This is a genomic window from Bacillus sp. N3378-2at (assembly GCF_033412715.1).
In the GTDB taxonomy this organism is placed as follows: Bacteria; Bacillota; Bacilli; order Bacillales; family Bacillaceae; genus Bacillus; species Bacillus subtilis.
Genome location: NZ_CP117986.1, coordinates 3,040,858 through 3,098,528 on the forward strand (window position 1 = coordinate 3,040,858; position 57,671 = coordinate 3,098,528).

Annotated in this window: 55 protein-coding genes, 2 pseudogenes and 1 other annotated feature (1 of these 58 running past the window's edge); of the genes and pseudogenes, 34 read left to right on the plus strand and 23 right to left on the minus strand. The window is 44.8% G+C overall.

Features of this window, described 5'->3' with window-relative positions:
• Positions 1-10 precede the first annotated feature (10 nt).
• The 3 genes from dltB to PUN35_RS16325 are packed head-to-tail and all read right to left on the minus strand — an operon-like array spanning position 11 to position 2,873.
• Positions 11-1,198, minus strand: a complete 1,188-nt coding sequence (gene dltB, locus PUN35_RS16315) for a D-alanyl-lipoteichoic acid biosynthesis protein DltB (protein ID WP_003227327.1) — start codon at positions 1,196-1,198, stop codon at positions 11-13.
• Positions 1,195-2,706 (minus strand): D-alanine--poly(phosphoribitol) ligase subunit DltA, encoded by a 1,512-nt coding sequence (dltA, locus tag PUN35_RS16320; RefSeq protein WP_014481298.1) that lies wholly within the window; start codon positions 2,704-2,706, stop codon positions 1,195-1,197. The genes dltB and dltA overlap by 4 nt, the downstream gene beginning before the upstream one ends.
• Positions 2,707-2,723: 17 nt before the next feature.
• The gene (locus tag PUN35_RS16325) at positions 2,724-2,873 is read right to left on the minus strand and encodes a teichoic acid D-Ala incorporation-associated protein DltX (RefSeq protein WP_003227330.1); all 150 of its coding nucleotides are present in this window, start codon (positions 2,871-2,873) and stop codon (positions 2,724-2,726) included.
• A gap of 149 nt (positions 2,874-3,022) precedes the next feature.
• On the opposite strand from PUN35_RS16325, the gene PUN35_RS16330 reads away from it, so the two are divergent.
• Positions 3,023-3,157, plus strand: coding sequence for a hypothetical protein (locus PUN35_RS16330; protein WP_014481297.1), 135 nt, complete (start codon positions 3,023-3,025; stop codon positions 3,155-3,157).
• A 162-nt stretch (positions 3,158-3,319) separates the two neighbouring features.
• The gene (locus PUN35_RS16335) at positions 3,320-4,255 is read left to right on the plus strand and encodes a 1,4-dihydroxy-2-naphthoate polyprenyltransferase (protein WP_015250916.1); all 936 of its coding nucleotides are present in this window, start codon (positions 3,320-3,322) and stop codon (positions 4,253-4,255) included.
• A gap of 55 nt (positions 4,256-4,310) precedes the next feature.
• Here PUN35_RS16335 and PUN35_RS16340 read toward each other — a convergent pair.
• Positions 4,311-5,500, minus strand: a protein-coding gene (locus PUN35_RS16340) for an IS3 family transposase (RefSeq protein WP_087614167.1) whose coding sequence is annotated in 2 segments (ribosomal slippage) — positions 4,311-5,200 and positions 5,200-5,500 — 1,191 coding nt in all. Because the reading frame shifts where the segments join, the coding sequence is not laid out codon by codon here.
• A 209-nt stretch (positions 5,501-5,709) separates the two neighbouring features.
• On the opposite strand from PUN35_RS16340, the gene ywaC reads away from it, so the two are divergent.
• Positions 5,710-6,342 carry a GTP pyrophosphokinase YwaC gene (ywaC, locus tag PUN35_RS16345; protein ID WP_003244564.1) on the plus strand — a complete coding sequence of 211 codons (633 nt, stop codon included), beginning with the start codon at positions 5,710-5,712 and terminating at the stop codon, positions 6,340-6,342.
• 29 nt (positions 6,343-6,371) lie between these two features.
• Here the strand turns inward: ywaC and ywaD are convergent, their stop codons facing one another.
• From ywaD to ywaE, 3 genes are all read right to left on the minus strand, one after another.
• Positions 6,372-7,739 (minus strand): aminopeptidase YwaD, encoded by a 1,368-nt coding sequence (ywaD, locus tag PUN35_RS16350; RefSeq protein ID WP_014481296.1) that lies wholly within the window; start codon positions 7,737-7,739, stop codon positions 6,372-6,374.
• 155 nt (positions 7,740-7,894) lie between these two features.
• Positions 7,895-9,136 (minus strand): tyrosine--tRNA ligase, encoded by a 1,242-nt coding sequence (gene tyrS, locus PUN35_RS16355; RefSeq protein ID WP_014481295.1) that lies wholly within the window; start codon positions 9,134-9,136, stop codon positions 7,895-7,897.
• A gap of 41 nt (positions 9,137-9,177) precedes the next feature.
• Positions 9,178-9,392 (minus strand) — a binding site (T-box leader).
• Positions 9,387-9,902 carry a tyrZ transcriptional regulator YwaE gene (ywaE, locus tag PUN35_RS16360; protein WP_003227345.1) on the minus strand — a complete coding sequence of 172 codons (516 nt, stop codon included), beginning with the start codon at positions 9,900-9,902 and terminating at the stop codon, positions 9,387-9,389. Its footprint overlaps the feature before it by 6 nt.
• Before the next feature lie 150 nt (positions 9,903-10,052).
• On the opposite strand from ywaE, the gene PUN35_RS16365 reads away from it, so the two are divergent.
• Both PUN35_RS16365 and PUN35_RS16370 read left to right on the plus strand, forming a co-directional pair.
• Positions 10,053-10,766, plus strand: coding sequence for a YwaF family protein (locus tag PUN35_RS16365; RefSeq protein WP_014481294.1), 714 nt, complete (start codon positions 10,053-10,055; stop codon positions 10,764-10,766).
• A 110-nt stretch (positions 10,767-10,876) separates the two neighbouring features.
• The gene (locus tag PUN35_RS16370; RefSeq protein WP_014481293.1) at positions 10,877-11,737 is read left to right on the plus strand and encodes a glycosyltransferase family 8 protein; all 861 of its coding nucleotides are present in this window, start codon (positions 10,877-10,879) and stop codon (positions 11,735-11,737) included.
• Positions 11,738-11,789: 52 nt separating this feature from the next.
• Here the strand turns inward: PUN35_RS16370 and sacY are convergent, their stop codons facing one another.
• From sacY to epr, 3 genes are all read right to left on the minus strand, one after another.
• Positions 11,790-12,632, minus strand: a complete 843-nt coding sequence (sacY, locus tag PUN35_RS16375) for a transcription antiterminator SacY (protein ID WP_003227349.1) — start codon at positions 12,630-12,632, stop codon at positions 11,790-11,792.
• Between the two features lie 53 nt (positions 12,633-12,685).
• Positions 12,686-14,065, minus strand: coding sequence for a SacY negative regulator SacX (gene sacX / locus PUN35_RS16380; protein WP_014481292.1), 1,380 nt, complete (start codon positions 14,063-14,065; stop codon positions 12,686-12,688).
• A gap of 305 nt (positions 14,066-14,370) precedes the next feature.
• Positions 14,371-16,428, minus strand: a complete 2,058-nt coding sequence (epr, locus tag PUN35_RS16385) for a minor protease Epr (protein WP_014481289.1) — start codon at positions 16,426-16,428, stop codon at positions 14,371-14,373.
• A gap of 227 nt (positions 16,429-16,655) precedes the next feature.
• Here epr and celB point away from each other — a divergent pair.
• Positions 16,656-17,991: pseudogene (gene celB, locus PUN35_RS16390) on the plus strand (PTS cellobiose transporter subunit IIC).
• A gap of 78 nt (positions 17,992-18,069) precedes the next feature.
• Positions 18,070-18,747 (plus strand): DUF2711 domain-containing protein, encoded by a 678-nt coding sequence (locus PUN35_RS16395; protein ID WP_014481286.1) that lies wholly within the window; start codon positions 18,070-18,072, stop codon positions 18,745-18,747.
• Between the two features lie 38 nt (positions 18,748-18,785).
• Here PUN35_RS16395 and glxA read toward each other — a convergent pair whose 3' ends face one another.
• Positions 18,786-19,166: a glyoxalase GlxA gene (gene glxA, locus PUN35_RS16400; RefSeq protein WP_014481285.1), complete on the minus strand. Its 381-nt coding sequence runs from the start codon at positions 19,164-19,166 to the stop codon at positions 18,786-18,788.
• 120 nt (positions 19,167-19,286) lie between these two features.
• On the opposite strand from glxA, the gene PUN35_RS16405 reads away from it, so the two are divergent.
• A complete protein-coding gene (locus PUN35_RS16405; protein ID WP_014481284.1) occupies positions 19,287-20,474 on the plus strand; it encodes a class I SAM-dependent rRNA methyltransferase in 1,188 nt (395 codons plus the stop codon).
• 34 nt (positions 20,475-20,508) lie between these two features.
• Here the strand turns inward: PUN35_RS16405 and PUN35_RS16410 are convergent, their stop codons facing one another.
• From PUN35_RS16410 to PUN35_RS16425, 4 genes are all read right to left on the minus strand, one after another.
• Positions 20,509-20,706 (minus strand): YwbE family protein, encoded by a 198-nt coding sequence (locus PUN35_RS16410; RefSeq protein ID WP_014481283.1) that lies wholly within the window; start codon positions 20,704-20,706, stop codon positions 20,509-20,511.
• Positions 20,707-20,739: 33 nt separating this feature from the next.
• The gene (locus PUN35_RS16415) at positions 20,740-21,942 is read right to left on the minus strand and encodes an MFS transporter (protein WP_014481282.1); all 1,203 of its coding nucleotides are present in this window, start codon (positions 21,940-21,942) and stop codon (positions 20,740-20,742) included.
• Positions 21,943-22,046: 104 nt separating this feature from the next.
• Entirely contained in the window at positions 22,047-22,724 is a 678-nt protein-coding gene (locus tag PUN35_RS16420; RefSeq protein ID WP_003227371.1) for a CidB/LrgB family autolysis modulator, read from the minus strand.
• Entirely contained in the window at positions 22,706-23,092 is a 387-nt protein-coding gene (locus PUN35_RS16425; RefSeq protein ID WP_014481281.1) for a CidA/LrgA family holin-like protein, read from the minus strand. The genes PUN35_RS16420 and PUN35_RS16425 overlap by 19 nt, the downstream gene beginning before the upstream one ends.
• 105 nt (positions 23,093-23,197) lie before the next feature.
• Between PUN35_RS16425 and cidR the strand changes: the two genes are divergently transcribed.
• From cidR to PUN35_RS16460, 7 genes are all read left to right on the plus strand, one after another.
• Positions 23,198-24,103 (plus strand): cidABC operon transcriptional activator CidR, encoded by a 906-nt coding sequence (gene cidR / locus PUN35_RS16430; RefSeq protein ID WP_014481280.1) that lies wholly within the window; start codon positions 23,198-23,200, stop codon positions 24,101-24,103.
• Positions 24,104-24,110: 7 nt separating this feature from the next.
• Positions 24,111-24,929, plus strand: a complete 819-nt coding sequence (gene thiM, locus PUN35_RS16435) for a hydroxyethylthiazole kinase (protein ID WP_033881846.1) — start codon at positions 24,111-24,113, stop codon at positions 24,927-24,929.
• Positions 24,926-25,594 (plus strand): thiamine phosphate synthase, encoded by a 669-nt coding sequence (gene thiE / locus PUN35_RS16440; RefSeq protein WP_014481278.1) that lies wholly within the window; start codon positions 24,926-24,928, stop codon positions 25,592-25,594. Before thiM ends, thiE begins: the two co-directional genes overlap by 4 nt.
• A 156-nt stretch (positions 25,595-25,750) precedes the next feature.
• Entirely contained in the window at positions 25,751-27,193 is a 1,443-nt protein-coding gene (gene efeU, locus PUN35_RS16445) for a ferrous ion permease EfeU (protein ID WP_014481277.1), read from the plus strand.
• Positions 27,190-28,347 (plus strand): iron uptake system protein EfeO, encoded by a 1,158-nt coding sequence (gene efeM / locus PUN35_RS16450; RefSeq protein WP_014481276.1) that lies wholly within the window; start codon positions 27,190-27,192, stop codon positions 28,345-28,347. Before efeU ends, efeM begins: the two co-directional genes overlap by 4 nt.
• Positions 28,348-28,365: 18 nt before the next feature.
• Complete coding sequence (gene efeB, locus PUN35_RS16455) at positions 28,366-29,616, plus strand: iron uptake transporter deferrochelatase/peroxidase subunit (RefSeq protein ID WP_014481275.1); 1,251 nt, start codon at positions 28,366-28,368, stop codon at positions 29,614-29,616.
• Between the two features lie 282 nt (positions 29,617-29,898).
• On the plus strand, positions 29,899-30,501 hold the full coding sequence (locus PUN35_RS16460; protein WP_014481274.1) for a DsbA family oxidoreductase: 603 nt from the start codon (positions 29,899-29,901) through the stop codon (positions 30,499-30,501).
• Between the two features lie 29 nt (positions 30,502-30,530).
• Here the strand turns inward: PUN35_RS16460 and PUN35_RS16465 are convergent, their stop codons facing one another.
• The 3 genes from PUN35_RS16465 to slrA all read right to left on the minus strand — a co-directional run bounded on the left by PUN35_RS16465 (position 30,531) and on the right by slrA (position 32,978).
• Positions 30,531-32,072, minus strand: a complete 1,542-nt coding sequence (locus tag PUN35_RS16465) for a solute symporter family protein (RefSeq protein WP_014481273.1) — start codon at positions 32,070-32,072, stop codon at positions 30,531-30,533.
• Complete coding sequence (locus tag PUN35_RS16470) at positions 32,069-32,377, minus strand: DUF485 domain-containing protein (protein ID WP_014481272.1); 309 nt, start codon at positions 32,375-32,377, stop codon at positions 32,069-32,071. The genes PUN35_RS16465 and PUN35_RS16470 overlap by 4 nt, the downstream gene beginning before the upstream one ends.
• A gap of 442 nt (positions 32,378-32,819) precedes the next feature.
• Positions 32,820-32,978 (minus strand): transcriptional regulator SlrA, encoded by a 159-nt coding sequence (slrA, locus tag PUN35_RS16475; protein WP_003243648.1) that lies wholly within the window; start codon positions 32,976-32,978, stop codon positions 32,820-32,822.
• A 354-nt stretch (positions 32,979-33,332) separates the two neighbouring features.
• Between slrA and slrC the strand changes: the two genes are divergently transcribed.
• The 4 genes from slrC (at position 33,333) to galT (ending at position 37,200) form a co-directional block, all read left to right on the plus strand.
• Entirely contained in the window at positions 33,333-34,004 is a 672-nt protein-coding gene (gene slrC / locus PUN35_RS16480; RefSeq protein ID WP_014481271.1) for a transcriptional regulator SlrC, read from the plus strand.
• 17 nt (positions 34,005-34,021) lie between these two features.
• A complete protein-coding gene (locus tag PUN35_RS16485) occupies positions 34,022-34,405 on the plus strand; it encodes a GtrA family protein (protein ID WP_003227398.1) in 384 nt (127 codons plus the stop codon).
• 77 nt (positions 34,406-34,482) lie between these two features.
• Entirely contained in the window at positions 34,483-35,655 is a 1,173-nt protein-coding gene (locus tag PUN35_RS16490) for a galactokinase (protein WP_014481270.1), read from the plus strand.
• A 3-nt stretch (positions 35,656-35,658) separates the two neighbouring features.
• On the plus strand, positions 35,659-37,200 hold the full coding sequence (galT, locus tag PUN35_RS16495; RefSeq protein WP_014481269.1) for a UDP-glucose--hexose-1-phosphate uridylyltransferase: 1,542 nt from the start codon (positions 35,659-35,661) through the stop codon (positions 37,198-37,200).
• A 70-nt stretch (positions 37,201-37,270) separates the two neighbouring features.
• On the opposite strand, the gene PUN35_RS16500 is transcribed toward galT, so the two are convergent.
• Positions 37,271-37,516: a GlsB/YeaQ/YmgE family stress response membrane protein gene (locus PUN35_RS16500; protein ID WP_009968363.1), complete on the minus strand. Its 246-nt coding sequence runs from the start codon at positions 37,514-37,516 to the stop codon at positions 37,271-37,273.
• Positions 37,517-38,031: 515 nt separating this feature from the next.
• Between PUN35_RS16500 and qoxA the strand changes: the two genes are divergently transcribed.
• From qoxA to qoxD, 4 genes are read left to right on the plus strand one after another with little or no spacing between them, the layout of a single operon-like run.
• Complete coding sequence (qoxA, locus tag PUN35_RS16505; protein ID WP_010886637.1) at positions 38,032-38,997, plus strand: cytochrome aa3 quinol oxidase subunit II; 966 nt, start codon at positions 38,032-38,034, stop codon at positions 38,995-38,997.
• 27 nt (positions 38,998-39,024) lie between these two features.
• On the plus strand, positions 39,025-40,974 hold the full coding sequence (qoxB, locus tag PUN35_RS16510; protein WP_003227407.1) for a cytochrome aa3 quinol oxidase subunit I: 1,950 nt from the start codon (positions 39,025-39,027) through the stop codon (positions 40,972-40,974).
• A 13-nt stretch (positions 40,975-40,987) separates the two neighbouring features.
• Entirely contained in the window at positions 40,988-41,602 is a 615-nt protein-coding gene (gene qoxC / locus PUN35_RS16515; protein WP_003227409.1) for a cytochrome aa3 quinol oxidase subunit III, read from the plus strand.
• Between the two features lies 1 nt (position 41,603).
• On the plus strand, positions 41,604-41,978 hold the full coding sequence (gene qoxD / locus PUN35_RS16520; protein ID WP_003227410.1) for a cytochrome aa3 quinol oxidase subunit IV: 375 nt from the start codon (positions 41,604-41,606) through the stop codon (positions 41,976-41,978).
• Positions 41,979-42,019: 41 nt separating this feature from the next.
• Here the strand turns inward: qoxD and ywcE are convergent, their stop codons facing one another.
• Positions 42,020-42,283: a spore morphogenesis/germination protein YwcE gene (gene ywcE, locus PUN35_RS16525; protein WP_003227411.1), complete on the minus strand. Its 264-nt coding sequence runs from the start codon at positions 42,281-42,283 to the stop codon at positions 42,020-42,022.
• 228 nt (positions 42,284-42,511) lie between these two features.
• Between ywcE and eis the strand changes: the two genes are divergently transcribed.
• From eis to PUN35_RS16545, 4 genes are all read left to right on the plus strand, one after another.
• Positions 42,512-43,657 carry a GNAT family N-acetyltransferase gene (eis, locus tag PUN35_RS16530; protein ID WP_014481268.1) on the plus strand — a complete coding sequence of 382 codons (1,146 nt, stop codon included), beginning with the start codon at positions 42,512-42,514 and terminating at the stop codon, positions 43,655-43,657.
• 208 nt (positions 43,658-43,865) lie between these two features.
• Entirely contained in the window at positions 43,866-45,047 is a 1,182-nt protein-coding gene (rodA, locus tag PUN35_RS16535; protein WP_014481267.1) for a cell shape-determining peptidoglycan glycosyltransferase RodA, read from the plus strand.
• A gap of 105 nt (positions 45,048-45,152) precedes the next feature.
• Positions 45,153-45,902 carry an oxygen-insensitive NADPH nitroreductase gene (gene nfsA, locus PUN35_RS16540; RefSeq protein WP_014478349.1) on the plus strand — a complete coding sequence of 250 codons (750 nt, stop codon included), beginning with the start codon at positions 45,153-45,155 and terminating at the stop codon, positions 45,900-45,902.
• 173 nt (positions 45,903-46,075) lie between these two features.
• Positions 46,076-47,077 carry an LLM class flavin-dependent oxidoreductase gene (locus PUN35_RS16545; protein WP_014481266.1) on the plus strand — a complete coding sequence of 334 codons (1,002 nt, stop codon included), beginning with the start codon at positions 46,076-46,078 and terminating at the stop codon, positions 47,075-47,077.
• Between the two features lie 37 nt (positions 47,078-47,114).
• Here the strand turns inward: PUN35_RS16545 and vpr are convergent, their stop codons facing one another.
• Entirely contained in the window at positions 47,115-49,535 is a 2,421-nt protein-coding gene (vpr, locus tag PUN35_RS16550) for a serine protease Vpr (protein ID WP_014481265.1), read from the minus strand.
• A gap of 529 nt (positions 49,536-50,064) precedes the next feature.
• On the opposite strand from vpr, the gene PUN35_RS16555 reads away from it, so the two are divergent.
• The gene (locus PUN35_RS16555) at positions 50,065-50,367 is read left to right on the plus strand and encodes a hypothetical protein (protein WP_015250947.1); all 303 of its coding nucleotides are present in this window, start codon (positions 50,065-50,067) and stop codon (positions 50,365-50,367) included.
• Between the two features lie 39 nt (positions 50,368-50,406).
• Positions 50,407-51,238, plus strand: a pseudogene (gene sacT / locus PUN35_RS16560) (sac operon transcriptional antiterminator SacT).
• Positions 51,239-51,276: 38 nt separating this feature from the next.
• Here sacT and PUN35_RS16565 read toward each other — a convergent pair.
• Positions 51,277-52,047, minus strand: coding sequence for a formate/nitrite transporter family protein (locus tag PUN35_RS16565; RefSeq protein WP_014481261.1), 771 nt, complete (start codon positions 52,045-52,047; stop codon positions 51,277-51,279).
• Positions 52,048-52,348: 301 nt separating this feature from the next.
• Between PUN35_RS16565 and scrA the strand changes: the two genes are divergently transcribed.
• The 3 genes from scrA to PUN35_RS16580 all read left to right on the plus strand — a co-directional run bounded on the left by scrA (position 52,349) and on the right by PUN35_RS16580 (position 55,512).
• The gene (gene scrA, locus PUN35_RS16570) at positions 52,349-53,734 is read left to right on the plus strand and encodes a PTS system sucrose transporter subunit IIBC (protein WP_014481260.1); all 1,386 of its coding nucleotides are present in this window, start codon (positions 52,349-52,351) and stop codon (positions 53,732-53,734) included.
• On the plus strand, positions 53,731-55,170 hold the full coding sequence (sacA, locus tag PUN35_RS16575; protein ID WP_014481259.1) for a sucrose-6-phosphate hydrolase: 1,440 nt from the start codon (positions 53,731-53,733) through the stop codon (positions 55,168-55,170). The genes scrA and sacA overlap by 4 nt, the downstream gene beginning before the upstream one ends.
• 93 nt (positions 55,171-55,263) lie before the next feature.
• Positions 55,264-55,512, plus strand: coding sequence for a hypothetical protein (locus PUN35_RS16580; RefSeq protein WP_003243437.1), 249 nt, complete (start codon positions 55,264-55,266; stop codon positions 55,510-55,512).
• Positions 55,513-55,602: 90 nt separating this feature from the next.
• Here the strand turns inward: PUN35_RS16580 and PUN35_RS16585 are convergent, their stop codons facing one another.
• Positions 55,603-56,418, minus strand: coding sequence for a bifunctional hydroxymethylpyrimidine kinase/phosphomethylpyrimidine kinase (locus PUN35_RS16585; RefSeq protein WP_014481258.1), 816 nt, complete (start codon positions 56,416-56,418; stop codon positions 55,603-55,605).
• A gap of 191 nt (positions 56,419-56,609) precedes the next feature.
• On the opposite strand from PUN35_RS16585, the gene PUN35_RS16590 reads away from it, so the two are divergent.
• A complete protein-coding gene (locus PUN35_RS16590) occupies positions 56,610-57,416 on the plus strand; it encodes a glycosyltransferase family 2 protein (RefSeq protein WP_014481257.1) in 807 nt (268 codons plus the stop codon).
• A gap of 13 nt (positions 57,417-57,429) precedes the next feature.
• Positions 57,430-57,671 carry the start of a uracil-DNA glycosylase gene (locus PUN35_RS16595; RefSeq protein WP_003242965.1) on the plus strand. The gene runs 436 nt beyond the window's last position, so the window shows 242 of its 678 coding nt (coding positions 1-242); the start codon lies at positions 57,430-57,432; its stop codon lies off the right edge, out of view.

The window sequence follows — 57,671 nt, forward strand, 5'->3', positions numbered from 1 at the left end:
CTAATCTCCTTTAATGGTGGTGATGAAATGGTTTTCCTGAGAAAATATAAAACCCGAAGCAAACGAAATGGAATGTGATCACAATAGCGAGAATGGTTGTCCAGCGGTTGGACGGCAGCCATTTATATTTCTTATTCCACTTCTCGAAAAAGTTGTAACACGTCATCAGAACGGCGTGATAGAGGCCGTAAATGATATATTGCGGCGCAAGCCCGTGCCAAACCCCCATCAGCATAAACAGCAGGAAATACCCGATGTTTGAGACGGCCATACGGTTTTTGATCCACTTTTTCTTAGTCATCCAAAATACGAATCTCATAAACACATAATCTCTGAACCAAAATGACAGAGACATATGCCAGCGATTCCAGAAATCTTTAATATTTTTACTGATAAATGGTTTATTAAAGTTTTCCGGTGATTTAATGCCCATAATGTAGCTGACCCCGACGGCAAACATCGTGTAGCCGGCGAAATCAAAGAATAAATACATGCTGTAGCCGTACATGTACAGCAGGTTCCCAAGAATCTTATTGTGCGTGATTGCGGGAAGATTCATGATGAAGTACGTATTGATCGCGTAGCCGATAATAAATTTATACAGGAAACCGATGAAGATTTTATGGATTCCCGTATACAACAGGTCGGCGTATTCTTCTTTCGTCCAAGCCTTCTGTTCATCCTTGACGAACCGGCGGTATCTGTCGATCGGGCCGGAGGAAATCGTCGGGAAAAACAGGATGAAATACAGCAGGCGGTGCAATGGCAGCTGTTCTTTCAGCAGTCCGTCTCTTGCTTCCATAATCAGCTGAACGCCTTTAAAGGTTAAATATGAAATCCCTAAAAAGCTGATCAGGTTATGCGGCGGATGATGCGGCTGCGGGTGTGACAGAAACGGCCATATTTTTGACAGAAATAAAGGCAGAATAGACGCGATAACAGCCCCGCAAAAGACAAAGCCGCTGTTCGCTTTCTGCCGGTATGCCAGATAGCCGCTGATCAGGAGCACCTGCCATATTGTAAACAGGCACAGCGCGATGACCCCGTGTAAGTCGTGCGAAAAAATTAAAGCCAATATAATGATAGATATGAACATGTTGTATGCTTGAAATCTTTTTCCGTTTAAGCCGAGAATGATCGTCGGCAGAAGAAGAATGCCAAGCAGTATAAAGAATAAAAACGAGCTGTAAGGCGTCATACAAGAACCTCTTCGCCAATGCGTTTTCGGTCAATTTTGCCGTTAGCCGTCATTTGAATGTGATCCTGATAGATAAATTTTCTCGGGATCATATATGCCGGAAGAGAAGCGGCAAGCTCTTTTTTAATAGCGCTTGTCAGCTGGAATTCCTTCTCGAACTCATGCTCCTCAGGCACAATAGCAGCGATCAGGTACTCAACTGTTCCGTTTGGCTGATAAGGAATCACGACAGCAGAGCGAACGTACTGTGACTGTCTGACATGGAACTCGATTTCCTCCAGCTCCATTCGATAGCCGTGAAGTTTAATTTGGAAATCCAAACGTCCTTGGCAGAAAATCTGACCGTCTTGAATAAAGCCGGCATCGCCAGTTCGGTATGCCCACTGGCCTTCATGAGAGAAAAACGCTTTTTCCGTCAGCTCTGGCTCACCAAGGTAGCCTCGGCTTACACTCGGCCCTGCAATGACGATTTCTCCTTTTTCTCCATCAGGAAGCGGCTGTCCCTCTTCATCCATAATGAAAATGTTCATATCTGGTTTGGCGAAGCCCACTGGAAGCGATTCGCTGTGGCTGATGACGTCATCCGTAATTTCAACCGATGTGACAGCCACTGTCGCTTCAGTCGGGCCGTACGTATTAAAAATCTTCGCTTTCGGAAAACGCTCAAGCAGCGCTTTTGCCACAGAAACCGGAAGAACCTCTCCGCAAAACATAAATGTGTCCGCATGAGGCAGCAGATCCTGTGAAAAACCCGGATCCATCAGGCACATTTGCACAAAGGAAGGTGTTGATGTCCACACATTCAGCCCGGACTTCTTCAGCTCTTCAAATAAGACTTTCGGCTTGTTCACAGCATCCTTTGTCACGCAATGTAAAGTCCCGCCTGATTGAAGGCACGGATATAGGTCCATGACAGACAAATCAAATGAGAACGGTGCTTGGTTTAAAAATATTTTTCCTCCGCTGACTGGAAAGTCTGCACAAATCCAGTCTGTGAAGCTTTGAAGATTCGCAGCGGAAATCTGCACGCCTTTCGGATTTCCTGTGCTCCCGGAAGTGTAAATGATATAAAACGTCTCGTGTTCCTTAACCCATTGATCTTGGATGACAGAGCTGCCTTCGTTTTCCAGCAGTTCTTCCGCAGAAACTGTCTGAATCTGCTGGCTGACTGCATCAATTGAGAGTCCTGCTGCATGGATCAGCAATTCTGCTCCAGAGCTTTCGATAATTTTCGCAATCCGTTCGGACGGAATAGACAGGTCAACCGGAATATAAGGATGTCCCGCTTTGACACTTCCCAAGAAGGAAACGATCATGTGCGGCTCCATGTGGCCGTACACAAGGATAGGAGATTTCTTTTCCCCAGAAATGCGTTTTTGGATCGCGGCAGCCGCGCGGTCAGACTGCTCCCATAATTCCTGATACGTGAGCGACTGGCCTTGAGAGCGGAAGGCATCGGTTTGCGGATAAGTTTCCGCATGTGTTTGAATAGCATGTAAAAGTTTCATAGTTATTCTCTCTCCAATTAGAAATCGTTATAAATATATGAACCGGTATTCGCGGTGTGAAAACCATACATAAAAAACAAAACAAGCAGTATCATCAAATAAAAGCCTGTATGACATGTCCACTTGACAGCGGGTTTTTCATACAGCTGTTTCATTAATTGCAGCATATCAAAAATTCCCTTCCCGTTTTTTCGACAATCACATGATTATTTGACGATCAGATGCTCAAAAAGTTTCATTTTTTCCCTAATCTCCCTCAAATTAATATATCGGCGTATGTTTTTGAAAATGAATCTTTATACCTGCAAGGGCAAGAATGGAATGTTTCGAGCTGCTTCATAATAAAGGAAAAGATACATGGAGTCAAAAGATCTTTTTAACTTTTAAAAAGCGTAATGTACTTAAAAAAATTTTTCTGTACCTGTTCGTTCAAGTAAAAGCAGAAACCTAATGAAATCAGGGCGAGAAGCGTATAATAAGAAAGAAAACGCCTTCTTGCGGTATCTTGTGAAATAAGGGAGAAGTCATTATGATAGATAAGGAAGCAAAAGGAGTTTTTTATTAAGCTGCCGGCTGAAAAAAAGTAAGCCTTTTAATAGAAAGGAAGAGGAAGATGAACCAAACAAATAAGGGTGAGGGTCAGACAGCGCCGCAAAAAGAAAGCATGGGGCAGATCCTTTGGCAGTTAACCCGTCCTCATACGTTAACCGCATCGTTTGTGCCTGTGCTGCTCGGAACCGTTTTGGCGATGTTTTATGTGAAGGTTGATCTGCTGCTGTTTTTGGCTATGCTGTTTTCTTGCCTATGGATCCAGATCGCGACGAACTTATTTAATGAATATTATGATTTTAAACGCGGATTAGATACAGCAGAATCAGTCGGAATCGGAGGGGCAATTGTACGCCACGGAATGAAGCCTAAAACGATTTTGCAATTAGCTCTGGCATCATACGGGATTGCCATTTTGCTCGGTGTCTATATTTGTGCGAGCAGCAGCTGGTGGCTTGCGCTGATCGGCCTTGTCGGCATGGCGATCGGCTACCTGTATACAGGCGGGCCGCTGCCGATTGCGTACACGCCGTTCGGTGAATTATTCTCAGGCATTTGCATGGGTTCGGTGTTTGTGCTGATTTCGTTTTTCATTCAGACAGATATGATCAACACGCAAAGCATTTTGATTTCCATCCCGATTGCGATTCTTGTCGGCGCGATTAATTTGTCAAACAACATTCGCGATATTGAAGAGGACAAAAAAGGCGGCCGCAAAACATTGGCGATTTTGATGGGGCATAAGGGAGCTGTTACTCTGTTAGCTGCGTCGTTTGCCGTCGCTTATATCTGGGTTGTCGGCTTGGTTATTACCGGTGCCGCAAGCCCATGGCTGTTTGTCGTCTTTTTGAGCGTGCCTAAGCCGGTTCAGGCAGTGAAGGGCTTCGTCCAAAAAGAAATGCCGATGAATATGATTGTCGCAATGAAATCAACAGCCCAAACAAATACATTTTTCGGATTCCTGCTTTCGATCGGATTATTGATCAGCTATTTCCGATAATAAAAAAGACCGCTCGTTTGGTCTTACCCCTGTCAAGTAGACAGCCATAAAAAGCCTAAGCAACCAGTGTGTTACGGTATTCTACCGGAGCACACTGGTTTAATTTTTTCTGGAATCGTTCGTGATTATAGAACTGGATGTAATCTTTAATGCTTTTGTGGAGCTCTTTTTCAGTTTGGCATGAAGAAAAGTATGTATTCTCTGTTTTGAGGTGCGAGAAAAATGATTCGATACAGGCGTTATCCAGGCAGTTTCCCTTACGGGAATGGCTGCCCTTCAAACCAACGGTTTCAAGTCGCTTTTGATATGCTTTTGTTGTGTATTGGAATCCTTGATCAGAGTGGAGAATGGCCCCTTGGACATCCCGTTGAGCTGTTAAACTTTCCACTGTTTTCATCACCAGTTCAAGATCATTTCGCTTTGACAGTTTCCATGCGACAACCTCATTGTTGTAAAGATCTTGTACTGCAGAAAGATAATAGAATCGTTGTCCGCAAGCAATATAGGTAATATCGGTTACATATAACTGATTAGGCTGATTGGTTTGAAATTCTCGGTTAAGCCGGTTTGGCAGGACAACCGATGCCTTTCTTCCAAAATAACGACGCTTTTTTCGAATAATCGAGTGGATGTTCATCTCTCTCATCAATCTGTAAACACGCTTATGGTTGACGCAGAAACCTTCTTTCTTTAAAGCGACAGTAATCCGAGGATAGCCATAGAAAGGGCGTGAATGATGAATCGCCATGATGTGCTCTTTTATGATCTGATCTCTCTGTTGCCTTGCCATTCGAAACCTTTGAGCCTTGCGCCATTTATAGTACCCTGACCGTGACACTTTGGCGATACATACCAGCCATGTAATCGGATAACGGTCCTTCAATTCGTGAACAGCTTCAAATCGTGCTGCCTTCAAAATCCGTCCTCCCCATGCAGATTTGGATAGCGCTTTTTTAGGTATTCGACCTGTGCCTTTAAATAATCTCGTTCTTCCTCAACACTTTTAAACGTTGTTTTAGGGCGTCCAATAAAAGGATTGTCTGACTTTGTATCTTTTCCCCTTTGATCATCAAAAGACTTGCCTTCCCGATATGTTTTCACCCAATTTTTGAGCTGGGTTGAACTTCGAAGCCCTAATTCTTCAGCTAACGTGTTATAGCTTTTGTTTCCTTCCTCGTACATTTTGACAGCTTTCATCTTAAATTCTTTCGTATAGTGCTGAAAGTGTTGCCCTTTTCTCGCCATAAAAAATCCCCTCCACGTATAGTGTAACAGCCACTTTTGAAAAGCGGGCTTTTTACACTGTCTACTTAGAGGGGATAATATCAGTTTCGTGCGGTCTTTTTTTGTTACAATCGACTGCATTTTGTAAAAAAATTCATAGAACCTTGCAGCAGACAGGGACGTCTAGTACATGGACAGCGGATAAAGTTCCGTTAAAGGAGATGACGAAAATGGATTTATCTGTAACACATATGGACGATTTAAAAACAGTAATGGAAGATTGGAAAAATGAATTATTAGTTTATAAATTTGCGCTAGATGCGCTCGATACAAAGTTCTCAATTATCAGCCAGGAATATAACCTCATTCACGGACACAACCCGATTGAACATACAAAATCCCGTGTCAAAAGCTTTGAAAGCATCGTGAATAAGTTAATGAGAAAGGGCTGTGAGATTACGACGAAGGAAATGAAGGAGCATATTCACGACATTGCCGGCGTGCGCATCATCTGTTCCTTTATTTCTGACATTTATAATGTCGTGAATGTGTTGAAGCAGCATGAAGATTTGAGAATCGTAAAGGTAAAGGATTATATCCAGACACCCAAACCGAATGGCTATCGAAGCCTGCATTTAATCATTGAGATGCCTGTGAATTTAACGAACCGTGTGGAATACGTCAAAGCAGAAATTCAAATCCGGACAATCGCGATGGATTTCTGGGCGAGCCTTGAACATAAAATTTATTATAAATTGAACAATGACGTTCCTAAGCAATTAACAGATGAGCTGAAGGAAGCCGCGGAGATTGCCCATTACCTAGATGAGAAAATGCTGGGGATTAAGAAAGAAGTGGATTAGAAAAGACGGCACCCAAGTGCCGTCTTTTTTTATTTGATATCTTCAAAAATGTCAGTTGCTTTGGCCTTCATTTGTTTCTTAATGGTTTTTGGTTTCTTCTCTCTTTTCACAGCCTCATAGACTGCGGCTGTCACAAGATCGCCTGCTTGCTGGAGGCGTTCTTTGCTGATATGTTCGATCGAGTCTTCGGGGGTATGATACCACGGCTCAACTTCTTCTGTTTCCGGGTCTCCCCAAATAAAGTTGGCGGAATCAATGCCGGCTTCGTGGAATGGCACATGATCAGATGATCCTCCCTGTGTCAGAGACAGGCTGTCAAACCCAATTTTTTCAGCAGCTGTATGGCTGGATTCCCAAACATAGTTAGATTGGCCGTCCAATGTGTTGACATACAGCTCAGACGCTTTTTCCCAGCTTGTGCCTACCATATCTAAGTTGAAGTTCACTTCGCTTCGTTTCAGCTCTTTTTCCGATAGATGATCTACATAGTGAGAGGAGCCGAGCAGGCCGAGCTCTTCGGCGCCGAAAGCGATAAAGCGGATTTCTTTATCAGATGGAACGCTTTTTAAGACACGCGCCATCTCCAGCATAACAGAGGTTCCTGAGCCGTTGTCATTTGCTCCGGGTGAAAAAGGAACACTGTCGTAATGGGCCGTCACGTACACAATGTCTGGATGTTTGATGTTCTTTGGTTTTTTAATTCCGATGATGTTCTGAGAGGTTTGGTTTGTGAATGCTTTTAGTTTTAAGGTGGCTTCTTTTTGCTGGGTAAGTGCTTCGCCGTCTTCTTTCTTAATGCCGACGACCGGAATGCCGACTTTATTTCCCGACAGGTTTGGCGTCATAGGCACGAGGCTTTCTTTGTTGTTATAAATGATGACAGCTTTTGCTCCGGCGGCTTCGGCATTTTTGGCTTTCTCGTAATAAGTCAGGTCTCCTCTGGAAATTAAAGCGATTTTGCCCTTGGCGTCAGCGGTAAAGTCCTTTTGATAGCCCAATCCCGCATTGTAAAGCGGGGCCGTCAGCCCTTGTTCCTCAGTCGGAGCTGAGCCGGACGCCGCTTGGAGAAGAATATCGCGTCCTGCTGAAGACAGTGTTCCCTCAAGCCGGTCAGGAATGTCGAATCGTTGAACCTTCACATCAAGCTTTAATTTTCTCATTGATGAGGCGATCAATAGGGCACTCTTTTTTTCAGCTGCAGTTCCGGCTATTCTGGGGCCGATTGCTTCACTTAGCTGAGAAATGGTAGAGTACGCATGCTTTGCTTTGAATGGAAGCTCGCGCTCGCTATTTGATATTTGTACAGCGTGTGCGGCAGGGGTGACACTCTGTGCCGGCAAGAGCAGTGTGCCGGCAGTTAAAACAGCCATCGTCATTACAGTCAAAAGCTTTTTCATCAAAAATAAACCTCCCCTAAATGTATGGTTGGGGAATATTTCGGGATGCTAAAGGAGTTTCCTGCAAGATGAAGAGCGTTTTTGAAAAGACAGTGCTTTATACCTGCAAAAAAACGCTTATGAATGAAGGGTCATAAGCGTTTCGGAATATCAAACTATTGGAGCTTTAAAAACTTGCGTTTGCCGACTTGGATGATCATATTCTCTCTTATCTCTGCTTTGGCGTGAATATCTGTTATTTTCTCTCCGTCGATGCGTACACCGCCGTTTTGAATCATGCGGCGCGCCTCGCTCTTTGAAGAGAGGATCTTTAGCTTGACGAGCAGATCAATCATCGCTATCGTTTTTTCGCCTTTCCAGTTTACGGCCGGTATATCTTCCGGCAGGCTGTTTTCCTGAAAGACTGTTTTAAACGAGTGTTCGGCAGCTTCTGCTGCTTTCTCTCCGTGATACATTCGGACGATTGTTTTGGCTAAAAGCATTTTGGCATCACGCGGATGAACGGCGCCGGTTTCTAAGTCTTTCACGAGCTGTTTTTTCTCTTCAAGCTCTAAGTCTGTCGCCAAGTGGATGTATTTTTTCATCAGGCTGTCGGGCAGTGACATCGTTTTTCCGTACATGTCGTTTGGATGTTCGTTAATGCCAATGTAGTTGTGTTTCGACTTCGACATTTTCTCGACGCCATCCAAGCCTTCCAAGAGCGGCATCAGGATGACGACTTGTTTTTCTTTGTTGTATCGTTCTTGAAAATGCCGCCCCATGAGGACATTGAAATGCTGATCCGTTCCGCCTAATTCAATATCACTTTCGAGAACGACAGAATCATATCCCTGCATCAATGGGTAAAAGAATTCATGCAGTGAGATTGGTTTTTGCATGGCGATGCGTTCTTCAAAGTCGTCGCGCTCCATCAGGCGGGCTACCGTTATTTTCCCTGCTAATTCAATGACATCTTCCAGATTCAATGTTTTCAGCCATTTTGAGTTATAGTGAAGCTCGACTTTTTCTGGATCAAGCACTTTTCCGAATTGCTCAAAGTAGGTTTTGGCATTGTGCTGAACTTCTTCATCAGTCAGTTGCTTTCTGGCTGCCGATTTTCCGGTCGGATCACCAATTTTTCCTGTGAAATCCCCAATTAACAGCTGGACAATGTGGCCGTTTTCTTGAAATTGGCGAAGCTTATTTAACACAACCGTATGGCCCAAATGTACATCCGGTGCAGACGGATCTAATCCGAGCTTAATTTTAAGCGGCGTGCCTGTGGAAATTGATTTCACGAGCTTTGCCTTTAATTCCTCCGGCGGTATGACTTCGTGGGCGCCTGTCATGTATAGCTGAAGCTGTCTTTCTACCTCTTTTTGCTGTGCTGCTGTGAGCTGCTCAAATGTTCTCATCATTTTTCCTCCTTTTTTACAAACACAAAAAAGAGCCCATCCCGATAAGGGACGTAGCTCAATGCACGCGGTACCACCCTGGTTGAAGACATCGTCTTCCGCTCATTCGAATAACGGTTTTCCGTTCTTTGCTACTTTTAAGGTTCACAAAGAAAGCTCGGGGAGGTAATTCACGTTTGCTGTGTGCCGGCTCGCACCTTCCGCCGGCTCTCTGAAACAGGGAGACAAACCGCTACTGGATTCCCGTCAAAGCTTATGTTGTATGAAGATTGTCAGCTACCTTTCTAAGCAGCCCTGTCAATATTTTCTGTTCGTCCTTCGTCATTCCCGCAATGAGCTCTGTTTCCCCTTTGTGAAACTCCGGGTAGAGTTCTTCGATCGCTTGTTTGCCGGAATCGGTGATAGAGACAAACACGAGTCGCCGATCTCTTGTGTCGATGCTTTTACGGCAAAAGCTCTTTTTTTCGAGCGTTTTGATCACGTTGCTTGCTGTAGCTGTAGATATCCCTGACAGCTCAGCGATTTTTCTCGTTTCGAGCGCTCCCCATACCCATAGATCATAAAGAATGGAGAAAGCGGTCCAAGAAAGGTTATAGGAAGAAAGAACCTCAGTCTCCATTTTGACACGGAGCCTTTGTGCAGACCGATACAGATTCGTAGCGATCGAAATGGCTTCCAGGTTAAGTGACTCGACGGGCATTTGTTTGAGCTTAGAAAGTGTATCGTGTTCTTCCTTCCGAAGCTGCTGATGTTGATGTGAACGTTCCATTTTTTAGGCCTGCCTTAAATTATCAGAATCATTAGCTATGAAACGAATTTTAACAGAGTCTGGTGTGAACTTCAAGCCCATATATCGGTTGAATAAAAAAAGCCCAAACAACGCCAAAATAAACAAAAACCCGAAAACGGGGGTGCAGTTTTGCAAAAATATGTTCAATCCGACTATAAGCATGATCCGTTTCATCTGTTTTCGACAGAGCACGTAGTGACGTTAGCGATTATCGCCCTTTTGGCCATTCTGTTGTTTTTGTTCCAAGATGGGGTCAAGCAGCCGAGGGCCAGCCGGTTTTTGCGTTCTCTGTTTGTGTTTCTTTTGCTTGGTTCGCAAATCGGCTATCAAATATGGATGGTCGCCACGGGCAGGTGGTCGGTGCGCACTTCATTGCCTCTCCAGCTTAGTGACCTGTCGGTGTATTTGTCAGCTATTATGTTAGTGACAAAAAGCAGAAAGCTGTTTGTGTTTTTGTTTTTTGCCGGCATCGGCAGTTCGATTCAGGCTCTTGCCACTCCTGACCTCGGAATGTTTTCATTTCCGCATATCCGATATATCCTCTTTTTTATTTCTCACGGGTCTGTGTTTTTATCCTGTCTGCTGATGGCTGTGATTGGCACCAACAGAATGGGCCAGCGCTCGTTATGGGTGACAGTCCTGCTTGTTAATGTGTACGGCGTCTGTATTTTCCTGATTGATCGCTGGCTTGGCGCGAATTATATGTATTTGACGAAAAAACCGGGCGGATCCTCTCTCTTAGATGTTCTCGGGCCATGGCCATGGTATATCGTCTCGGCTGAAGCCATCACGGTCGCCAGCTTTTTCATTCTTTATATGCTTTATCGCATCTTCAAAAAATGACACCTTTTTTGTTGTATCACACATTCTGTTTGAAAAAATGTCGGAGAACGTGTTTATTTTTTTGAAAAAGGGTATGTAACTTGTACAACAAGAAAGGGAGATGAATACCATTGAGGAAAGATGAAATCATGCATATCGTATCATGCGCAGATGATAATTATGCTCGTCATTTAGGTGGGATGTTCGTTTCTTTATTGACTAACATGGATCAGGAGAGAGAGGTAAAATTATACGTCATTGATGGCGGAATTAAGCCTGATAACAAAAAAAGACTGGAAGAAACCACTTTGAAATTCGGAGTGCCGATTGAGTTTTTAGAAGTGGATACCAACATGTATGAACATGCGGTAGAGAGCAGCCATATTACAAAAGCCGCGTATTACCGCATTTCGATTCCCGACTTAATTAAGGATGAAAGCATCAAACGAATGATTTACATCGATTGCGATGCGCTTGTCCTAGAGGATATTTCTAAGTTATGGGACTTAGACATTGCGCCTTACACCGTAGCCGCTGTTGAGGATGCGGGGCAGCATGAACGCCTGAAAGAAATGAACGTCACTGATACAGGGAAGTATTTTAACTCAGGTATCATGATTATTGATTTTGAGTCTTGGAGAAATCAAAACATCACAGAAAAAGTCATCAACTTTATCAATGAACACCCAGACGAAGACTTTCTTGTGCTGCATGACCAAGATGCACTGAATGCGATCTTGTATGATCAGTGGTATGAACTTCATCCGCGCTGGAACGCTCAAACCTATATCATGTTAAAGCTGAAAACCCCACCGACTCTGTTAGGGCGGAAGCAATATAATGAAACGAGAGAAAACCCGGCAATCGTGCACTTCTGCGGCGGAGAAAAGCCTTGGAACTCCAATACAAAACATCCGTATCGCGATGAGTATTTCCATTACATGTCCTATACGAAGTGGAATACGATTGGGAATCCGGCGATCAACCAATAATACAGATATAAAAAAACGCTTTTGAGATGATCAAAAGCGTTTTTTGTTTGTCTCAGCGTGCGACTGACCGTTGGTAGAACCGCTGAATATGCATGGCGATGTAGCACAATTCTTTTTCAGGAAACTCAAAGCCGTATTCCTTCTTCACAAAGGTGCCGATGCTTAGGGCACACAGGAAGGCATCCTTAAACTTCTCTTTAATGATGTCGATCATTTCTGCGTCCAGCTCGTAAATGGATTCGCCTGCTTTGATATGCTGAATGGCAAAGCGGAGATGGGTCACAAGCCGTTCATAAGAGATGGTATCTTCAACGATATTAATAGACAGTTGAATTTCGATAATCTCGATAATATCACGGATCATTGTTGTAATATCAAGCGTTTGTGTCATATCGCCGGCATTGTTTCTTGCTGTGTGGATATGCATGGCGATATTGCCGATTTCATCATCAGGAATGTGAATCCCCAGTTTATCTTTAATCAGTGTTCTGGCCCATAAGCCGATCTGGAACTCCTTTGGATAAAGGACTTTGATTTCATTCAGCAGCGGATTTTTGATAACCATCCCATTGCTCAGGCGTTCAATCGCAAAAGAAAGATGGTCTGAAAAAGCGACATGAATGCGCTCGTTGATTTTGATGTTCAGCTCTTTTTCGGCATGAGAGATAATTTGCTCAGAAATCTGAATGTGGTCTTCAGGCAATGTTTCTAAAATCTCTTCGAACTGCTTATAGTCAGGTGTATCTTTTCTGATAAAGGTTTTTTCTATTTTTGACGGATCGACAATATCATTCTTCTTTTTGTTAAACGCAATTCCTGCACCCAAGAGAATCTTCTCTTCATTTTGATCCTTTACGACGATAGCATTATGATTTAAGATTCTTTTAATTTTCATAGCTTTTTTGTCCTTTCATCCCCCGTTTTATGAATGAAAACGAATAAATCCAGTTATTCTGTCTCTTCTTTAAACCCGAGAAACAATGTAGCTATAAAAGCAGAGACGGCTGCGATCAAAAAACCGATCATATAATGAACAAAATTCGCGGCGCCAAACGGCAGCACAATTGAAATCATCGGAATGCCTGTCAGCCCGTAGGAATTTGCCACAACTTGTACCGCAACCACGTATGCTCCGCCAATAGCACCGCCGATGGCTGCTCCGATAAAGGGACGGATCAATTTGAGATTTACCCCGAATACAATCGGCTCAACAATGCCTAAAAACGCGGTCAGAGAAGCGGGGAGCGCAATTTTCTTCAGGCTTGATTGTTTCGTTTTGAGGAATACCGCAAGCCCCGCTCCGCCTTGGGCCACATTCGCCATCGACCATATCGGCACTAAAAAGTTGACACCGACATGCGGATTAGCAAGCAGCGTTGCCTCAATTGCATAAAAGCTATGATGCAATCCAGATAGGACGATGGTGGAGTAGATGCCGCCGAAAAGAGCTCCGGCGGCAATGCCGGCGTGATCATAAATATAGACGATCGATTGTGTCATGATCTGGCCGATGATGGACGCGGCGGGATTCATCACAATCAGCGCGAGGCATCCTGTCACCATGACCGTAATAAAGGGAATGATCACGACATCAAGCGACTTCGGCACAATCGATTTTAATAGCTTCTCAATTTTGCTCATGACAAAAACGGAAAGAAGAATCGGTATCATGGAACCCTGATAGCCCATCATTGGGATATGAAGCCCCCATATGTCTAAAGAAGACGGGGTTTTGCTGCCGAGCATAGACGGGTCCAGCAGATCAGGATGCGTCAAAAGCCCTGCAATCACTGCCCCTAGGTATGGGTTGCTGCCAAATTGCCGTGCGGCACTGAAGCCAACTAAAATCGGCAGTAAAATAAAGGCTGTGCTGGACACGAGGTCGAGCATTTTAATCCATGGGCTGCCGGCAGCGAACCAGTGAAACACTTTAATCATGCCGATCAGCCCCATGAGCAGGCCGCTTGCTGTTATTGCCGGAATAATCGGCACAAAAATATCGGATAGTGTTTTCGCAAAAGCTGCGGCGGGGTTCAGCTTCCGGCTGGCTTTTTTCTGGTTGACAGGCTCTTCAGAAGGCGCGGTCTCCCATTCATGAACGACTTCTTTATATATTTTGTTGACGACGCCTGTTCCGAAGATAATCTGGAAAAGCCCATAGCGGAAAAAGGTGCCCTGCACACCTTGCAGGTTCTCAATGGCATGTATATCAATTTTCGTCTCGTCCTTTACATCAAAACGAAGACGGGTCGTACAATGGCTGATGCTAATAATATTGTTTTTTCCTCCTGCGAGCAGCAATAATTCTTTTGCAATCTCTTTCTGCAAGCAATCAAAACCTCCTTTGCTGAAGAAAAGTCGGCTTGTTCATCGTATCAAATGAAAAGTTGACAATCAAAATGAAAAAAGTGAGAAATAACGGCTGAAAATGACAAAAATGCCCGCGTCGACGACGGAGCATGAGAATAGGGGTTGTCCAAGGCGCCGTTATGAGCCCAACACGAAAAGAAGAGTTAAAATGCCCTGCTTTTTAGGCACTAATACTCCCTTTGCATCATTGGGTCTTGCCTGCCTGCCCAGTCACAATCCCGCCATATGTGGTGATAACTGTAATAACGTTCATTTTATGCTGTTCATGGCTGTATAGCAATAGTATGAAAAGCCTGTACAATGGATGGGAAAAAGGTTGTGTGTGATGTTCTTAGAATGTAAAAAACCTTTAAGACCTGGAATGCAAGTCTTAAAGGTTTTTGGTTACTTTTCGGTTTGACGGCGTTCAGCCGTTTTTGCAGCTTTGTTTTTTCATTGGATGCTTTTAATTGATTCACTGCAGACTGAGCGGATGCCTTTGATTTCTTTGTTTTGTCTTTTTCCGCTTTCTTCACTTTTGCCTTGGCAGTTTCCACTTTTTTTGCTTCAGCCGCCGCCACCTTTTTCTTCACTTTGTCTAACCGTTTTTGCAATGCTGTTTTGTCCTTGCCTGCTTGAAGCTGATTGACGGCTGATTGTGCTTTTGCCGCATTTGCATCAGTTGATTTCTTTTCAGCCGCAGATACGGATTGCTGTGCCGTCTTCAAATTGGTGCTCTTCACTTTGTTAAGGCGTTTCTGCAGGGACGTTTTTTCTGAACTTGCAGGCAGCTTGCCAATTGCTGATTGTGCGCTGTCCACATCTGTTTTCTTTTTGCTTTTTTCCGCTTTCGCAACTTTGTCTTTCGCTTGCTTTGACGCGATGTAGCGTTTTACTTGGTCTAAGCGTTTTTGCAGGTTCTTTTTGTCTGTTCCGTTTGGCAGCTTGTTGATGGCGGTTTGTGCTGTATCAACGGTTTGCTGTGTTTTATATTTTTCTGCATTTGCGACTTTGTCTTTCGCATCTTTTACATTTCTGTATGACTGTACTTTATCCAGTCTTTTTTGCAGGGCAGTTTTGGCGTCGGAGCCCGGCAGCTGGCTGACGAGTTCTTGCGCTTTGTTGATATCGGTTTGTGCTTTTGTTTGTTCCGCTTTTTTCACCGCTTGCTCTGCTGCCGCGTACGCTGAATCTGTTGCCTGTGCTTTATATTGGATTAAGCCGTAGCCAAATTGCTGATCGCGGCCTGCGGTACCAAGATCAACGATATTTCTCCGCATTTCCTCGCGAAGCTGGACGTTTGTCTCGGCAGGATCACGCTGTTTTAACAAGGCAAACATGGCAGCGGCGTGCGGTGTCGCTTGGGATGTTCCGCTTCCCGTTGCATAATACTGGTTTAAGTAAGTGCTTGTGATGTTTGTCCCCGGTGCTGAAAATTCAACTTCATCTCCAGTTGTTGAGAAGGAGGCAAGCTGATTCTTTTCGTTTGTTGCTGAAACCGCAACGACACTGCTGTATGCCGCCGGATAATTCACTGGCTTGCCGTTTCCGTCGTTACCGCTTGCGGCAACAAGCAGAACACCTTGTTCATATGCTTTGTTCACGGCGTCATGAAGGATTTTGCTGTCTGACGTCGTGCCAAGGCTCATATTGACGATGTCCATCCCGTTTGCGATCGACCAGTCAATTCCTTGGAGAAGACTTTGAAGATCCCCCGAGCCGTTCTGATCAAGCGCTTTAACCGCGTATATTTGTGCTTCCGGTGCGATGCCGTCAATTCCGTAGCCGTTATGCTTGGCTCCGATAATTCCTGCGACATGTGTTCCGTGGCCGTTATCATCTTTGTAAGAAGAGGTATAACTGACAGCTGAATACCCGCCGGCAATCGACAGGTCATCGTGGGGGGAGATCCCGCTGTCAATGACGGCAATTTTGATATTCTTTCCTGTCAGTCCTGCCTTCCAAGCCTGTTTCACCTGAATGGGCTCAAGGTTCCATTGCTCAAAGTTGTCAGAGGTGTCAGTGCCGTCTGACAGCACTTTGAAATCCGTGCTGTCTGCTGCGGTAAATGATACGTTGTTTTCTACATACAAAATATCAGGATCCTGCTTTAATTCTTTTACTGTCTCCTGGTCTGCTGTGACCGCTACCGCGGGAAGATGTTTATACTGCTGTTCAACATCAGCATCACTGTCCAGGATGGTTTCCTTTCCGGCCTTGTTTTTATAAACCACAATAACCTCTTTCTCGCTGCTGTTTTGCGCATGAGCGAGAGGGCCTATGGTGAGAAAACTGAAAAACAGAGTGACTGATACAACAAGTTTGCAAGACATGTTTTTCATGATTCATCTCCTTTTTCTATGATGTTTGATATATATATCGGAGAAAAAAAGAGAGATTAATAGTAAGAAGGAAAAAAATTTTCATAGGCAAGGTTGTTTAGCAAAATACAGATTTTTTCCGCATGAAGAGGAAATTTTCCAAATGAATTTGTAAGCGTTTTCAAAATAAGATAAAGAAAACATTGCGGAGGTTGTTCACAAAGCAATGAGAAAAGGGGGCTTTTAAGATGAGCGCATTCACTCGGGTGATGGAGGAAAAAATAATGCCTGTCGCCGGGAAAATTGCCGGGCAGCGGCATCTCAGCGCTTTGCGTGACGGAATTATCCTGACCATGCCGCTGATTATTATCGGGTCTGTCTTCTTGATTTTAACGAGCCTGCCGATTCCGGGGTATGCTGATTTCATGGCGAGTGTGTTTGGGAACGAGTGGGCCGATAAGCTCGGATATCCTGTTAACGCTTCGTTTGATATTATGGCGATGATTGCCGCTTTTGGGATCGCCTATCGGCTGGCGGAAAGCTATGGTGTCGATGCCCTTTCTGCCGGAGCGATTTCAATTGCCGCATTTCTGCTGGCAACGCCGTTTGAGGTGCCGTTTACACCGCATGGCTCAACGGAACCCATCATGGTAGGGGGCGGAATCCCGATCACGCTGCTTGGCAGCAAGGGCTTATTTGTCGCCATGCTGATCGCCTTGTTTTCAACCGAAATCTATCGGTACATTATTCAAAAAAATATCGTCTTCAAAATGCCAGACGGTGTGCCGCCTGCGGTAAGCAAATCGTTTGTCGCGCTGATTCCCGGCTTTATCATTGTGTTTCTCGTGTGGCTGGCGCGCCTTCTGATTGAAATGACACCTTTTCAGAGTCTGCACAATGTCGTAGGAGACCTGCTTGGCACACCGCTTTCCATCCTAGGCGGCAGTCTCGGCGGAAGCCTGATCGCTGAATTTGTGCAGATGCTGCTTTGGTCGTGCGGGATTCACGGGGCTTCCATCATTGGCGGAATCATGGCGCCGATTTGGTACGGCGCGATGGATGCCAACCGTCTCGCCTTCCAAGCGGGCGAGGCGCTGCCGAGTATTTTTACGACTCAGTTCTTTCAAATTTGGATCAATGTCGGCGGGAGCGGGGCGACGCTGGCGCTTGTCCTGACGATGCTTGTGCGCTCCCGGAGTAAACAAATGAAGCAGCTTGGACGATTAGGAATCGGCCCTGCGCTATTTAATATCAACGAGCCGATCATTTTCGGCATGCCGATTGTCATGAATCCGCTCCTTATTGTCCCATTTATCATCGCACCGCTCCTCACGATTACCGCGACTTATATCGGCATGAGCACCGGGCTGGTGGCAAGACCGGCCGGAATCGCGGTGCCGTGGACGATGCCGCCGCTCATATCAGGCTACCTGGCGACAGGCGGAAAGGTGTCGGGCGCCGTTATGCAGCTGGTAAACCTGCTGATCACCTGTGCTATCTACTATCCGTTTTTCAGAATATGGGATCATCAAAAATGGCGGGAAGAGAGTGCGGTTGAATCTGGCGGATAAAAATGTGATGTGATAGATGATCGGCCTGTCATAGGGCTGATCATCTCCTTTTAAACGAAAGAGAATGTTAGAATATGTAAAGGAGGTGCGCATGCTAGATTATATATGGTTAGATGACGAATCACCAATCTTACAACAAGTACCAGTTGAATACTCATCTGCTGCACTTATCTTTTCTCCTTTTATCCAAATGCCTGAAGGATGGGAGAATGCAAAAAGAAAAAATGATTACGAGCATATTTATCCAAACGATGATGAAATAAGAGGAATAGGCAAGGCTGTTTCCTGGAAGAAGGTTATGTCTTCTTGCGGCTTTCAAACACATGCTGAGCTGGCGCTGGCTTTAATGACGTCGATAGGTGCTTTAAGGGACGAGTTCGCGAGAGAGGATTTGGCTGAGGTGTTACATGAAAACATAAATGGAGACCTCTATTATCCCAGTGAGGATCATATTTCAAATTTTCATATTCCGAGTTTGGTAAAGGTATTAGGTGCGAACGGATCCAATCGGTTTTATTACGCAGAACCGATTGTGGAAAACCGCGGCGTTTTGGACATAACTGAGGCCAACTTGCGGACGGTTCTTGATGAAGCCGCAGCAGAGCTCGTTTTAACTGATGAGAAAATGGATTTTGTGTTTATGAGTGTATATGACTCATTCATTAATGTCTTTTTAGCCAAAGATAAAAACATCCATGAATTGGTTGAGCGTATGGGCTGGGAAGCTATGATTTGCGATGAGTCAACGTATATCAGTTGGTATAGATAAAAAAAGAACGTACATCACAAAATGTACGTTCTTTTTTTTTATCGCTGAAAGAACTCAATCCACTCACCGTCAGGGCCTTCGATATAGAAATAACGGTATCCGTTTGGAAGTGTTGTGATCTCCTCGTCGATAAATTTCGCGTTCATTTTTTTCGCTTTTGTATATTCAGCCGCGATGTCATCAGTCAGCAGGGCAATGTGGTGCACTTTTCCTTCAGCGGGAAGCTCGCTGCTGTAGCCTTGAATCAGTTCAATTTCTGTTTCCGGTCCGTCTTCAAAGCCAAGAAATGCAAGCTCGATTACACCGTTCGTGTGTGTGATGCGATCCTTCAATTTCATGCCGAGTACCTCTTCATAAAATGTGATGGACGCGTTAATATCTCTTACCATGATGCCTGTATGGTCAATTCGTTTTGCCATGCTGCTCCTCCTCGTAACTCTTTTTGTCTATCGTAGAAAAACCTTTCCTTTCTGTCAATGCAGACATCTTGGCGTTTTGTGGTACGATAAGAGAAAGCAAACAGAAAGAGGACGACATATATGAAGCTACTCACCCTAAAGAAAGCACACGCTGCCAAAATCAAAAAAGGCTATCCCCTTATCGAAAAAGAAGCTCTCGCAGGGAGTGCGGGGCACATGAAAGAAGGAGACATCGTTGATATCGTGTCTGAGAGCGGCGAGTTTCTCGCGCGGGGCTATTACGGCCTGCAAAATAAAGGGGTCGGCTGGACGCTTACCCGCAATAAACATGAACAGATTGACCAGGCATTTTTTCTCACCAAATTAACAAAAGCGGCCCAAGCGCGCGCCAAACTATTTGAGGCTCAAGATACAACGGCTTTCCGCCTGTTTAACGGTGAGGGCGACGGTGTCGGCGGCGTCACCATCGACTATTATGACGGCTACCTGCTGGTACAATGGTACAGCAAGGGCATTTACACCTTTAAAGATATGCTAATTTCCGCTTTGGATGAGATGGATCTTGATTATAAAGCGATTTACGAGAAAAAACGCTTCGACACAGCTGGACAATACGTTGAAGATGATGACTTCGTGAAAGGGAAAAGAGGCGAGTTCCCGATCATCATCCAGGAGAATGGCATTCAATACGCGGTGGATTTGAATGAAGGCGCCATGACGGGCATCTTTTTGGATCAGAGACATGTGCGCAAGGCGATCAGAGACCGCTATGCAAAAGGGAAAACCGTTTTAAATACATTTTCTTATACGGGTGCATTCTCCGTGGCAGCGGCGCTTGGCGGAGCGGAGAAAACAACAAGCGTCGACGTGGCAAACCGAAGTCTGGCCAAAACGATCGAGCAATTCAGCGTGAACAAGCTGGATTACGAAGCGCACGACATTAAAGTGATGGACGTTTTTAATTATTTTTCATATGCTGAAAAAAAGGATTTGCGCTTTGATCTGATTATTCTCGATCCGCCTTCCTTTGCGCGCACAAAAAAACGCACCTTCAGCGCGGCCAAGGATTATAAAAACCTGCTGAAGGAAACGATCGCCATCACTGCTGACAAGGGTGTCATTGTTGCCTCTACAAACAGCAGCGCATTTGGCATGAAGAAATTCAAAGGCTTTATCGATGCCGCATTTAAAGAAACAAACGAACGCTACACCATCATTGAGGAATTTACGCTGCCGAAGGATTTCAAAACGATTTCGGCATTTCCGGAAGGCAACTACCTGAAAGTGGTCCTTCTGCAGAAAAAGTAATGAAAAAGCTGCCCTGTTCAGGGGCAGCTTTTTTTTATGTAGAAATGATCTGCTGGACGCGGCCGATGCGGCCATCTTCAAGCCGGACTTTAATGCCGTGCGGATGAAAGCTTGATTTCGTCAAAATATCCTTCACTGTCCCTCGCGTCAGTTTTCCTGTTTTTTGATCCTCTTTCAATACAATATCCACCTGCAACCCTTTCGAAATGCTGTTTCGCTCTTGCCCGTTCATAACGCACATCCTTTCTTTTGTTCATTATAGTCATTATGGTTTAAAAGTAACAGCCGGCTGATGAAGTGTATGTTTGTTTTTTTCAGCCTTCATTAAATATAATGTCAGGCCAAAGCCTGCTATGCTCAGAATGCCAAAAAGCAAGTAGACTGCGAAGATCGACACGTAGTCAAAAATGTACCCGCCTGCAAATGTGCAGAACCAGTTGCCGAACCCGTTGCCGATGGCGGCGTACATGGTCAGTGCCGTCGCTTCAACGTGTCTTGGGGTAATCTTTTTCACATATTGAAGCGCCGCCGGGATAAATAAACCGATGGCCACTCCCTGAAGAAAGACCGTCACATATATGATCCATAGTGAAGGCGCCGTGAAATAGAGCGCCCACCTGAATAATGAGACTCCGCCTGACAGCATAATGACGTTGAGCAGCCCCATTTTATCTATAAATGTTTGGGCAAACCGCATAAATGGTATTTCTGAAATCACGCCGATGAAAAATAAAATGCCGATAGCGGAAAGAGACGCGCCGCTTTTGTCCAGAAAAAGACTGAAATACGTATTGTTCGCTAAGTTTGGAGCAAATGTCGTAAAGGTGATGATCATAAAGATGAGGAAGGTTTTGTTGCTGATAAGCTCCCGGAATCCTTTGCGGATATTGACCTTTGTTTTCGTTTTCTGCTGGCCCGGCATTTGAGAAGCCAATATGGCGGCAATGCACAGAAAGGCACAGCCAAAGATAAAGATCACGTGAATGGGGTACAGCTGGTTCGTCACCTGTCCCATGGCAAACACCGCGACGCCGAAGCCGAGAGAACCAAACAGGCGGATTCCGCCGTAGTTGCCGTTTGTTTCTTGTGTGTACCTTAGTGAAATGCTGTCCGAAAGTGGAATAATCGTGCTTTGAAAGGCTGCAAAACAGGCCGCAATCAAAATAAACAGAGGGAAACCGTCAAATGCAATATAGGCTAATCCAATGATGCCTGTGATTGATGTGCAAACCGCCAGCAGGCCTTTCGTTTTTTGCGTATAGTCGCTCAGCATGCCCCAAAACGGCTGAAAGAAAATCATCACAATCGGGCCCAGTGACATGATCAAGCCGACCTGTGATCCGCTTAAATGCTGTTCCTTCGTTAAATACATACTGAGTAAGGGAATTATGCTGCCCGTACCGAGAAAAGCAAACAAATAAAATCCTTTTAACGCGGCGTAATACCGCCTCACCTGCAAGTTGTGCATCAGGGTGCCTCCTTTGGTATCCGCAAAATACATTATATTGGAATTCGCCAGCTTTTCAATAAGGGGAAGCACATAAAAAAAACTGCCCTCGAGAGGACAGTTTTTTACATAAATGAAAGCAAAAACGGCGCCGCGCAAAGCGTCATAATCGCAGCTAAGATCATCGATACGCTGGAAATCGTGCCGGACACAGAGCTAAGCTCAAATGCCTTTGACGTTCCCGCTCCGTGCGCGCTTGTGCCGAGCAGCACGCCCCGCGCGATTTCGTTATCAATGCGGAAATAACGGATGACCATCGGACCGATCACTGTGCCGAGCAAAGCGGTTAAAATCACAAACACGGCTGTGACGGCAGGCATTCCGCCGATCATTTCAGATACGTTCATCGCGATCGGCGTTGTCACTGATCTCGGGACGAGGCTGTCAATTAAGCCGGTGCCGAGGTGAAGCCATTTCGCAATAAGAGCGGTAGAAATAATCGCGATGCATGAACCGACGGCCACATTCAAAATAATTTCCACTGCGTATTTCTTTAAAACAGGGAAATATTTATATAGCGGGATCGCGAATGCCACGGTGGCCGGCTGTAGCATATCGGTCAGCAATCCGCCGCCGAGATTATAGGACTCGTACGGGACATTCACCAGCAGCAGCAGACCGACTAACACAGCGGGCGTCACCAATAGCGGCGACGTATAAACACGCGGAAAGCGTTGATATACCTTTTTTGCTCCTAAATACACCAAAACCGTTAAAAACAAGCTTACAATTCCGATGAACACGTATGCTTTTTCTCCTTTCTCTTTGCAATGAGTTGTGTAAGCGTTCCTGTAGACACCATCACGACAAACGTGCTGATGATGACAACAAGCAGAATGCTGACACCAAATTTCGACATAATGTCTCCGTATTCAATCACTCCGACGGCAGACGGGATAAAAAATAAAAGCAGCTCCCCGAGAAGCCACGTTGCACCAAGCTCGATCCATTCAAGCTTGATAATGTTAAAGTGCAATAATGTGAAAAGAATCACAATCCCTATTATACTGCCGGGAATATTTATATGAAGAAGGGCTGTCACCCAATTAATCAGCCGAGCAAATATAAATAACAGAGCGATTTGAATAACGGTTAGCAACAGTTTTTTCATATTGATGCCTCCCTTATATACTTATTGTACATAAGGTCTCGCTATAGGTAAAATATATATTAAGAATAAGAAGTATTCCTTTTGTCTATAGAAAGGGTGAAGCGCATGGATATCCGCCATTTAACATATTTCTTGGAAGTCGCCCGTTTAAAAAGTTTTACGAAGGCTTCCCAATCCCTTTATGTTTCTCAGCCGACGATATCAAAAATGATCAAAAATTTAGAAGAAGAGCTCGGAATTGAACTGTTTTACCGAAACGGCAGGCAGGTAGAACTGACTGATGCCGGTCATAGCATGTATGTGCAGGCGCAGGAAATCATTAAATCATTTCAAAACCTGACGTCAGAATTAAATGATATTATGGAAGTCAAGAAAGGGCACGTACGGATTGGACTGCCGCCGATGATCGGATCGGGGTTTTTCCCGAGAGTGCTCGGCGATTTCCGTGAAAACTATCCGAATGTCACCTTTCAGCTAGTCGAAGACGGTTCTATAAAAGTCCAAGAAGGTGTCGGGGACGGCTCTCTTGATATCGGCGTTGTGGTCCTTCCCGCAAACGAAGATATCTTTCATTCGTTTACAATCGTAAAAGAAACCTTAATGCTTGTCGTTCACCCTTCCCACCGGCTGGCTGATGAGAAAGAATGTCAGCTGAGTGAGTTGAAGGACGAGCCTTTTATTTTCTTCAGAGAGGATTTTGTCCTGCACAACCGAATTATGACGGAATGTATCAAGGCTGGGTTCCGGCCCCATATCATTTATGAAACATCACAATGGGATTTTATTAGTGAGATGGTATCAGCCAACCTTGGGATCGGGCTTTTGCCGGAACGGATCTGCCGCGGCCTTGACCCGGAAAAAGTGAAAGTCATTCCGCTTGTCGATCCGGTCATCCCTTGGCACCTCGCCATTATTTGGAGAAAGGACCGGTACTTGTCGTTTGCGGCCAGAGCTTGGCTCGAACATACGAAATCGTATTTATGGGACCCGAAAAAAGAAAGTAAAGGATGATGCAAACATGGATGCACAATCAGCAGCAAAATGTCTTACTGCTGTCCGCAGGCATAGCCCACTGGTGCATAGCATAACCAACAATGTCGTAACGAATTTCACAGCAAACGGCCTGCTCGCGCTCGGCGCATCGCCCGTTATGGCGTACGCAAAAGAAGAGGTCGCCGATATGGCGAAAATTGCGGGTGCACTCGTTTTAAATATCGGAACGCTGAGCAAGGAGTCAGTCGAAGCGATGATCATCGCGGGAAAATCAGCTAATGAACATGGCGTTCCCGTCATTCTTGATCCTGTCGGTGCCGGAGCAACACCGTTCCGCACTGAATCGGCACGTGACATCATTCGTGAGGTGCGCCTTGCTGCAATCAGAGGAAATGCGGCGGAAATTGCCCATACCGTCGGCGTGACCGACTGGCTGATCAAAGGTGTTGATGCGGGTGAAGGCGGAGGCGACATCATCCGGCTGGCTCAGCAGGCGGCACAAAAGCTAAACACGGTCATTGCGATAACTGGTGAAGTTGATGTCATAGCCGACACGTCACATGTATACACCCTTCATAACGGCCACAAGCTGCTGACAAAAGTGACAGGCGCCGGTTGCCTGCTGACTTCCGTCGTCGGTGCGTTTTGCGCTGTGGAAGAAAATCCATTGTTTGCTGCTATTGTTGCCATTTCTTCTTATGGGGTCGCCGCTCAGCTTGCCGCAAAGCAGACGGCTGACCAAGGCCCTGGAAGCTTTCAGATTGAATTGCTGAACAAGCTTTCAACTGTTACTGAACAAGACGTCCAAGAATGGGCGACTATAGAAAGGGTGACTGTCTCATGACTCGTATTTCTCGGGAAATGATGAAAGAGTTATTATCTGTTTACTTCATTATGGGGTCAAATAATACGAAAGCCGATCCTGTTACAGTTGTACAAAAAGCGTTAAAAGGCGGTGCCACCCTGTACCAGTTCCGTGAAAAAGGCGGGGATGCGCTGACAGGAGAGGCTCGGATTGAATTTGCTGAAAAAGTGCAGGCAGCCTGCCGTGAAGCCGGTGTTCCGTTCATTGTCAATGATGATGTGGAATTGGCTCTGAAGCTGAAAGCTGACGGTATCCACATCGGCCAGGAAGACGCAAACGCGAAAGAGGTAAGAGCTTCCATAGGTGATATGATTCTCGGCGTTTCTGCTCATACGATGTCTGAGGTGAAGCAAGCTGAAGAAGACGGAGCGGATTATGTCGGGCTTGGGCCGATCTATCCGACTGAAACGAAAAAAGATACGAGAGCGGTACAAGGGGTATCTCTTATTGAAGCAGTTCGCCGCCAAGGCATCAGCATTCCAATTGTCGGCATCGGCGGCATCACAATAGATAATGCCGCACCTGTTATCCAAGCGGGGGCCGATGGTGTCAGTATGATCAGCGCCATAAGTCAGGCGGAGGATCCTGAGAGTGCTGCACGCAAGTTTCGGGAGGAAATTCAAACGTATAAAACAGGAAGATAATCGTTCATCTTTCTTCAAAAAGCTGTTCTGTAAAAGGACAGCTTTTTTGCTTTCCATCAAGGTTTTCAGACCTTCAAATTTTAATTGACAAAGGACAGGAACTGGCTATGATTATGTTATACAATGATAATCATTTTCAATTATAGGAGGAACATGATGGCTCGGGGGCTGGCGCTTATTCTATTCAGCTTGTTGATGGTTTTCGGTTCTGCGGCACATGCGGAAGATGATCCGATCGCCGCATTAATTCAATTAAACAAGCAAATGATCAAATCCGTAACAGACGGGGATATGGATTCGGCACAACAAACGTTTGAAACCTTCAAAGCGAAGTGGAAAAAAGAAGAACCTTCTATTAAAAAGGAAAACCTTTCTTCTCACAGCGAAATGGACGCGAATATCGCGATGATTTCTCTTTCTTATATCAATCAAGATACAGGCAAGCTCAAAACACAGCTTGAAGAGCTTTCGTCTCATTTAGAAACCTATCAGCAGGCTGTCGTGCTGAAAAAGACATCCTCAGGTCAATCAAGGGCGTCCTTAACAGCCTATATACACAGCTTGAAAGACACAAAACAGTTAATAGAAAAAAAACAATTGGAAGCGTCATCCGCAATCGACAATTTAGTTACATCCTGGCTCGCCGTTGAGGGAGACGTCGTTTCCCAATCGAAAGAAGCCTATACGACATCGGAGGAAAATCTGGCGCTGATGAAGGCGGAAATCGGCAGCCATCCCGAAAAGGTATCAAAGCAAATTGACGAAATGATTCAATTGCTCGAGCCGATCGCTTCAAGCAGCTACAGCTGGTGGGATGCGGCGCTGATCCCGATTCGTGAAGGAATGGAGGCCCTCCTTGTCATCGGAGCGCTATTAACCATGACAAAAAAAGCGCGGGTCACGCGCTCCTCGGCATGGATCTGGGGCGGGGCGTCCGCTGGCATGGCTGTTTCCTTAGCAGCCGGCATCGGTGTCACGGTTCTGTTCTCCTCCAGTGTATTCGGAGAAAATAATTTCTTGCTTGGCGGCGTTACCGGTGTACTGTCCGCTATCATGCTTTTGTATGTCGGGGTGTGGCTGCACAGAAACGCCTCAATGGATAAATGGAGAGAAAAAATCAATATCCAGAAGTCACAGGCACTAAAAAAACGAAGCCTGCTTTCCTTTGCGCTCATTGCATTTCTGGCCGTTGTAAGAGAAGGACTCGAAACGGTCATCTTTTTCATCGGGCTTGTCGGGAAGCTCCCGCTCACTGAACTGATCGGCGGAACTGCCGCAGGGCTTATCGTTCTCGTCATCGTCGGGGTTCTATTGATCAAGCTCGGACTGCGCATTCCATTAAAGCCGTTTTTTCTTCTATCAATGGCGGTTGTCCTGTATATGTGCGTGAAATTTCTCGGAACTGGCGTTCACAGCCTTCAGCTGGCGGGCATTCTTCCGTCTGATGCAGAAAGCTGGCTGCCGTCTGTATCGGTGCTGGGAATTTATCCGTCTGTGTACAGCACGATTCCGCAAATGTTGATTTTACTCTTTTTACTGATTGCGCTTGTTTCAGAAACGGCAAAACATTTTACAAACGGAAAGGAACTGACAAAATGAATTTCACAAAAATCGCTGTATCAGCCGGATGCATCCTTGCGCTGTGCGCAGGCTGCGGAGCCAACGACACATCTTCAACTAAAGAAAAAGCTTCATCTGAAAAAAGCGGGGTCACTAAAGAAATCACCGCATCCGTAAATAAAATGGAAACCATCATTTCCAAGCTGAATGACTCAGCGGAAAAAGGAGACCAAAAAGAGATTGAAAAGAAGGGGAAAGAGTTAAACAGCTACTGGCTTTCCTTTGAAAACGATATTCGGAGCGACTATCCATTCGAATATACAGAAATCGAAAAACATCTTCAGCCAATCTACACAGAAGCGCAAAAAGACAAACCGGATGCAGCAAAAATCAAGACAGAATCCGAGTCATTGAAAGCATCCTTAGAAGACCTGACAGAAGCGAAGAAGAGCGGCAAAAAGGCTAGCGATCAGCTGGCAAAAGCAGCGGATGAGTATAAAGGCTATGTCAAAGAGCAGAGTGACCAGCTTGTCAAAGCGACTGAAGCATTTACGGGTGCTGTGAAATCCGGCGATATCGAAAAGTCCAAAACGTTATATGCGAAAGCGCGTGTTTATTATGAGCGAATCGAACCGATCGCTGAAAGCCTCGGAGATCTTGACCCGAAAATTGACGCCCGAGAAAACGATGTTGAAGAAGGAGACAAATGGACAGGCTTCCATAAGCTTGAGAAGGCCATTTGGAAGGATCAAGATATTTCCGGGGAAAAGGCAACAGCTGACCAGCTTCTCAAAGATGTAAAAGAGCTTGACGGTTCAATTCAATCACTGAAATTAACCCCTGAACAAATTGTTGCAGGCGCGATGGAGCTTCTGAACGAAGCCGGAATTTCGAAAATCACGGGAGAAGAAGAGCGCTACTCACGAATTGATCTAGTGGACCTTATGGCAAATGTGGAAGGCTCAGAAGCCGTTTATCAAACAGTGAAAAGCGCGCTTGTAAAAGATCACTCCGACTTGACGGAAAAACTGGATACGGAGTTCAGCGAATTTGAAGTTTTAATGGCAAAATACAAAACAAGTGATCAGTCCTATACGTCTTATGATAAATTAAGTGAAAAGCAAATCAGAGAGCTGAGCACAAAGCTGACGACTCTTTCTGAAACCATGTCGAAGATTGCGAATGTGCTATAAAAGGAGTTTTGTAACAGCATGAGCGATGAACAAAAAAAGCCAGAACAAATTCATAGACGGGACATTTTAAAATGGGGGGCAATGGCGGGGGCAGCCGTTGCGATCGGTGCCAGCGGACTCGGCGGTCTCGCTCCGCTTGTTCAGACTGCGGCTAAGCCATCGAAAAAGGATGAAAAAGAGGAGGAGCAGATTGTTCCGTTTTACGGAAAGCATCAGGCCGGAATCACAACTGCCCATCAGACGTATGTCTATTTTGCTGCGCTGGATGTAACAGCAAAAGACAAAAGCGACATCATTACGTTATTTAGAAACTGGACAAGTCTCACACAGATGCTGACATCTGGCAAGAAAATGTCATCGGAGCAGAGAAATCAATATCTGCCCCCGCAGGATACAGGTGAGTCTGCTGATTTATCCCCTTCCAACTTAACGGTCACATTCGGATTTGGGCCTGGCTTTTTTGAAAAAGACGGAAAGGACCGCTTCGGGCTGAAAAGCAAAAAACCGAAGCACCTAGCCGCTCTTCCAGCGATGCCTAATGACAACCTGGATGAAAAGCAGGGAGGCGGGGACATCTGCATTCAAGTATGTGCAGACGATGAGCAAGTGGCGTTTCACGCGCTGCGTAACCTGCTAAATCAAGCGGTCGGCACTTGTGAGGTCCGTTTTGTGAACAAAGGCTTTTTAAGCGGAGGAAAAAATGGCGAAACACCGCGCAACCTCTTCGGATTCAAAGATGGAACAGGCAACCAGAGCACGGAGGATGACAGCTTGATGAACTCGATCGTGTGGGTTCAGTCCGGTGAGCCTGACTGGATGACGGGCGGCACCTATATGGCTTTCCGGAAAATCAAAATGTTCCTTGAGATATGGGACCGCTCTTCCCTCAAGGATCAAGAGGATACCTTCGGCCGCAGAAAAAGCTCAGGGGCGCCTTTCGGACAGAAAAAGGAAACAGATCCCGTGAAGCTGAATCAAATTCCGTCTAATTCGCACGTCAGTCTAGCGAAATCTACGGGAAAACAAATTTTGCGAAGAGCTTTCTCTTACACAGAAGGACTTGATCCGAAAACCGGCTATATGGATGCAGGTCTCCTGTTTATCAGTTTTCAAAAAAATCCCGACAATCAGTTTATCCCGATGCTGAAGGCTCTTTCAGCAAAGGATGCGTTAAACGAATATACACAAACAATCGGTTCTGCTTTATATGCATGCCCAGGCGGCTGCAAAAAAGGAGAATATATTGCCCAGCGTTTGCTGGAATCATAAAAGAAGCCTTTACAGGCTTCTTTCAGCGTGTCGACAAACCCTCGCATTCGTTGTCAAGCCTGTGCGTTGGTGCTCACGAATTAGAGCATTCGCTCCGCTCCAATGCTCGGCTTTCCTAGACTTCAAGGGTTTTCAATCACGCTGAAAGGATGACAAAATCCTAAAACTTTTTAGGATTTTGTCAACAATCTGAAAGAAGCCTTAATCGGCTTCTTTATTTAAAAAACAGTTGTAACTTTAATTGTTACAGTTTAAAATCAATTTATACGAAAGGAGATTATCATGACAGTACACATTAAAGTTTATTCAGATTACGTCTGCCCATTTTGTTTTGTTGGAAAAGCCGCTTTTGAAGAAGCGATAAAAGGAAAGGATGTTGAAGTCGAGTGGATGCCGTTTGAACTGCGCCCAAGTCCATCTCCTCAGCTTGATCCGGTCAATGATCCTTCCAAACAGTACATGTGGCAGACATCGATTCAGCCAATGGCGGAGAAATTAGGAGTCGAGATCAATTTTCCAAACGTCTCGCCCCATCCGTATACAGACCTCGCGTTTGAAGGCTTCCATTTTGCGAAGGAATACAATAAAGGACATGAATACAACACCCGTGTCTTTCAGGCGTTTTTCCAAGAGGGCCAAAATATCGGCGACATTGACATCTTGACGAAGCTCGCCGAGGAAGTGGGATTAGACGGTGCATCATTCAAATCAGCACTGGAAACAAGAACATATCAGGACGTGCAGCGCCAAGCCTTGAAGCACGCTTATGAAGAGGCTGACATCACAGCCGTTCCAACCTTTATTATCGGCGACACTGTAATTCCAGGTGCTGCCGGCAAGGATGTATTTGAAAAAGCGATTTCTGACGAGCAGAAGAAAAAGTAAGGAAAAAGCTCTCGATAAAGAGAGCTTTTTTATTCCTGTTCCATATGGACGCCAGTATGCGCCTTCACCTGTATTTCTGCAAACGTATCTTCATCAATTGTTTTATCAGACGACAGCATCGTTCCGAGCCACGCGCCGAGAAAGCCGAGCGGGATGGAAATAATTCCTGGATTAGACAGCGGAATGAGCGGATCACCGGTAAAAATAGCACCTCCGGCCGGGTCCCACACACTAGGGCTCATCGATACCAGCACAAGCGCGCTGATCAGGCCTGTCAGGCTGCCCCATAGAGCGCCTGAGGCATTGAATCGTTTCCAGAAGACTGTAAACACAATCAGCGGAAGGTTTGCGCTGGCGGCTACCGCAAACGCGAGTGCAACAAGGAACGCCACATTTAAGGATTGTGCAAAAATCGCAAGGAGAATCGAGAGTACTGACACGGCGACAGAAGCCCATCTGGCCGCTTTCATTTGTTCTTTTTCAGTTGCTTCTCCCTTTCTGATGATCTGGCTGTAAATATCATGGGCAAATGCTGAGGCGGCAGACAGCACCAACCCTGTCACGACAGCCAAAATGGTGGCAAAGGCGATAGCTGATACAAACGCGAACAGAAAGTCTCCCCCGAGCGCTTTTGCTAAAAGCGGAGCCGCCATATTTCCCGCTTGATCAGCCGCTGTAATCGCGTCAAAACCGACAAATGCCGCGGCACCAAAGCCGAGAAAAACCGTCATAATGTAAAACACACCGATAATCCATGTCGCCGACACAACGGATGTACGGGCCGTCTTGGCATCCTTAACGGTATAAAACCGGATCAATATATGCGGAAGCCCGGCGGTTCCCAGCACGAGTGCCAAGTTTAACGACAAGGTCTCAAGCGGCACCTTGTATTTATTTCCGGGATTCAAAAAATCAGCGCCAAGCGGAGTAGCCGTTTTCATCTGTTCAAACATGGTATTAAGGCTAAAGCCGAATTTCGAAAACACGATAATCGAAATCACGAGTGTGCCGGCCATCAGTAAAACAGCTTTAATAATTTGAACCCAGCTTGTCGCGATCATGCCGCCAAACACGACATAAATGGTCATCAGCACTCCGACGATGAGGACAGCCGCGGTATAATCCAGCCCTAGAAGCAGTTTGATCAGCGCTCCCGCCCCCACGAGCTGGGCGATCATATAAAAAGTAGAGATGGCAATGGTATTGAGAGCCGCGACACCGCGGATTTTCTTTTCTTTAAAGCGAGCGGCAATCATGTCTGCCATCGTGTACTTTCCAAGATTCCGAAGCGGCTCCGCCACGATGTACAAGACAACGAGATAAGCCACCAGAAAACCGATGCTGTAAAAGAAGCCATCAAATCCATATAACGCAATCATTCCGGCAATCCCGAGAAACGAGGCGGCAGACATGTAGTCACCGGCAATTGCCAGTCCATTCTGAACGCCGGTGAGCCCGCCGCCCGCCGTATAAAACTCACTCGTCGTTTTCGTCCGCTTCGCTGCAAAATACGTGATAATAAGCGTCAGACCAACAATCGCCAAAAATAATAAAAAAGCAGTCATATTCATATCTGTTCACCCTTCAGATCCTCTTTTAAAGCGCTTACATACCGATCGAAATGAGCGGCTCTCCGGGAATACACAGTACTCAGTATCCAGGTCATAGCGAATTGGGCGATGGCGAACAGCCAAGCCCATGAAACAGCTCCAATGGCCGGTGCATTCAAAAAGGTGAAATAAGATGTCAAAACAGGAAGTGAAAAATAAAAGACAAAAAAGAAAATCGCAGAAGGAACAATAAAAGCGCGTTTCTGCTTTAAAAAAGCTTGAAAAGACGGCGTTGCAGCAATCTGTTTATAATCAGCTTTGTACATGGCTTTCCTCCTTTTATTCGCTAAACGTAAGCAAAAAGGTACACCAATAGGTATGTACTGAAAGTCTGATTTATGCGTTGAACAATATCTGGAGGATGAAAAAAGAAGGAAGTCGTGAAGAGGTGAACACAGTGGTCTAAAGACAGGCGAAGGTTTTCAAGCTCGGCCGTGTATAAACGAGTTTGCTTTCAAAACCTCACCGAATGCAGCTTGTTCTCAGCAAAGCTGCTGTTTACCAGAGCACGGTTATCATGTTCGCATCACCTCTTTATGACAATGCATGTGCCAAGAGGTGATCGCATCACCGGCTGTCTGTCGTAGTTAGCTGACACACCGTTTGTCCTCAAGCTCAGCGCAGCGATTTGCTTTTGAATAGAGGATATGGTGAAAACTCAGATCAGGTGATAGAAAAGCCAGAGGTAAATAGATCCGCCTGTTCGGACTAGTCTTGCCGGACGGTTTTTTTGTGGTTTTTCTTTCTCGATGCTGTCTCAGATTCTAAAAACTGCCTCACATCATGAATGCCTAATCCAATGGATCTAGCTTCTTGAATTAACATATGCCAACCTTTGTCCAAATCTTTTTTAACATGAGTTTTCATAGTAACCTCCAATTGTATAAAATGTTTTCCTGCAACATGCGGGCAATAAAAGACAAGCCAGCGCGATGATGAGGCGAGTACAACAAATTTCACACATAGTTGATCGGTGTTCACAAACTGAAGGAAAAACCACCTACCTATTCCCTAAAAAAATGACTAATATAACCAATGGACCTTATTTATAATAATAAACAATTAAATACTGACTGGATAGTATGTAAATGAAAATAAATCATTTAGCCTATTAAAAATGACCCCTGGGAAACCGAATAGCATAACCGTTCAAAGAAATAAATACCGCTAAAGATTGATCCGGTGTAAGATAAGGGTAATCATTACCGCCAGGAGAAAAATATGAAAAAAAACAAATTTCAAATTAAAAGAGAAGCAACATTTGAAAGTATTATAGACGCTGGCGTGAATTTGTTGATTGACCGAGCGTATGATCCGGTTTCTGTAGAAGATATCAGCAGAGCCGCCGGGTACAGCAAAGGAGCATTTTATGTTCATTTTGTCAGCAAGGACGATTTTCTGCTGTACCTTCTCGAAAAACGTCAGATGAAAAAAAAGATCATTATAGGGTATCTTGATCAAATGGAGCGGGAGTCAGTGAAATCGCTGACATTGGACGAGGCTGCAAAACACGCTGCAGAACTGCTTTATTCCTATTACATAAATAAGCCGTCGTGGGACATCACCTCGTTTGCCATGAACATGCCGACATATAAAGTCTTAAAGAAATGCAAGGCCTATGTCCGGCTGTACGAATTGTGGGTGGAAGAAAATGTGTTATATATTAAGTGGCTGAAGGAGAGAAAGCTGATTGACGCCTGTATTGATCCTGAATATACGGCTAAAATAATATGTGCAGTCCTCGACGGAATCATTAAACAATCATATGTATTGGGCCAGCCAGCCACCTTCCGCAGCTTTTTAGACGCACTCTCGGTATTTTTTACTTTAGACAGAGAGCACGAGACGCCAAGAATTTTGAAAAGTTTTTCAGAAAGCGAGGAACATCAGTGAAGTATAGAGAAATAATTATGTATATCATTATGGGGGTTTTCACAACCATTGTGAATATCGCCAGCTTTTATATATTGGTAGAGATCATGAATGTGGATTACAAAGCCGCCACTGTTGCCGCTTGGATTTTGTCCGTGCTGTTTGCTTACATAACAAATAAATTATATGTGTTTCAGCAAAAAACACATGATCTGCAGAGCCTGCTGAAAGAGCTCACTGCTTTTTTCAGCGTTCGGGTCCTGTCTCTCGGCATAGATTTAGGCATGATGATCATTCTTGTCGGCCAGTTCAATACAAATGAAACCTTGGCCAAAATACTCGACAACGCGGTCATTGTTGTCGTCAACTATGTTGCGAGCAAATGGCTCGTCTTTAAAAAAACAAAAGAAGAAGGGGTATGAGAGGACTGCAGCATATGATCTGCCGTTTTCTATGGAGAAATAAGGGGAATAAAAAAAAACCAGAAAGGTGATTGCACATGCGGGAAGAGCTAAAGGGGATATTTGCAAGTGTATTCGGAGAAAAAGAGGGATTACGGTTTTTTTTCGCACCTGGAAGAGTGAATCTGATTGGAGAACATACAGACTATAACGGCGGGCATGTATTTCCGTGCGCGCTGACAATGGGTACATATGCTGCTGTTGCAGAAAGAAAAGACGGGCTTGTCCGGATGTATTCAGATAACTTTAGAAACGCAGGCATCAAGGAATGCAGCCTTGACGACATTCGCTATCAAAAAGAAGACGACTGGGCGAACTACCCAAAAGGCGTGATTTATGAATTTCAACAGAGGGGATATGCAGTTCCCCATGGCTTTGACATTGTATTTTCAGGGAATATTCCAAACGGGGCGGGGCTGTCGTCTTCCGCTTCTATTGAACTGCTGATGGGGGTCGTGCTCCAAAACTATTTTCATCCTGAAGTAGATGCGCTTGAGCTTGTGAAAATGGCGCAGCATGCGGAAAACCATTTTATCGGCGTCAATTGCGGAATTATGGACCAATTTGCAATTGGAATGGGGAAAAAACATCATGCGATGCTGCTGAACTGTGACACGCTTGACTATGAATATAGCAAACTCAATGTCTCAGGCCTCGCGCTGGTCATCGCGAATACGAACAAAAAAAGAACATTGGCTGACTCAAGCTATAATACGAGACGCCAAGAATGCAATGATGCATTGCTTGATCTGAAAAAAGGCCTCGATATTACAGCACTGGGCGACATCAAGCCTTCTGATTTCGATGCGCATTCCAGCCTGATCCAAAATGAAACGAACAGACGCCGGGCAAAGCACGCTGTATACGAAAATCACCGTGCTATCAAGACGGCCCATATGTTCAAAGAGAACAATATAGATGAAATCGGGCAGTTAATGAAGGAATCCCACCTTTCATTGAAGGATGACTATGAAGTAACATGCCCTGAACTTGATGAGCTTGTGTTTGCGGCATGGGATCACGAAGGTGTAATTGGATCAAGAATGACGGGAGCAGGCTTTGGCGGATGCACCATCAGCATTGTAAAAGATGAGTTCGTTGATGATTTTATTCAGAAGGTTGGAGACAGATATCAAGAAAAAACAGGGCTCCGAGCGGACTTTTATGTCGCGGATATCGGAGAGGGAGCGAGAGAACTAAAGGGGGAGTGACATATGAGTATTATTGAACATCTGGAACAGCTGCTTGAGTATGGCCTGGAACGAAAATTGATTTCGATCTGGGATCGGGAATATACGAGAAACCGTCTTTATGAAGCGCTGGGCATCACACATCCCGAGCCGGTCTCCAGCACCAGCATCAAGCAGTCACAAAGCCTGCCGGACTTGCTAGCTCCCATCTATAAATGGGCTGCGGAAACCGGCCGAATGGAAGCGGATACAGATACGTACCGTGACCTGCTCAGCGCAAAGCTGATGGGCTGTTTTGTGCCTGCCCCGTCCGAGGTCATTCGCAAATTTGAAGAGACAAAAGCATTATACGGCCCAAAACAGGCGACAAAGGAATTCTATCAATATTCAGAGGATGTCTATTATATACGGACTGACAGAATTGCCAAAAATGTTCATTGGACGGTGCCGACCGAATATGGCGAGCTGGAAATGACCATTAACCTATCAAAGCCTGAAAAGGACCCGAAAGCGATTGCGGCTGCAAAAGAGCAGGAACAGACAAATTATCCGATGTGTTTGCTGTGTAAAGAAAATGTCGGCTTCGAGGGAAGCGTGAATCATCCAGCCCGGCAAAATCACAGAATCATTCCGGTCATCCTTGAGGACGAACAATGGTTCCTGCAATTCTCGCCATATGTCTATTATCCGGAGCACTGCATTGTCTTAAAAGGTGAACATGAACCGATGGAGATCAGCAAAAAAACATTTGGAAGGCTGCTGGCATTTCTTGGCCAATATCCGCATTATTTTATCGGTTCAAACGCGGATCTGCCGATTGTCGGCGGCAGCATCCTAAGCCATGATCATTTCCAAGGCGGCGCGCATGATTTTCCAATGGCACGTGCAGAAGCGGAAGACGTTTATGAATTAAATGATTATCCCGGCGTGTCGCTGGGCTTAGTGAAGTGGCCGATGTCTGTGCTCAGGCTCCAAGGAGACGAACCGGGTCATGTCGCCGAAGCTGCTGACCATATCTTCCGCACGTGGCAGACGTATTCCGATGAAAAAGCCGGCATTGCCGCCTATACAGGCGATACGCCCCATAATACGGTCACACCGATTGCGCGGCGCAGGGGAGACTTGTACGAACTCGATATCGTACTGAGGAACAACCGGACGGATGAGGAGCATCCATTAGGAATATTTCATCCTCATCAAGAAGTCCACCATATTAAAAAAGAAAATATCGGCCTGATTGAGGTCATGGGATTGGCGATATTGCCTGGCCGCTTACAGGAGGAAATGAAAGAAACGGCAGCGGCGCTATGCTCTGCTGATCCAAAAACAGCCTTAGAACAAAATCCGCTCACGGCAAAGCATAGTGAATGGGCTCTTCGGATGATGGAAAAAAGAACCATAACAAAAGAGAATGCAGATCTAGTCATAAAAGAAGAGCTGGGACATGTATTCGCTCGCATTCTTGAACACGCCGGTGTATTTAAACAGACAGCAGTGGGAAAACAGGCCTTCAGAAGGTTCATCGATCAGTTGGGCGCCAAACCAGTCAAAAGCCTCAACCGCTAGGGTTGAGGCTTTTTCGATTTTTATGGCAAAACAAACACCCAAAGCGCTGACGCTTCGGGTGCTGCTGCTTTTATCCTCTTTTTCTGGTTAACAGGCTTACTAGAAAGACAACAATGGCTGCGCCGATTACCGCTGGAATAATGGCAAATCCGGCTAGGTGCGGCCCCCATGTTCCAAGCAGCCCGTGTCCGATCCAGGCGCCTATAAGACCTGCGATCATAGACCCGATAATTCCTCCGGGCATATCTCCTTTTACAAACAGGCTTCCAAGCCATCCGATAATAATAGCGACGATAAGTGAAATAAGAAAACTCATCATGCAACACATCCTATTTTTTATTTATTTGCTTATATCATTCCTCTTTTTTGTATAAGATAAACAACTGGATGCTCTCATTAAAAAATACGGACAGTTCAGAGCATATTGGCTCTTCATTGCGCCTTTTCTTTCAATATTTGATGCGTTAAAATGGTAACCGTGTGAAAAGATGCTAGACAAGGAAAAAATAATTCCTATCTAGAAAGTTTAACAAAATGAAATTTTTGATTGACCTAAGTTTTTTATTGTGGTAAACCTTAATTTGTCAGAATTAGTTCTTCATCATCTTTCTTTACTTTATATGCGGAAATAACTAGAAACTTTTCATCTTAAGCGATAGATGTGAATAAAGTTGGAGCAATTTTTGTCGATTTTATGACATTTAAGCGAAAATGGGATGAAGTTTATAAAAAAATAAAGCTAATAAGTGAAGTTTTTGATAGCATAACAAAGTAGAGAAAAGATTTTGAGGAAGTATGCACTTCAGATTTATTACATCAATAGGAAGGATGGTGATCTTCTTGTTCAGAGCATTAAAACCGTTGCTTGTATTAGCGCTGTTAACTGTGGTTTTCGTCCTTGGGGGATGCAGCAATGCTTCAGTACTAGATCCGAAAGGACCTGTAGCTGAACAGCAAAGTGATTTAATCCTGTTATCTATCGGATTTATGCTGTTTATCGTCGGGGTCGTCTTTGTTCTATTTACCATTATTTTAGTAAAATACCGCGACCGTAAAGGCAAAGATAATGGATCTTATAACCCAGAAATTCACGGTAACACGTTTTTAGAAGTAGTCTGGACAGTGATCCCAATTTTAATCGTCATTGCACTTTCTGTGCCAACAGTACAGACGATATATTCGTTAGAAAAAGCTCCTGAAGCAACAAAAGACAAAGAGCCTCTTGTTGTTTATGCTACTTCGGTAGACTGGAAATGGGTATTCAGCTACCCTGAACAGGATATTGAAACGGTCAACTACTTAAACATTCCTGTCGACCGCCCGATCTTGTTCAAAATCTCATCTGCAGATTCAATGGCTTCGCTATGGATTCCTCAGCTTGGAGGACAAAAATATGCGATGGCAGGAATGCTGATGGATCAATACTTACAGGCTGACAAAGTGGGTACTTACGAAGGCCGCAACGCGAACTTCACAGGTGAACACTTTGCAGACCAAGAGTTTGATGTGAATGCAGTCACAGAAAAAGACTTTAACAGCTGGGTGAAAAAGACTCAGAACGAGGCTCCTAAGCTGACAAAAGAGAAGTATGATGAATTGATGCTTCCTGAAAATGTGGACGAATTAACGTTCTCTTCTACTCACTTGAAATACGTTGATCACGGACAAGACGCTGAGTACGCGATGGAGGCGCGCAAACGCCTTGGCTATCAAGCCGTTTCACCGCACTCTAAAACAGATCCGTTTGAAAACGTAAAGAAAAACGAATTTAAGAAGTCTGATGATACAGAAGAATGATATTGATCAGGAAAGGAGGAAGCCTGCATGAAATTCAAATGGGACGAATTTTTCGTAACTGGTGACCCATTAATTCTGGGCGCACAAGTTTCCATTGCGCTTTCAACCATTGCCATTATTTTTGTACTGACTTACTTTAAAAAGTGGAAATGGCTGTGGTCTGAATGGATAACTACTGTTGACCATAAAAAACTCGGAATCATGTATATTATATCTGCTGTAATTATGTTATTCCGCGGCGGTGTCGACGGTCTGATGATGCGTGCCCAGCTAGCGCTTCCGAATAACAGTTTTTTAGACTCAAACCACTATAATGAAATTTTTACAACTCACGGTACAATCATGATCATCTTCATGGCGATGCCGTTCTTAATCGGTCTTATCAACGTTGTTGTGCCTCTTCAAATCGGTGCCCGCGACGTTGCGTTCCCTTACTTGAACAACCTGAGCTTCTGGACGTTCTTTGTAGGGGCGATGCTTTTCAATATTTCTTTCGTTATCGGAGGTTCTCCGAACGCAGGCTGGACGAGTTATATGCCGCTTGCAAGTAACGACATGAGCCCTGGGCCGGGTGAGAACTACTACCTCCTCGGACTTCAGATTGCCGGTATCGGTACCCTGATGACAGGGATCAACTTTATGGTAACAATCTTAAAAATGAGAACAAAAGGCATGACATTAATGCGTATGCCGATGTTCACATGGACAACACTGATCACAATGGTTATTATCGTGTTTGCGTTCCCTGTACTTACAGTAGCATTGGCACTTTTATCATTTGATCGTTTGTTCGGCGCTCACTTTTTCACATTGGAAGCAGGCGGTATGCCGATGCTTTGGGCTAACTTGTTCTGGATTTGGGGACATCCTGAAGTATATATCGTTATTCTTCCGGCGTTTGGTATTTTCTCAGAAATCATCTCAAGCTTTGCAAGAAAACAATTGTTTGGTTACAAAGCGATGGTTGGTTCTATTATCGCCATCTCTGTATTGAGTTTCTTAGTTTGGACTCACCACTTCTTCACAATGGGGAACAGTGCGTCCGTTAACTCATTCTTCTCAATTACAACAATGGCAATCTCAATCCCAACCGGGGTTAAAATCTTTAACTGGCTCTTTACAATGTATAAAGGCCGAATCAGCTTTACAACACCTATGCTGTGGGCGCTTGCGTTCATTCCTAACTTCGTTATCGGCGGGGTTACAGGGGTTATGCTTGCGATGGCAGCAGCGGATTATCAATACCATAATACGTACTTCCTTGTATCTCACTTCCACTATGTGCTGATTGCGGGTACTGTATTTGCTTGTTTCGCCGGATTTATTTTCTGGTATCCAAAAATGTTCGGCCACAAGCTGAACGAAAGAATTGGAAAATGGTTCTTCTGGATCTTTATGATCGGGTTCAATATTTGTTTCTTCCCGCAATATTTCTTGGGGCTTCAAGGCATGCCTCGCCGTATTTACACATACGGACCGAATGACGGCTGGACAACATTGAACTTTATCTCAACAGTCGGAGCTTTCATGATGGGTGTAGGATTCTTAATCCTTTGCTATAACATCTACTACAGCTTCCGTTACTCTACTCGTGAAATCAGCGGAGATTCATGGGGTGTGGGACGTACGCTTGATTGGGCGACTTCTTCTGCGATTCCGCCGCATTACAACTTTGCGGTGCTTCCTGAAGTCAAATCTCAAGATGCATTCCTGCATATGAAAGAAGAAAAAACTGAATTATACCCTGAAAGCAAATTCAAGAAAATCCATATGCCAAGCAACTCAGGCAGACCGTTCTTTATGTCTGTTGCCTTCGGTCTCGCTGGCTTTGGACTTGTCTTTGAATGGTACTGGATGGGCGTAGTCGGATTGATCGGAGTCCTGCTCTGCATGGTTCTGCGTTCATTCGAATACGACAACGGCTACTACATTAGTGTTGATGAAATAAAAGAGACGGAAAGAAAGATTTCCGAATAAGGAGGCGTGAGTTATGGAACATGCAGAACACGGCAATTCTAACGCGCCTATGGAATATCAATCTGAAACCGGCAGACTTAATATTCTCGGGTTTTGGATCTTTTTAGGGGCAGAAATTGTGTTGTTCTCAACACTATTTGCAACCTTCTTCGTTCTTAAAAACAGAACAGCTGGAGGTGTCTTGCCAGACGAACTATTTGAAGTCAATCTGGTAATGATTATGACGTTCTTGCTGCTGATCAGCAGCTTTACCTGCGGGATCGCTGTTCATGAAATGCGCCGCGGAAGTTTAAAAGGCGTAGTCATTTGGACAATTATCACTCTTCTTCTCGGTGCCGGCTTCGTCGGATGCGAGATCAACGAGTTTGTTCACTATGTACATGAAGGAGCGGCTCTCAGTACAAGTGCGTTCTGGTCTGGATTCTTTGTTTTACTTGGAACTCACGGAACTCACGTAACAATCGGGATTTTCTGGATCACAGGAATTCTGATTCAGTTGAAGAAACGCGGCTTAACTCCGCAAACTTCATCTAAAATCTTTATCTCAAGCTTGTACTGGCACTTCTTAGATGTTGTATGGATTTTCATCTTTACAGGTGTCTATCTCATGGGATTGGGGGGTCTGTAAAATGGCAAACAAATCTGCTGAACACAGTCACTTTCCATGGAAACACATTGTAGGTTTTATCCTGTCTATCGTTTTGACCCTGCTGGCTCTATGGGTTGCAGTGTATACTGACCTGAGCTCATCAGCAAAACTTTGGATTATCTTCGGCTTCGCCTTCATTCAGGCGGCGCTGCAGCTTCTCATGTTCATGCATATGACAGAGAGCGAAAACGGCACGATCCAAGTCGGAAACACGCTGTTCGGATTCTTTGGCGCGATCGTTATCGTACTTGGATCCATCTGGATTTTCGCGGCTCACTATCACCATGGTGACCATATGGACGGAAATCCTCCTGGAGGCGCTGAACACTCAGAGCATTCAGGCCATAACGAATAATACAAAAACCCTCTTCATTGGAAGAGGGTTTTTTGCTGTCTTCAGCTGCTTCGCTTTCTGCGAAGATACGGAAGGCCGTAAATGATAAATGCGGCGATATGAGCGACAATGACGTTAACGGCAAACAAGATAATCATGAGAGTGTGTCCAAGTGGAGAAAGGCTTTCTGTTGCGTAAAAGAAGAAGAATACCCACATTAAAATGATTGGCGGAATAGCTGAGAGTGCGACTTTTTTGTTATCAAGCCAAATAAAGAGAGGCGTTGCGCTGGCAACCAGTAAGTAAGCAAAAAACATGTCCATCATACCCGTCTCCTTTCATTTTGTGATAACGTTTACAAAAATGAAATAGAGGAACTGAGTTGTGTCTGTTTTGTGATTGTTTTTTGAACATTATGTTACAATTATTATACCATGTTTTCCAGAAATTGATACGTGTTTTTGCAGAAATGGACTGGATCTATCGTCTTATTTTTAAACGTTGTAAGATAGGAGAATGTACGGAGCTTTCTTTTTAAAAGAAGGGGGATGCAGATGTATCAGGTAATAAAGCTTGAAAGAGAAGATTGGCGAGAAGTGATCCGCATGTCTGAATATGCTTTTCAGAAAGAACTTAGTGTTGAGGAACGAGAAGAGAAAGTAAAAGCTTTAGAGAACCATTACATCATCGGAATCAAAGAACAAGAGAAGCTCCTTTCTAAGCTTCACATCATTCCCTTTTCTGTCATGCTGGAAGAGCAGGAGATGAAGATGGGAGGTATTGCCGGGGTAGCAACCTGGCCTGAATACAGAAGAAAAGGAACAGTAAAGGAACTTATTCTAGACGCTCTAACGGTTATGAAGAAAAGAAACCAAACCATCAGCTTTTTGCATCCGTTCCTGATCTCCTTTTACCGCAAATTTGGCTGGGAACTCTGTTTCTATCAAAAACGCCTGACTTACCTTAAAGAACAGTTTCAAAAACTAGGCGATGCCCCTGGGGACGTGAGGAGGCTTCAAAAGGATGAAACAGATGCAGTGAATGCCATCTATAATCAGTACAGAACGAAGCATAATGGGCTGATGAAGCGTTCAAAGGAGCATTGGACAGAGAAGATCCATGGAATGAAAGCTATGTACATCTCTGAAGATGGGGTGCCCTGTGGATATCTTGTGTATGCCATCAAAAATAAAACGATGCGAGTTGAGGAATTTGTTTATTTGAACAGAGAGGCACAGAGAGGCTTGTGGAATTTTATTTGCCAGCATGATTCGATGCTAAATGAAGCGGAACTGACTGTACGGATGGAGGAAGATCTTGATTTTTTAACTGCCGAACCCCGGGTCAAACAAGAGATATATCCTTATAGTATGGCGCGCATCGTTGACGTTGAAGGTTTTTTACGGGAATATCCAAAATCTCGGGTAACAGCTCCCTTTGACTTTAAGGTAACGGACCAATGGGCACCGTGGAATCAACAGACTTTCCGCGTCGATTCGCAGCAGGTGCAGATCGTTCCAGAAGAGTCATCTGACCATCTAATAGAATGCAGCATATCTTCTTTAACCGCTTTCTTCCTAGGCGCCAGAAGTGCCCGTTTCCTTTTTGAAGCAGGCATGATAAAAGGGCCGGTATCGGAAATCAAACGGCTTGATGACGACTTTCAACTAAAACCTCCATTTCTTATGGATTTCTTTTAACCCCTAATTTAAAAGGGGTTTTTTTATTTGAAAAGTTTTGTGTCAATCGAAACATTTCGGTTTATCATACGTCATATTTCGTGTAGCTGAAAAGCGCCACAAGTGCGGAAAAAACTTAAAAGGAAGCGAGCTTCACGTGTCATCTTGAACGTGGTTCATGTATAATAAACATTAGTGATTTTCCGATGAAAATGTAAGGCGGGATAGAATGAGTCGATATAAGAAACAGCAAAGCCCCTTTTACCAGGGGGATTTGATTTTTATATTTGGTGTGTTTTTTATTATAAGCGTAGTATCAATTTATGCTGCCGGTCAGTTTGGGCAGTATGGGAACACGGATTGGATTCAGCAAATTGTGTTTTATTTTTTGGGGGCTGTTGCCATTACAGTTCTTTTGTACTTTGATTTAGAACAGCTTGAAAAGTTAAGTTTATATATTTTTATCATTGGTATTTTATCTTTGATTATTCTTAAAATCAGTCCCGAGTCTATTGCACCTGTTATTAAAGGGGCAAAAAGTTGGTTTAGGATCGGTAGAATAACAATACAGCCGTCAGAGTTTATGAAGGTTGGTTTGATTATGATGCTTGCTTCAGTTATTGGAAAAGCAAATCCTAAAGGAGTTCGGACGCTTAGGGATGATATCCACTTGTTATTAAAGATTGCGGGTGTCGCAGTTATTCCTGTAGGTCTTATCTTGATGCAGGATGCTGGGACTGCGGGAATATGTATGTTTATCGTTCTTGTAATGGTTTTTATGTCAGGGATAAACTGGAAATTGATTGCGATCATAGCTGGTTCAGGTATCTTACTCATTTCATTAATTTTATTAGTAATGATAAACTTTCCTGACGTTGCTAAATCAGTTGGAATACAGGATTATCAAATTAAGCGCGTCACTTCTTGGGTGTCTGCTTCAAATGAGACACAGGAAGATTCAAATGACAGCTGGCAAGTTGACCAGGCCATCATGGCAATAGGATCTGGTGGTATTTTAGGTAATGGTATTTCTAATTTGAAGGTTTATGTTCCAGAGAGTACGACTGACTTTATCTTTTCTATAATAGGTGAGTCATTTGGCTTTATAGGCTGTGCAGTTGTTGTCATCATGTTCTTCTTTTTAATCTACAGGCTTGTCGTTCTGATAGACAAAATACATCCGTTTAACCGTTTCGCTTCTTTCTTTTGCGTTGGCTATACGGCGTTAATTGTGATCCACACATTCCAGAATATCGGAATGAACATCGGCATTATGCCTGTTACCGGGATTCCGCTGCTGTTTGTCAGCTATGGGGGAAGCTCGACACTTTCCACGTTAATCGGATTTGGGATTGTATATAATGCAAGTGTGCAGCTGACGAAATACAGAAGTTATCTTTTTAATTCTTAATATGCAGACAGCCTTTACAGAGGCTGTCTTTTTTTGTGCAGAGCATTTCACTTTTGAGATCACTTTTTTTCGGATATGATAAAAAGTGATAAGGAGGTTCTTGTGATGAATAACACAATCGAAACCATTTTGAATCATCGGTCAATCCGGTCTTTTACTGATCAGCTTTTGACAGCTGAAGAAATTGATACATTAGTGAAAAGTGCGCAGGCTGCGTCTACATCCAGCTATGTGCAGGCATATTCGATTATCGGGGTTTCTGATCCTGAGAAAAAACGTGAGCTGTCCGTGCTTGCTGGGAATCAGCCTTACGTTGAGAAGAACGGACACTTTTTTGTATTTTGTGCGGATTTGTACCGCCATCAACAACTGGCTGAGGAAAAAGGTGAACATATTTCTGAGCTGCTCGAGAATACAGAAATGTTTATGGTTAGCTTGATTGATGCGGCGCTGGCAGCGCAAAATATGAGCATTGCCGCTGAATCCATGGGGCTTGGCATTTGCTATATCGGCGGCATTCGGAATGAACTGGACAAGGTGACAGAGGTGCTGCAAACGCCTGACCATGTGCTCCCGCTTTTCGGACTGGCAGTAGGCCATCCTGCGAACCTTTCCGGCAAAAAACCGAGATTGCCAAAGCAGGCCGTTTATCATGAGAATACGTATAATGTGAACACAGACGATTTCCGTCATACTATGAATACGTATGACAAAACCATTTCTGATTACTATAGAGAAAGAACAAACGGGCAGCGGGAAGAAACGTGGTCCGATCAAATACTGAACTTTATGAAGCAAAAGCCGCGTACGTATTTAAATGACTACGTGAAAGAAAAGGGCTTTAATAAAAACTAAAGCAAACCTCTCCGTCTGGAGGGGTTTTTATGTTTCACGTGTAACATATTCCGACAAATAGGGACATGCTTTCACAAATAAATGGCGAATGATAGGGGACACTGATAAGCAGTGTGAGCGGCTTTGGAGAAAAAGTAGAAGATCAGTGATACGATGAGGATGAGGTGGTAGGGATGGTTTCATTAAGTATATTAGATCAATCTCCAGTATCAGAGGGCAGCAATGCAGAAACGGCCTTACAGCAAACCGTTGCGCTTGCCCAAGCTGCTGAGGACCTTGGATATAAGAGATTTTGGGTTTCTGAGCATCACTTTTCAAAACGGCTGGCAGGGTCCAGTCCTGAGGTGCTAATCAGTCATATAGCGGCGAAAACAAAGCGAATCCGTGTTGGATCAGGAGGAGTCATGCTGCCGCATTACAGTGCTTATAAAGTAGCTGAAAACTTTCGTGTTCTGGAGGGGCTGACACCAGGAAGAATTGACCTGGGGCTTGGCAGAGCACCGGGGGGAATGCCGATTGCATCATGGGCGCTGAATGACGGCGGTAAGCGCAATGCTGATCAGTATCCGCAGCAAATCAAGGAGCTGACCATGTATTTGCATGATTTGGCGGATGATAAACACCGTTTTCCGAATCTGACCGCTGCGCCGCATATTTCAACGGCTCCGGATGTGTGGCTGCTCGGCTCATCTGGAGAAAGCGCGCTGCTCGCAGCTGAATCTGGCGCTGGCTATATGTTTGCCCATTTTATCAATGGAGAGGGCGGAGAGGGTACTGTCAGACAGTATAAGAGGAGATTCAAACCATCTGTGTTAGGAGATACGCCTCGAGCGGCAGTTGCTGTTTTTGTTCTTTGTGCTGACACGGAGGAGAAGGCAGAGGAGCTTGGGGCTGTGCTTGATTTTACACTTTTGGCGGGAGAGCAGGGTATTCCTTTAGAGGGAGTCCCTTCGTATGAAGCTGTTCGGAAAAATACGTATTCTCCTTATGAACAGAGACGAATTGCTGATAATCGAAATCGAATGATTGTTGGTACGAAAGAACAGGTTAAGAAGCGGCTGTTAGCTTTGAGTAAAGCGTATGAAACAGAGGAAATCATGGTGGTGACCATCACGCATCATTTTGAAGATAAGCTCCGATCGTATCGATTATTGCAGGAGGCGTTTGCTGACTGATCTTTAAAAAGCCCTGCCGATTGGGCAGGGCTTTTTCTTATTCCACAGTGAAAGGTTCTTCGGTCAAAACCTGGCTTGACTTGCCTTTGTTCGCGGCATATGCGAGCAAGTAATACTCTCCGGCCGGAAGTTTGGTTCCGCCATTAATCGTGCCGTCCCAGTCAAAGTACTGGTAACCTTTATCTTGGTTTTTATAAATGCCGGCTTGGCCTGCGAAATCAAGGTTGCTGTCATAGACGAGGAACGCCAGCTCTTCCGCTCCCGCAGGAAGGTAGGTTTCAATTTGATAGGTACCTTGTACAGACCCTTCGCTGACAGAGACAGATGTGACTCTCGGATAATCGGGCTCTTTCACAATCAGCAATGTAGGTACCTTAGCGACCGTTTTTCCGCCTTCTCTGACGATAACCGTTCCTTCATAGGTGCCAGCTTTTGTTTTCTTCGTATTGACCTTTACTTTTGCAGTGGCTTTCCCGGTTTGATGTGCCGGAATCACAACACGGCTTGTGCCGGATGTGGAAATGCCGCTGCCATTAAATGAGTATTCAAGTGTGTAAGACTTTCTAATGGAAGATTGATTTTCAATCGTAAACGTTTCATTTTTTGTTTCGTTTCCGTTTTCCTTCAAGAACGTGCCGTATGAATAGCTTCCAGGTGAGACGAGCGAATCGGCTTTGATTGCGTTCATGATTCTTGCGCTGCCTGCGCCTTGAGCGTTATGCGGATATACTTCCCCATCGCTATCCTTTAAAGTGACAGCGGTATTCATGATGGCGGTTTTAATCTGTTCAACGCTCCACTTTGGTTTGGCTTGTTTAATAACGGCAACCGCTCCGGCAATATGAGGCGATGCCATGCTTGTTCCTTGTTTTGATCCGTAGCCGTATGGATGGTCAGGATCGTGTGTTGGGATCGTGCTCACGATATTGACCCCTGGCGCGGAAATATCAGGCTTAATCATCCACGTATCCATAACAGGACCGCGTGATGAGAAATCAGCGACTTGTTCACCGAGCGCTTTTGAGACCGTCAACTTGAATGTTGTTTTTGTCTCACCAGCTTTCAGGGCGCTGACGAGTTTTTCGCCGTCTTCTAATGAAAGCTTAATCGTTGGGACAGACATGCCTGGCACATTGGCTTCAATTTCTCCAGAGAGATTGTTATACACAACCATGCCGATGGCACCGGCTTTTTTAGCGTTATCCGCTTTATCCACAAATGCAATGCTGCCTCGTTTGACAACGGCGACTTTGCCTGTCAGGTCTTTCCCTTCAAAATCCTTTGCTTCGCCGATTCCCGCTTCGACAAGCTCAACTTCTTTGTTATTGAGCGCTTTGACGTCGTCCTCTTTGTTATAGCCCATCACTTTTGCTGAAGAATAGGAGCCGAAAGTGACGGCGTATTCATTGAGCGGCAGCTGAGTCGCACCGACAGAAATCGCTTCTCTGGATGTGCCCGGCGATCCGACTGTCCAGCCGTTCGGTCCGCTGTTGCCGTTTGAGGTAACAGCGACAACGCCTTCTGACATGGCCCAGTCAAGCGCTGTGCTTGTCGCCCAGTCCGGGTTGTTTAAAGAGTTTCCGAGAGACAGGTTCATCACATCTGCCCCGTCCTGCACTGCACGTTCCACACCGGCGATGACGTTTTCCGATGTGCCGCTTCCGCCAGGCCCTAACACACGATAAGCAAGAAGTGTGGCATCAGGCGCTACGCCTTTAATTGTTCCGTTTGCAGCCACAGTTCCGGCTACGTGTGTGCCGTGGTCAGTCGCTCCGCCCCTCGGATCGCCTGTTGGTGTTTCTTTTGGATCGTAATCATTGTCCACAAAATCGTATCCTTTATATTGTCCAAAGTTTTTCTTCAGATCTGGGTGATTGTATTCAACCCCAGTGTCAATAATCGCCACCTTAATGCCTTTTCCTGTGTAGCCTAAATCCCATGCATCGTTTGCTCCGATATAAGGCGCACTGTCATCCATTTGCGGAGATACGGCGTCTTCGGAGATTGTGACGTCTTTATCCTTCATATTGTCTGTTTTATATGTGACGTTCGGGTACACCGCCTTAACGTCTTTTACCGCGAGAAGTTTTGGAATCTCATTAGCTGGAAGCTTCATAGAGAAGCCTGAGAATACCTGCTCATATTCCCGGTTTACTTTTCCGTTTTTCACCGCTTTGATTGCTTTATTTTTTGCTTTGGTGCGAGCGGTTTTCAGCTTGCTTTTCGATTGGCTTTCTCCCGCTTCCTTCGCTTCTGCCAAGGATTTTTCTTTTAATTCCACTATAACGGTTGTTTTTTTGCTTGTCGTCATGTCGATATCACCGAATACCTCGGCTTTTTCCAGATCAGCCGACGTTTTTGAAGAAGCCGGAGCTGCCTGGACGCCCGTAATACCTGTGGATAACGCAAAAAATAAGACAAAACTTACAAGCAGAAAGCGAATGATCCCCTTTTTCAATGTGTTTCCCCCTTTGTGTTTAGAAAAAATGTGAAAGATCTAGTATATATTTCTTGAAAATTCAAAAAAATCCTTGTGTCATTTGGACCATTTATTGGATTTTGTTTGTGTATAACGAAGGAATTATACACAGAACCCTGTGTATAAGTGAATAAACCTGTATATATATATAGTTAGGAATATACGTTCGTATACAAAATATAGATAGAGTTTGTGGACATGTGGATATCTCTTGTGATTAAGTTGTTCTTATCTTTGGGATAACTTGTGTATAAAGTTTTCAAAGCGGTTCTCCAATTTTCATTTCAATTCTTTCAGCTTTCAACAAAACTTCTAAAAACTAGTTGGTTTTTTCACTCATATTGTGACAAAGAATTCTCTTTCCACGGTCTATCATAGAGTCATGAGTTTTGCTAGAGCTGCTAGTTTGCGAGAAAAGAAATCGGCCGTCTTTTCTTGCGGGCTGCGGCTGAGAAAACGGGCTGCTAAAAAGGCTGCCTGCCAAAAAGAAGCGGAGGGATGTTTTTCTATGAAACGTTTGCTTGTATCTTTACGGGTGTGGATGGTCTTTTTGATGAACTGGGTGACGCCGGACAGAAAAACTGCGGCTGCCGCGGTCTATTCGGCTCAGCGTACATACCAAAGAAAGGCGGCTGTGCAGGCCGCAGGACTCGTTTCGTTTTATGAGTGGCGGATGGCTGTGAATGAGGAAGAAAAGCAGAAAGCGAAAGCCGCCGCGCTTTATAAAAGAAGATGTTTGCAAGCCTTCAAGGAATCGCCAAAGCAGGAGAGAGCGGGCCCGTATCTTTACATGGCGGTCAAAAGGAGGTAAAATCCCAGTCAAAAGCAAATTGGCGGGAGAGATAACCTCTTGAAAATCTATAAAGTATTAAACAATAATGCGGCTTTAATAAAAGAGGATGATCAGGAAAAAATCGTGATGGGACCGGGAATCGCTTTTCAAAAAAAGAAAAATGATCTCATCCCTATGAATAAAGTGGAAAAGATCTTTGTCGTGCGCGACGAGAATGAAAAGTTCAAACAAATCCTGCAAACACTGCCGGAGGAGCATATAGAAATAGCTGAGGATATCATCAGCTATGCGGAAGGAGAGCTCGCGGCGCCGCTGAGCGATCACATTCATATCGCGCTTTCTGACCATTTGTCCTTTGCGATCCGAAAGGATTCAAAATGGGCTGCTTGTGCAGAATAAATTGCTGCATGAGATAAAGGCGCTCTATAAAAAAGAATATGAGATCGGCCTGTGGGCGATCGGACATGTAAAAGAGACATTGGGCATGTCTCTGCCTGAAGATGAAGCGGGTTATATTGCCCTTCACATCCATACGGCGAAGATGGATGCGGAGAGCATGTATTCGGCGCTGAAGCATACGACCATGATCAAAGAAATGATAGAGAAAATAGAACAATACTTTAATCGAAAGGTGGATGAAAACAGCATTTCCTATCAACGCCTTGTCACGCATTTGCGATACGCGGTCAGCCGGTTGGAATCAAATGAAGCGCTCCATCGTATGGACGAGGAGATGCTTTATTTCATCCAAAAAAAGTATTCATTCGCCTATCAATGTGCGCTGGAGCTGGCGGAGTTTTTGAAAAATGAATATCAATTACATTTGCCGGAATCCGAGGCCGGCTATATCACGCTGCATGTCCAGCGTCTTCAAGATCTCTCGGAATAACCGCTTTGACTTGCAGGGAGTGATCTCTGGAAGTTTTTTTATTGATCAGGATTCAGTGTGTAGTACATCCAGCCCATCATAACTATTCCCGCGGTCAGATTGCCGAGCGTAACGGGGATTAAGTTTCTGACTGCTCCCATCAGTGTCACTGTATCAGGGTGCTCGATCAAAAGCGAGATGGCGAATGTGCACATATTGGCAATGCTGTGTTCAAAGCCGGAAATAAAGAAGCAGAAAACGAATAGCATCATGGTAAAAAGCTTTGCTCCTTCCCCTTTGAGAGACATTGGAATGAAAAAGGCGAGGCACACAAGCCAATTGCACAGCATTCCTCTGAAAAACAATTCGGAAGCCGGCGGTTCCATTTTGTGCTCTGCCAAATGAATCAAAAAGGAATGAACAGAAGGCTCCTCAAAAAGTCCCGTCGCGCTGATCAGGATGGCAAACAGAATGGCGCCGATTAAATTGCCGGCATAGCTTGACATCCACAAGTACAGGGTGTTGCGCCAGCTGAGTTTTTTCCGGAGCGCGGTATAGGTGAAATAAAAGGTGTTGCCGGTAAATAAATCTCCGCCTCCGTAAGCAATCAGCAGAATAGCGGCCCCGAAAGTGACAGCGGCTGCCGGAAAGGCAAACGGAGAATCAGCCATAAAGAAATAGCTGCCTGTTTTGCTTGCGGCTGTAATGCCAAAACCAATAAACATACTGGCCAAAATGGACCGAAGCACATAACGGATTTTGCTTGAAGCGAATATGTTTTGTTTTTTCAAAGCATACTGTTCAACCTTTTGCAATGCTTGAGTTTCCATTGTCTTTTCCTGCTTTCTTTCATGATTGAGCATAGTATAGCACGGTATTGTGAAGTATTTCACAATTAATTTTTACGAATTTTTGTCTACATGTTTTATCAAACTATTTAACTAAAAAAATAGTTGACGAAAACGCTGTCATGATTTATGATGAAAGCGTATTCTTAATCTGAATAAGCGGGATTGTGACTGGTAAAGCAGGCAAGACCTAAAATTTGCGTAAATGAAAAAGGATCGCTGTGTCCTTTATTCGTTGGCGAATTTTAGGTCTTTTTTGTTTAAATAAAAGGGGGAGAAATAGATGGATTACAAAGAGACTGCAAAACGCCTCATTGAGCTTCTCGGAGGGAAAGAAAATATTATCAGCGCGGCTCATTGTGCAACAAGACTGCGTTTAGTGATGAAAGATGAATCAAAGATAGATCAAGCACAAGTAGAAGAGCTTGATGGCGTCAAAGGGGCTTTCAGCAGCTCTGGCCAGTACCAGATCATTTTCGGAACAGGCCTTGTGAATAAAGTATTCGATGCCTTTGCTAAAGAAGCTGATATCGAGCGTGAAGAACACGTAAATCATCAGGATGCGGCAAAAGAAAAGCTGAATCCCGCTGCGAGATTTGCGAAAACGCTTTCTAATATTTTTGTTCCAATCATCCCGGCTATTGTAGCCAGCGGCCTATTAATGGGATTGCTGGGTATGATCAATGCGTTTCATTGGATGAGCAAGGATTCTGCGCTTTTGCAGCTGCTTGATATGTTTTCAAGTGCAGCATTTATTTTCTTGCCGATTCTAATCGGGGTCAGCGCTTCAAAAGAGTTTGGCAGCAATCCATACTTGGGAGCGGTCATCGGGGGAATCATGATTCATCCGACTCTTTTAAATCCATGGGGATTGGCGGAAGCGACACCTGATTACATGCATCTTTTCGGATTTGATATCGCGCTTCTCGGCTACCAGGGAACTGTTATCCCTGTCCTGCTTGCGGTGTATGTGATGAGCAAGGTAGAGAAATGGACGAGAAAAGTGGTTCCACATGCGGTAGATTTGCTTGTTACACCATTTGTTACTGTAATTGTCACCGGGTTTGTTGCTGTTATCGCGATTGGCCCTCTAGGCAGAGCGCTTGGCTCCGGCATTACGGTTGCTTTAACTTATGTGTATGACCATGCCGGTTTTGTTGCGGGCCTGATTTTCGGGGGCACGTATTCACTCATCGTGCTGACAGGCGTTCATCATAGCTTCCATGCGATTGAGGCTGGGCTTATTGCAGATATAGGAAAAAACTACTTGCTGCCGATCTGGTCAATGGCGAATGTCGCACAGGGCGGGGCAGGTCTTGCCGTCTTCTTTATGGCGAAAAAGGCAAAGACAAAAGAAATCGCGCTTCCGGCAGCATTTTCCGCTTTTCTCGGCATTACTGAGCCCGTCATATTCGGAGTCAATCTTCGCTACCGAAAACCGTTTATCGCCGCGATGATCGGAGGCGCATTGGGTGGGGCATATGTCGTCTTTACACATGTAGCTGCAAACGCTTACGGGTTAACGGGTATTCCGATGATCGCCATTGCGGCTCCGTTTGGCTTCAGCAACTTGATTCACTATCTGATTGGCATGGCGATTGCGGCAGTGTCAGCGTTCATCGCAGCATTTGTCATGAAGATTAATGAGGATGAGGAGAGGAAAAAATGACAGCACATGATCAGGAGCTTCGTCGCCGGGCTTATGAAGAAGTGGAGAAAAAAGAGCCCATCGCTGACAGCGATCCGCACCGCCAGCATTTTCATATCATGCCGCCGGTTGGGCTGCTGAATGACCCGAATGGCCTGATTTATTGGAAGGGCAGCTATCATGTATTCTTTCAGTGGCAGCCGTTTCAGACGGGGCACGGCGCAAAATTTTGGGGGCATTATACGACACAGGATGTTGTGAATTGGAAGCGGGAAGAGATTGCGCTGGCTCCGAGTGATTGGTTTGATAAAAACGGCTGCTACTCGGGCAGCGCTGTCACGAAAGACGATCGGCTCTATCTGTTTTACACAGGAAATGTCAGGGATCAGGATGGAAACCGGGAAACGTATCAATGCCTTGCTGTTTCTGACGACGGGCTGTCCTTTGAGAAAAAGGGTGTTGTCGCCCGCCTTCCGGAAGGATATACGGCGCATTTTCGCGATCCGAAGGTATGGGAGCATGAAGGCACATGGTATATGGTGATTGGTGCGCAAACAGAGAATTTGAAAGGGCAGGCTGTATTGTTTGCTTCTGATAACCTGAGTGAGTGGAGATTTCTTGGCCCGATAACCGGCGCGGGCTTCAACGGGCTGGACGATTTTGGATACATGTGGGAATGTCCGGATTTGTTTTCCCTTCAAGGATCGGACGTGCTGATTGTTTCGCCTCAAGGGCTTGAGGCTGACGGTTTCCGTTATCAGAACGTATATCAATCAGGTTATTTTGTCGGGTGTCTCGATTATAACAAGCCTGAACTGAAGCATGGTGAATTTACGGAGCTTGATCAAGGTTTTGATTTTTACGCGCCGCAAACACTTGAAGATAATCAGGGCAGACGAATTTTGTTTGCATGGATGGCTGTGCCTGACCAGGATGAAGGATCTCATCCGACGATTGACTATCACTGGATTCACTGCATGACGCTGCCGAGACAGCTGACAATATCAGGCGAGAAGCTGATTCAGCAGCCGCTGCCTGAGCTGAAAGCCATGCGCAGAAATGAGAAAAAAATACACATCAATATGCATGGATCATCTGGTACGCTTCCAGTGGAAAAGCCTGAAAGAGCTGAGATTCTGCTGGAAGACATTCATACGGAGTCTGGCTTTTCAATCAGTATCCGCGGAACGGCTACGTTTTCCTTCCAAAAAGACGAGGGGATTGTTACGCTGGAACGAAAGAGCTTTGACGGAAAAAGAAAAGAGTCGAGACATTGCCGCATCAAGGATTTGCATACCGTACACATGTTTCTCGACGCGTCATCTGTGGAAATCTTTATCAATAACGGAGAAGAGGTCTTTAGTGCGAGATATTTTCCTTTCCCGGGAAATCATGAAGTAACAGCCAGTTCGACCGGGAAATCTGAAATGAATGTCTTAATTTGGACACTTATGTAGAAAATCCTTCTATTTTCTTATGTGAAATCTAAGCCATCTGTGCTATTCTTCAACGATAACCTACTATTTTTTTCTGTAAAAGGAGTTGTTTTCTTGAATATACATGAACAGAAGATAACACCGGAATGTTTGGAAAAGGCTGCTAACCAAGTTGAAGATAAGCGGGAAGAATATAAGGATGTGCTGCTTCAGCTGAAAAAAATGCTTGGCGGAACAACGCCGCACAGTGAAACGGCGGAAATTCTCACGCGGGCATATGAACAAATGAAGGAATATGCACTTTTTGTTCAGTCGATAGAAACATTTTTGAGGAAATCTGCAAACAATTTAAAAATTAAATAAACAGGCTGCCGATGGGATCGGCAGTTTTTTCTGTGAAAAGTCTTCGGTGATTTAAAAAGGGCTGCCTCTTTGTTAGGCAGCCCCTTTTGTTTATGATTGTTGATTCAGGCGCAGTGCAGAATGCTTCGTAGGACCAACATACTGGTTTAGCGGGAAGGATTCTTTAATGGCCGCTGTGATGAATTCTTTCGCTGCGTAAATGGCTTCTTTGACTTCCGCACCTTTGGCAAGCTCCGCTGTCACGGCTGCTGAGAACGTACAGCCTGCGCCATGTGTATAAGGCGTATCGATCATTTCGCTTTCAAGGACTTCCGCTGTTTCTCCGTCATAGAGAACATCAACGGCTTTCTCATGTTTGAGTTTGCCTCCGCCTGTAATGACGACATATTGAGCGCCGAGTGCGTGAATTTTTTTCGCGGCTTCGATCATATCGTCAACTGTTTTTAGTTCATCCATGCCGCTGAGCTGGCTGGCTTCAAACAAGTTTGGCGTAATGACAGTGGCTAGCGGAGCCAATTGCTCACGCAGGGCTTGGGCGTGCTCCGGATAAAGGACTTCATTAGCACCTTTGCAAACCATAACAGGGTCAATTACCACATTTTTTAATTGTTTTTCTTTGATCGTTTTTGCCGCAAGCTCGATAATGTCAACGGTTGGCAGCATTCCTGTTTTCATGGCGTCCACGCCGATGCCGTCCGTAATTGTTGCAAGCTGGGCGCGGATTGTATCAGTATCGATCGGGAATACCTGATGGTCCCAGCTGTTGTTTGGGTCCATCGCAACGATCACCGTTAAGGCGGTCATCCCGTATACGTTTTTTTCTTGAAATGTTTTTAAATCAGCTTGAATCCCAGCACCGCCGCTGGAATCTGAGCCGGCAATGGTGAGTGCTTTATTCATAGACATGTCTTGAACCTCCATCGTGTTTTGTCTTTCATTATAGTTAGGTTTTCTCTGTATCACAATATAGAAGGCTTAGCAATTCATCTAGTATTTTCATTAGCACCTTATCCTGTTTCAGTAGGATATTCCCACTGATCTCCCGTCCAATATATGTTTTAATAGTACATGACTATGAAAATGAGAAGGAGAGCATCATGAAGATTTCTATCGTAATTGTGACCTATAATCGGATTCCGGCTTTGTGTGAGCTTTTGGAGTCGATTTCCCGCCAGACCTTGAAGCCGTATGAAATTATTATTGTGAATGATGCCGGGGAATCGGTCGTGCCGGTCAAAGCACTGTATCCGGAGCTGCCGATTGCTGTCATCAATTTAGAAAAGAACTCGGGGCATGTGGCTGCGAGAAATGCCGGTGTAAAAGAGGCGTCTGGCGATTGCATTATGCTGTGTGATGACGATGATTTCTTTACGCCAGGGCATATCGAGAAAATGGCAAAGGAAATAGAAACGGCTGACTTCGTTCATTCTGATGCGGAAATAGTTTCGTTTGAAGAGAAATACGGAACAAGATATCCAGTGTCACGGAAATTGTTTGCTTATACCGCTGACTATGAGGATATGAGAGTGTTTTCTACATACGTGCCGTCGGGCAGCATGTACAGACGTTTTCTGCATGATGAAATCGGGTATTTCGATGCTGATGTGCACAATTACTGGGATTGGGATTTTTATCTGCGCGCGGCCAAGGATTACCGGGTGAAGCGTGTCCCTTGCGCCAGTGTGATTTATGCCTTCAGTGACGCGGGAGACAATCAGTCTGCGGACCTTGGCGCCAAGCGGAAGCAATATTTGGATCGTTTAAGTGAAAAGCACGGACTCGGGGAGCTGCCGACGAAAAACTTTGCCGTCCTGCTTGAAGAGCCTGAGATGAAGAGGCGGGAAGCAAAAAGTGAAATGGTTTGGGATGGCGAGCCTGTCTATTCCAGACTTCATCGTTCGTAAGGGGGCCTAAATCTTGAAACAGCTTTTACAAGACAGCTGGTGGAATCAGCTAAAGGAAGAGTTTGAGAAACCGTATTATCAAGAGCTCAGAGAAATGCTGAAGCGGGAATACGCGGAGCAAACGATTTATCCGGACAGCCGGGATATTTTCAATGCGCTGCATTATACATCATATGATGATGTCAAGGTCGTCATTCTGGGACAAGATCCGTATCACGGGCCGGGACAGGCTCAAGGTTTAAGCTTCTCTGTCAA

Bases quoted from the DNA above. Each gene is read 5' to 3' on its own strand.
- PUN35_RS16585 (WP_014481258.1), bottom strand. From the start codon at position 56,418: ATGTCTATGAATAAAGCACTCACCATTGCCGGCTCAGATTCCAGCGGC.
- sacA (WP_014481259.1), top strand. From the start codon at position 53,731: ATGACAGCACATGATCAGGAGCTTCGTCGCCGGGCTTATGAAGAAGTG.
- PUN35_RS16565 (WP_014481261.1), bottom strand. From the start codon at position 52,047: ATGGAAACTCAAGCATTGCAAAAGGTTGAACAGTATGCTTTGAAAAAA.
- rodA (WP_014481267.1), top strand. From the start codon at position 43,866: ATGAGTCGATATAAGAAACAGCAAAGCCCCTTTTACCAGGGGGATTTG.
- dltB (WP_003227327.1), bottom strand. From the start codon at position 1,198: ATGACGCCTTACAGCTCGTTTTTATTCTTTATACTGCTTGGCATTCTT.
- PUN35_RS16460 (WP_014481274.1), top strand. From the start codon at position 29,899: ATGACAGTACACATTAAAGTTTATTCAGATTACGTCTGCCCATTTTGT.
- scrA (WP_014481260.1), top strand. From the start codon at position 52,349: ATGGATTACAAAGAGACTGCAAAACGCCTCATTGAGCTTCTCGGAGGG.
- epr (WP_014481289.1), bottom strand. From the start codon at position 16,428: ATGAAAAACATGTCTTGCAAACTTGTTGTATCAGTCACTCTGTTTTTC.
- slrA (WP_003243648.1), bottom strand. From the start codon at position 32,978: ATGAAAACTCATGTTAAAAAAGATTTGGACAAAGGTTGGCATATGTTA.
- efeB (WP_014481275.1), top strand. From the start codon at position 28,366: ATGAGCGATGAACAAAAAAAGCCAGAACAAATTCATAGACGGGACATT.
- PUN35_RS16590 (WP_014481257.1), top strand. From the start codon at position 56,610: ATGAAGATTTCTATCGTAATTGTGACCTATAATCGGATTCCGGCTTTG.
- PUN35_RS16325 (WP_003227330.1), bottom strand. From the start codon at position 2,873: ATGCTGCAATTAATGAAACAGCTGTATGAAAAACCCGCTGTCAAGTGG.
- PUN35_RS16545 (WP_014481266.1), top strand. From the start codon at position 46,076: ATGGTTTCATTAAGTATATTAGATCAATCTCCAGTATCAGAGGGCAGC.
- ywaE (WP_003227345.1), bottom strand. From the start codon at position 9,902: ATGGAACGTTCACATCAACATCAGCAGCTTCGGAAGGAAGAACACGAT.
- slrC (WP_014481271.1), top strand. From the start codon at position 33,333: ATGAAAAAAAACAAATTTCAAATTAAAAGAGAAGCAACATTTGAAAGT.
- qoxC (WP_003227409.1), top strand. From the start codon at position 40,988: ATGGAACATGCAGAACACGGCAATTCTAACGCGCCTATGGAATATCAA.
- PUN35_RS16410 (WP_014481283.1), bottom strand. From the start codon at position 20,706: ATGAACGGGCAAGAGCGAAACAGCATTTCGAAAGGGTTGCAGGTGGAT.
- eis (WP_014481268.1), top strand. From the start codon at position 42,512: ATGTATCAGGTAATAAAGCTTGAAAGAGAAGATTGGCGAGAAGTGATC.
- efeU (WP_014481277.1), top strand. From the start codon at position 25,751: ATGGCTCGGGGGCTGGCGCTTATTCTATTCAGCTTGTTGATGGTTTTC.
- PUN35_RS16485 (WP_003227398.1), top strand. From the start codon at position 34,022: ATGTATATCATTATGGGGGTTTTCACAACCATTGTGAATATCGCCAGC.
- qoxD (WP_003227410.1), top strand. From the start codon at position 41,604: ATGGCAAACAAATCTGCTGAACACAGTCACTTTCCATGGAAACACATT.
- PUN35_RS16335 (WP_015250916.1), top strand. From the start codon at position 3,320: ATGAACCAAACAAATAAGGGTGAGGGTCAGACAGCGCCGCAAAAAGAA.
- PUN35_RS16555 (WP_015250947.1), top strand. From the start codon at position 50,065: ATGAAACGTTTGCTTGTATCTTTACGGGTGTGGATGGTCTTTTTGATG.
- cidR (WP_014481280.1), top strand. From the start codon at position 23,198: ATGGATATCCGCCATTTAACATATTTCTTGGAAGTCGCCCGTTTAAAA.
- PUN35_RS16490 (WP_014481270.1), top strand. From the start codon at position 34,483: ATGCGGGAAGAGCTAAAGGGGATATTTGCAAGTGTATTCGGAGAAAAA.
- PUN35_RS16415 (WP_014481282.1), bottom strand. From the start codon at position 21,942: ATGCACAACTTGCAGGTGAGGCGGTATTACGCCGCGTTAAAAGGATTT.
- qoxB (WP_003227407.1), top strand. From the start codon at position 39,025: ATGAAATTCAAATGGGACGAATTTTTCGTAACTGGTGACCCATTAATT.
- dltA (WP_014481298.1), bottom strand. From the start codon at position 2,706: ATGAAACTTTTACATGCTATTCAAACACATGCGGAAACTTATCCGCAA.
- PUN35_RS16405 (WP_014481284.1), top strand. From the start codon at position 19,287: ATGAAGCTACTCACCCTAAAGAAAGCACACGCTGCCAAAATCAAAAAA.
- nfsA (WP_014478349.1), top strand. From the start codon at position 45,153: ATGAATAACACAATCGAAACCATTTTGAATCATCGGTCAATCCGGTCT.
- glxA (WP_014481285.1), bottom strand. From the start codon at position 19,166: ATGGCAAAACGAATTGACCATACAGGCATCATGGTAAGAGATATTAAC.
- ywaC (WP_003244564.1), top strand. From the start codon at position 5,710: ATGGATTTATCTGTAACACATATGGACGATTTAAAAACAGTAATGGAA.
- PUN35_RS16500 (WP_009968363.1), bottom strand. From the start codon at position 37,516: ATGAGTTTTCTTATTTCACTTATCGTCGCTATTATTATCGGATGGCTT.
- PUN35_RS16330 (WP_014481297.1), top strand. From the start codon at position 3,023: ATGGAATGTTTCGAGCTGCTTCATAATAAAGGAAAAGATACATGGAGT.
- PUN35_RS16395 (WP_014481286.1), top strand. From the start codon at position 18,070: ATGCTAGATTATATATGGTTAGATGACGAATCACCAATCTTACAACAA.
- ywcE (WP_003227411.1), bottom strand. From the start codon at position 42,283: ATGATGGACATGTTTTTTGCTTACTTACTGGTTGCCAGCGCAACGCCT.
- PUN35_RS16465 (WP_014481273.1), bottom strand. From the start codon at position 32,072: ATGAATATGACTGCTTTTTTATTATTTTTGGCGATTGTTGGTCTGACG.
- ywaD (WP_014481296.1), bottom strand. From the start codon at position 7,739: ATGAAAAAGCTTTTGACTGTAATGACGATGGCTGTTTTAACTGCCGGC.
- galT (WP_014481269.1), top strand. From the start codon at position 35,659: ATGAGTATTATTGAACATCTGGAACAGCTGCTTGAGTATGGCCTGGAA.
- PUN35_RS16425 (WP_014481281.1), bottom strand. From the start codon at position 23,092: ATGAAAAAACTGTTGCTAACCGTTATTCAAATCGCTCTGTTATTTATA.
- efeM (WP_014481276.1), top strand. From the start codon at position 27,190: ATGAATTTCACAAAAATCGCTGTATCAGCCGGATGCATCCTTGCGCTG.
- thiM (WP_033881846.1), top strand. From the start codon at position 24,111: ATGGATGCACAATCAGCAGCAAAATGTCTTACTGCTGTCCGCAGGCAT.
- tyrS (WP_014481295.1), bottom strand. From the start codon at position 9,136: ATGATGAGAACATTTGAGCAGCTCACAGCAGCACAGCAAAAAGAGGTA.
- thiE (WP_014481278.1), top strand. From the start codon at position 24,926: ATGACTCGTATTTCTCGGGAAATGATGAAAGAGTTATTATCTGTTTAC.
- PUN35_RS16470 (WP_014481272.1), bottom strand. From the start codon at position 32,377: ATGTACAAAGCTGATTATAAACAGATTGCTGCAACGCCGTCTTTTCAA.
- sacY (WP_003227349.1), bottom strand. From the start codon at position 12,632: ATGAAAATTAAAAGAATCTTAAATCATAATGCTATCGTCGTAAAGGAT.